This is a genomic window from Vibrio sp. ECSMB14106 (genome assembly GCF_000972265.1).
Taxonomy (GTDB): domain Bacteria; phylum Pseudomonadota; class Gammaproteobacteria; order Enterobacterales; family Vibrionaceae; genus Vibrio; species Vibrio kanaloae.
This window is the reverse complement of record NZ_LAUM01000028.1, coordinates 1-57,671: the sequence shown is the minus strand read 5'-3', so window position 1 is coordinate 57,671 and position 57,671 is coordinate 1. Positions and strand designations below refer to the sequence as shown.

Annotated in this window: 49 protein-coding genes and 2 pseudogenes (1 of these 51 running past the window's edge); 20 read left to right on the top strand and 31 right to left on the bottom strand. The window is 45.7% G+C overall.

Features of this window, described 5'->3' with window-relative positions; translation table 11 throughout:
- Positions 1-31, top strand: partial view of an HAD-IIB family hydrolase gene (locus tag WR49_RS17045; protein ID WP_017054842.1) — the 3' portion only. The gene continues 749 nt to the left of window position 1, outside the view; 31 of the gene's 780 nt are visible here — the last part of the coding sequence; the start codon falls outside the window, past its left edge; the stop codon is at positions 29-31.
- 147 nt (positions 32-178) lie between these two features.
- Here WR49_RS17045 and phnE (WR49_RS17040) read toward each other — a convergent pair whose 3' ends face one another.
- The 11 genes from phnE (WR49_RS17040) to WR49_RS16990 form a co-directional block, all read right to left on the bottom strand.
- On the bottom strand, positions 179-982 hold the full coding sequence (gene phnE / locus WR49_RS17040) for a phosphonate ABC transporter, permease protein PhnE (protein ID WP_046224807.1): 804 nt from the start codon (positions 980-982) through the stop codon (positions 179-181).
- Positions 982-1,806, bottom strand: a complete 825-nt coding sequence (gene phnE, locus WR49_RS17035) for a phosphonate ABC transporter, permease protein PhnE (protein ID WP_046224806.1) — start codon at positions 1,804-1,806, stop codon at positions 982-984. Before phnE (WR49_RS17035) ends, phnE (WR49_RS17040) begins: the two co-directional genes overlap by 1 nt.
- Positions 1,794-2,564 (bottom strand): phosphonate ABC transporter ATP-binding protein, encoded by a 771-nt coding sequence (phnC, locus tag WR49_RS17030; RefSeq protein ID WP_004732991.1) that lies wholly within the window; start codon positions 2,562-2,564, stop codon positions 1,794-1,796. The genes phnE (WR49_RS17035) and phnC overlap by 13 nt, the downstream gene beginning before the upstream one ends.
- A 129-nt stretch (positions 2,565-2,693) precedes the next feature.
- Positions 2,694-3,734 carry a phosphate/phosphite/phosphonate ABC transporter substrate-binding protein gene (gene phnD, locus WR49_RS17025; protein WP_017054845.1) on the bottom strand — a complete coding sequence of 347 codons (1,041 nt, stop codon included), beginning with the start codon at positions 3,732-3,734 and terminating at the stop codon, positions 2,694-2,696.
- Between the two features lie 300 nt (positions 3,735-4,034).
- Complete coding sequence (locus tag WR49_RS17020; RefSeq protein WP_046224805.1) at positions 4,035-5,255, bottom strand: glycerophosphodiester phosphodiesterase family protein; 1,221 nt, start codon at positions 5,253-5,255, stop codon at positions 4,035-4,037.
- A 308-nt stretch (positions 5,256-5,563) separates the two neighbouring features.
- Entirely contained in the window at positions 5,564-6,916 is a 1,353-nt protein-coding gene (locus WR49_RS17015; protein WP_046224804.1) for a sigma-54-dependent transcriptional regulator, read from the bottom strand.
- Positions 6,913-8,886, bottom strand: a complete 1,974-nt coding sequence (locus tag WR49_RS17010) for an ATP-binding protein (protein WP_046224803.1) — start codon at positions 8,884-8,886, stop codon at positions 6,913-6,915. Before WR49_RS17010 ends, WR49_RS17015 begins: the two co-directional genes overlap by 4 nt.
- A gap of 379 nt (positions 8,887-9,265) precedes the next feature.
- A complete protein-coding gene (dgcA, locus tag WR49_RS17005) occupies positions 9,266-10,252 on the bottom strand; it encodes an N-acetyl-D-Glu racemase DgcA (protein WP_046224802.1) in 987 nt (328 codons plus the stop codon).
- Positions 10,253-10,309: 57 nt separating this feature from the next.
- On the bottom strand, positions 10,310-11,317 hold the full coding sequence (gene dgcN, locus WR49_RS17000; RefSeq protein ID WP_046224801.1) for an N-acetyltransferase DgcN: 1,008 nt from the start codon (positions 11,315-11,317) through the stop codon (positions 10,310-10,312).
- 136 nt (positions 11,318-11,453) lie between these two features.
- Positions 11,454-12,332, bottom strand: a complete 879-nt coding sequence (locus WR49_RS16995; protein WP_046224800.1) for a LysR family transcriptional regulator — start codon at positions 12,330-12,332, stop codon at positions 11,454-11,456.
- Between the two features lie 261 nt (positions 12,333-12,593).
- The gene (locus WR49_RS16990; protein WP_046224799.1) at positions 12,594-13,106 is read right to left on the bottom strand and encodes an RNA methyltransferase; all 513 of its coding nucleotides are present in this window, start codon (positions 13,104-13,106) and stop codon (positions 12,594-12,596) included.
- Positions 13,107-13,380: 274 nt separating this feature from the next.
- On the opposite strand from WR49_RS16990, the gene WR49_RS16985 reads away from it, so the two are divergent.
- Positions 13,381-15,042: a methyl-accepting chemotaxis protein gene (locus WR49_RS16985; RefSeq protein ID WP_017054853.1), complete on the top strand. Its 1,662-nt coding sequence runs from the start codon at positions 13,381-13,383 to the stop codon at positions 15,040-15,042.
- Positions 15,043-15,217: 175 nt separating this feature from the next.
- Here WR49_RS16985 and WR49_RS16980 read toward each other — a convergent pair whose 3' ends face one another.
- Entirely contained in the window at positions 15,218-16,087 is an 870-nt protein-coding gene (locus WR49_RS16980) for a LysR family transcriptional regulator (protein ID WP_017054854.1), read from the bottom strand.
- A gap of 29 nt (positions 16,088-16,116) precedes the next feature.
- The gene (locus WR49_RS21525) at positions 16,117-16,272 is read right to left on the bottom strand and encodes a hypothetical protein (RefSeq protein WP_170960289.1); all 156 of its coding nucleotides are present in this window, start codon (positions 16,270-16,272) and stop codon (positions 16,117-16,119) included.
- Between the two features lie 210 nt (positions 16,273-16,482).
- Here WR49_RS21525 and WR49_RS16975 point away from each other — a divergent pair, with 210 nt between their 5' ends.
- Positions 16,483-16,908: a DUF3010 family protein gene (locus tag WR49_RS16975; protein ID WP_017054855.1), complete on the top strand. Its 426-nt coding sequence runs from the start codon at positions 16,483-16,485 to the stop codon at positions 16,906-16,908.
- A 67-nt stretch (positions 16,909-16,975) separates the two neighbouring features.
- On the opposite strand, the gene WR49_RS16970 is transcribed toward WR49_RS16975, so the two are convergent.
- The gene (locus WR49_RS16970; RefSeq protein WP_046224798.1) at positions 16,976-17,872 is read right to left on the bottom strand and encodes a DMT family transporter; all 897 of its coding nucleotides are present in this window, start codon (positions 17,870-17,872) and stop codon (positions 16,976-16,978) included.
- A gap of 122 nt (positions 17,873-17,994) precedes the next feature.
- On the opposite strand from WR49_RS16970, the gene WR49_RS16965 reads away from it, so the two are divergent.
- Positions 17,995-19,422: an aminotransferase-like domain-containing protein gene (locus WR49_RS16965; protein WP_046224797.1), complete on the top strand. Its 1,428-nt coding sequence runs from the start codon at positions 17,995-17,997 to the stop codon at positions 19,420-19,422.
- A gap of 114 nt (positions 19,423-19,536) precedes the next feature.
- On the opposite strand, the gene WR49_RS16960 is transcribed toward WR49_RS16965, so the two are convergent.
- The 3 genes and pseudogenes from WR49_RS16960 to WR49_RS16950 form a co-directional block, all read right to left on the bottom strand.
- On the bottom strand, positions 19,537-20,085 hold the full coding sequence (locus tag WR49_RS16960; protein ID WP_046224796.1) for a carboxymuconolactone decarboxylase family protein: 549 nt from the start codon (positions 20,083-20,085) through the stop codon (positions 19,537-19,539).
- Between the two features lie 213 nt (positions 20,086-20,298).
- Positions 20,299-20,867 (bottom strand): annotated as a pseudogene (locus tag WR49_RS16955) (GNAT family N-acetyltransferase).
- Complete coding sequence (locus WR49_RS16950) at positions 20,868-22,103, bottom strand: MerR family transcriptional regulator (RefSeq protein WP_046224795.1); 1,236 nt, start codon at positions 22,101-22,103, stop codon at positions 20,868-20,870.
- A gap of 489 nt (positions 22,104-22,592) precedes the next feature.
- Between WR49_RS16950 and WR49_RS16945 the strand changes: the two genes are divergently transcribed.
- The 7 genes from WR49_RS16945 to WR49_RS16920 all read left to right on the top strand — a co-directional run bounded on the left by WR49_RS16945 (position 22,593) and on the right by WR49_RS16920 (position 29,679).
- On the top strand, positions 22,593-23,756 hold the full coding sequence (locus WR49_RS16945; protein WP_046224794.1) for an amino acid permease: 1,164 nt from the start codon (positions 22,593-22,595) through the stop codon (positions 23,754-23,756).
- A gap of 340 nt (positions 23,757-24,096) precedes the next feature.
- Positions 24,097-25,395: a nucleoside permease gene (locus WR49_RS16940; RefSeq protein ID WP_046224793.1), complete on the top strand. Its 1,299-nt coding sequence runs from the start codon at positions 24,097-24,099 to the stop codon at positions 25,393-25,395.
- 74 nt (positions 25,396-25,469) lie between these two features.
- Entirely contained in the window at positions 25,470-26,492 is a 1,023-nt protein-coding gene (locus WR49_RS16935; RefSeq protein WP_046224792.1) for an ADP-ribosylglycohydrolase family protein, read from the top strand.
- Complete coding sequence (locus WR49_RS16930; protein ID WP_046224791.1) at positions 26,482-27,435, top strand: PfkB family carbohydrate kinase; 954 nt, start codon at positions 26,482-26,484, stop codon at positions 27,433-27,435. The genes WR49_RS16935 and WR49_RS16930 overlap by 11 nt, the downstream gene beginning before the upstream one ends.
- Positions 27,436-27,529: 94 nt before the next feature.
- Positions 27,530-28,273 (top strand): MFS transporter, encoded by a 744-nt coding sequence (locus tag WR49_RS21660; protein ID WP_231574721.1) that lies wholly within the window; start codon positions 27,530-27,532, stop codon positions 28,271-28,273.
- Positions 28,198-28,815 (top strand): MFS transporter, encoded by a 618-nt coding sequence (locus WR49_RS21655; RefSeq protein WP_443083173.1) that lies wholly within the window; start codon positions 28,198-28,200, stop codon positions 28,813-28,815. Before WR49_RS21660 ends, WR49_RS21655 begins: the two co-directional genes overlap by 76 nt.
- Before the next feature lie 120 nt (positions 28,816-28,935).
- Positions 28,936-29,679: a GntR family transcriptional regulator gene (locus WR49_RS16920; protein WP_017103508.1), complete on the top strand. Its 744-nt coding sequence runs from the start codon at positions 28,936-28,938 to the stop codon at positions 29,677-29,679.
- 124 nt (positions 29,680-29,803) lie between these two features.
- Here WR49_RS16920 and WR49_RS16915 read toward each other — a convergent pair.
- A pseudogene (locus WR49_RS16915) lies at positions 29,804-30,142 on the bottom strand (MarR family winged helix-turn-helix transcriptional regulator); the annotation flags it as partial.
- A 110-nt stretch (positions 30,143-30,252) separates the two neighbouring features.
- Positions 30,253-32,232 carry a methyl-accepting chemotaxis protein gene (locus WR49_RS16910; RefSeq protein ID WP_046224790.1) on the bottom strand — a complete coding sequence of 660 codons (1,980 nt, stop codon included), beginning with the start codon at positions 32,230-32,232 and terminating at the stop codon, positions 30,253-30,255.
- 508 nt (positions 32,233-32,740) lie between these two features.
- Here WR49_RS16910 and WR49_RS21520 point away from each other — a divergent pair.
- Positions 32,741-32,899, top strand: a complete 159-nt coding sequence (locus WR49_RS21520) for a hypothetical protein (protein WP_197078539.1) — start codon at positions 32,741-32,743, stop codon at positions 32,897-32,899.
- A gap of 138 nt (positions 32,900-33,037) precedes the next feature.
- Positions 33,038-33,622, top strand: a complete 585-nt coding sequence (locus WR49_RS16905; RefSeq protein ID WP_046224789.1) for a TetR/AcrR family transcriptional regulator — start codon at positions 33,038-33,040, stop codon at positions 33,620-33,622.
- Positions 33,623-33,747: 125 nt separating this feature from the next.
- Here the strand turns inward: WR49_RS16905 and WR49_RS16900 are convergent, their stop codons facing one another.
- On the bottom strand, positions 33,748-35,613 hold the full coding sequence (locus WR49_RS16900) for a fructose-specific PTS transporter subunit EIIC (protein WP_046224788.1): 1,866 nt from the start codon (positions 35,611-35,613) through the stop codon (positions 33,748-33,750).
- Between the two features lie 251 nt (positions 35,614-35,864).
- Here WR49_RS16900 and WR49_RS16895 point away from each other — a divergent pair, with 251 nt between their 5' ends.
- Together WR49_RS16895 and WR49_RS16890 are read left to right on the top strand one after the other, a co-directional pair.
- Positions 35,865-36,167, top strand: a complete 303-nt coding sequence (locus WR49_RS16895; RefSeq protein ID WP_046224787.1) for a PTS fructose transporter subunit IIB — start codon at positions 35,865-35,867, stop codon at positions 36,165-36,167.
- A 7-nt stretch (positions 36,168-36,174) separates the two neighbouring features.
- Positions 36,175-36,948 carry a PTS sugar transporter subunit IIA gene (locus WR49_RS16890; protein ID WP_046224786.1) on the top strand — a complete coding sequence of 258 codons (774 nt, stop codon included), beginning with the start codon at positions 36,175-36,177 and terminating at the stop codon, positions 36,946-36,948.
- A gap of 17 nt (positions 36,949-36,965) precedes the next feature.
- Here WR49_RS16890 and WR49_RS16885 read toward each other — a convergent pair whose 3' ends face one another.
- Positions 36,966-37,805 (bottom strand): helix-turn-helix transcriptional regulator, encoded by an 840-nt coding sequence (locus WR49_RS16885; protein ID WP_046224785.1) that lies wholly within the window; start codon positions 37,803-37,805, stop codon positions 36,966-36,968.
- A 378-nt stretch (positions 37,806-38,183) separates the two neighbouring features.
- On the opposite strand from WR49_RS16885, the gene WR49_RS16880 reads away from it, so the two are divergent.
- The 4 genes from WR49_RS16880 (at position 38,184) to WR49_RS16865 (ending at position 43,529) form a co-directional block, all read left to right on the top strand.
- Positions 38,184-40,088, top strand: coding sequence for a PTS fructose transporter subunit IIABC (locus WR49_RS16880; protein ID WP_046224784.1), 1,905 nt, complete (start codon positions 38,184-38,186; stop codon positions 40,086-40,088).
- 90 nt (positions 40,089-40,178) lie between these two features.
- Positions 40,179-41,396 (top strand): mannose-6-phosphate isomerase, class I, encoded by a 1,218-nt coding sequence (gene manA / locus WR49_RS16875; RefSeq protein ID WP_046224823.1) that lies wholly within the window; start codon positions 40,179-40,181, stop codon positions 41,394-41,396.
- Between the two features lie 266 nt (positions 41,397-41,662).
- A complete protein-coding gene (locus tag WR49_RS16870) occupies positions 41,663-42,103 on the top strand; it encodes a PTS sugar transporter subunit IIA (RefSeq protein ID WP_046224783.1) in 441 nt (146 codons plus the stop codon).
- Between the two features lie 13 nt (positions 42,104-42,116).
- Positions 42,117-43,529 carry a fructose-specific PTS transporter subunit EIIC gene (locus tag WR49_RS16865; protein WP_046224782.1) on the top strand — a complete coding sequence of 471 codons (1,413 nt, stop codon included), beginning with the start codon at positions 42,117-42,119 and terminating at the stop codon, positions 43,527-43,529.
- Positions 43,530-43,661: 132 nt separating this feature from the next.
- Here WR49_RS16865 and WR49_RS16860 read toward each other — a convergent pair whose 3' ends face one another.
- The 8 genes from WR49_RS16860 to WR49_RS16825 form a co-directional block, all read right to left on the bottom strand.
- Complete coding sequence (locus tag WR49_RS16860) at positions 43,662-44,798, bottom strand: ABC transporter ATP-binding protein (RefSeq protein WP_046224781.1); 1,137 nt, start codon at positions 44,796-44,798, stop codon at positions 43,662-43,664.
- 57 nt (positions 44,799-44,855) lie between these two features.
- Positions 44,856-45,590 (bottom strand): HAD family hydrolase, encoded by a 735-nt coding sequence (locus WR49_RS16855; protein ID WP_046224780.1) that lies wholly within the window; start codon positions 45,588-45,590, stop codon positions 44,856-44,858.
- Positions 45,580-47,076 (bottom strand): CehA/McbA family metallohydrolase, encoded by a 1,497-nt coding sequence (locus WR49_RS16850; RefSeq protein WP_046224779.1) that lies wholly within the window; start codon positions 47,074-47,076, stop codon positions 45,580-45,582. Before WR49_RS16850 ends, WR49_RS16855 begins: the two co-directional genes overlap by 11 nt.
- A gap of 104 nt (positions 47,077-47,180) precedes the next feature.
- Positions 47,181-48,461, bottom strand: a complete 1,281-nt coding sequence (locus WR49_RS16845) for an extracellular solute-binding protein (protein ID WP_046224778.1) — start codon at positions 48,459-48,461, stop codon at positions 47,181-47,183.
- A 6-nt stretch (positions 48,462-48,467) separates the two neighbouring features.
- Positions 48,468-49,415 (bottom strand): carbohydrate ABC transporter permease, encoded by a 948-nt coding sequence (locus WR49_RS16840; RefSeq protein ID WP_046224777.1) that lies wholly within the window; start codon positions 49,413-49,415, stop codon positions 48,468-48,470.
- A gap of 23 nt (positions 49,416-49,438) precedes the next feature.
- Positions 49,439-50,323 carry a carbohydrate ABC transporter permease gene (locus WR49_RS16835; RefSeq protein WP_017092245.1) on the bottom strand — a complete coding sequence of 295 codons (885 nt, stop codon included), beginning with the start codon at positions 50,321-50,323 and terminating at the stop codon, positions 49,439-49,441.
- A 102-nt stretch (positions 50,324-50,425) separates the two neighbouring features.
- Entirely contained in the window at positions 50,426-51,310 is an 885-nt protein-coding gene (locus WR49_RS16830) for a LysR substrate-binding domain-containing protein (RefSeq protein ID WP_046224776.1), read from the bottom strand.
- Positions 51,311-51,482: 172 nt separating this feature from the next.
- Positions 51,483-53,108, bottom strand: coding sequence for an ABC transporter substrate-binding protein (locus tag WR49_RS16825; RefSeq protein ID WP_046224775.1), 1,626 nt, complete (start codon positions 53,106-53,108; stop codon positions 51,483-51,485).
- 173 nt (positions 53,109-53,281) lie between these two features.
- Between WR49_RS16825 and mpaA the strand changes: the two genes are divergently transcribed.
- Positions 53,282-53,989, top strand: coding sequence for a murein tripeptide amidase MpaA (gene mpaA, locus WR49_RS16820; protein WP_082082792.1), 708 nt, complete (start codon positions 53,282-53,284; stop codon positions 53,987-53,989).
- A gap of 248 nt (positions 53,990-54,237) precedes the next feature.
- Here mpaA and WR49_RS16815 read toward each other — a convergent pair whose 3' ends face one another.
- Entirely contained in the window at positions 54,238-55,839 is a 1,602-nt protein-coding gene (locus WR49_RS16815) for a BCCT family transporter (RefSeq protein ID WP_046224774.1), read from the bottom strand.
- 9 nt (positions 55,840-55,848) lie between these two features.
- Entirely contained in the window at positions 55,849-57,186 is a 1,338-nt protein-coding gene (dddP, locus tag WR49_RS16810; RefSeq protein ID WP_046224773.1) for a dimethylsulfonioproprionate lyase DddP, read from the bottom strand.
- Between the last annotated feature and the right edge of the window lie 485 nt (positions 57,187-57,671).

The window sequence follows — 57,671 nt, the reverse complement described above, 5'->3', positions numbered from 1 at the left end:
TGTGGATGCGCTATTGGCAGTTAAAAGCTAGACACTTAAAAGCGAATCACGCCCTTCTAATCAGATCTCAGGTCACTCTTTAGACATAAAAAAACGACCGCTAGGTAGACCGAAGTACCTAGGGTCGTTTGAGCTTCAAAGTGCTAGATAAGCTCTTAACTTTCACACAACAAACTGTCTATATGAGTTTGTTACGGATATGGATCACTACGGCTTCAGCAACGATAACCACCGCAAAGATACTCACTAATACCATCGACACTTTTTGCCATTCAAACAAATTCTGCGCATCGTTGAGCACCACACCAATACCACCAGCGCCTACCAAACCCAATACCGCAGATTCACGCACATTGATATCCCACCGGAACAATACAATTGAGTAAAATGCGGGCATCACTTGTGGCCAATAACCTTTAAGTAAGATACTCATCCACGAAGCACCTGTTGCGCGCAAAGCTTCAATAGGCCCCATGTTCACTTCAGCAATAGCTTCCGCTAACAGCTTCCCTACAAAGCCGATACTGCGAATGGCGATCGCCATGATACCTGCGAGAACACCGGGGCCAAACAGTGCTATAAACAACAGTGCCCAAACCAACGAATTCACTGAGCGTGAAGACACCAGAAAGAATTGAGCAACCCAGTTCAACGCTTTATTCGGGGTAATGTTTGGCGCATTCAATAACGCTAACGGAATTGCAAATACCAAGGTAAATAAAGTACCTAACGTTGCGATGTGCAGTGTTTCAATCATCGCTGCGTGGATCGATTCGGGATAGAAGGCATAGTCCATTGGCACCATGCGCTCAAACATATCAGCAAACTGCGCTGGCGCGTCGTATAAGAACTCAGGAATCACTTCCACCGTCTGCCAAGACCAAACAATAGCACACACTAAGCTGAGGTAAACGGCAAACCGAGCCACGCGTTCGTTGGGTGTAAAGCGTTGCCACTCTCTATCGATAGATGCAGTTGTCATTAGAAGATTCTCCTAACAATGTTGGAAAGAAATTCACCGACAAGAATCAGTGCGATAATGGTGAGCAAAATAGCGGCGACAAAGTCATAATCAAAACGCTGGAATGCCGAGAACAGCGTACCGCCAAGGCCCCCCGCCCCCACAATACCCACCATGGTGGAATTACGTAAATTCGAGTCCAGCTGGTAGCTAGCAAAACCAATAAAACGCGTGAAAACCTGCGGCATCACCGCATATAAAATGACACTGATGAAACTCGCGCCTGTTGCCTTAATCGCTTCAACTGGTTTAAAAGAAATTTCTTCAATCGCTTCTGCAAACAGCTTGGCGATGAAGCCAATGGATGCGAATACCAAAGTCAAGATCCCGGCCAAGGCACCAAAGCCCACCGCTTTCACGAATAGAATTGCAATGATCACTGGATGAAAAGAGCGACATAGCGCAATAAAGCAGCGTATTGGCGTCGACACGATTGAAGGCATCATGTTTCTCGCGGCTAACAAGCCTAAAAATAGTGAAATGACGATACCAAAGAAGCTTGAGATAATCGCAATCTGCAAGCTCTCTGCTAAACCGCTCAATAGTAAGCTGGTACGCGAAAAGTCAGGCGGAAACATTCGAGATAGTAGCCGTTCACTTTCACCAAAGCCGATGATCAAACGATCAAACGTCAGCCCTAATGTCGAAAAGCTATAGAACAGGTAAGCAATAATGCCAGCGATGATCGCACGGTTCGTCCATGACACTTTAAATGGGTTTTCATGGTTCGCTGGCGATGTGCTTGATGAAATGCTTGGCGACGAACCTGGGTTTAATCCAGCCATGACTCACCCCCGTAAATGATTTTTAGATCTTCTTCTGAGATCCCTTCAGGGCTACCGTCATAATGTACTTTACCGTTACACATACCGATGATGCGCTTGGCATAACGCTTGGCCAAGTTCACATCGTGGATGTTAACCAACACGGGAATGTTTTTCTGTTCTGCGAATGTCTCCATCAACTCCATGATCTCAACCGCGGTTTTCGGGTCGAGTGATGAAGTCGGTTCATCCGCCAATAAGATATATGGGTCTTGCATAACGGCGCGAGCGATACCGACACGCTGTCTTTGCCCACCCGACAAACTGTCGGCACGTTGGTTAGCAAAGTCTTGCAGGCCAACAAATTCAAGTAACTCGAACGCTTTGGCGAGGTCTTGCGCAGAGTAGTTGCGACGCCATGCATTCCAAGCGGTCATGTAACCTAAACGCCCGCTCAACACGTTTTCGATAACCGTTAAACGCTCTACCAAGTTGTACTCTTGAAAGACCATGCCGATATGTCGACGCTGTTTACGTAGTGCTTGGCCTTTTAATTGAGTCAGGTCAGCGCCATCAAAAATGATCTCACCTTGGCTTGGATCGTTGAGACGGTTGATACAGCGCAGAAGCGTACTTTTACCGGTACCGGATGGGCCAATGATCGCGATGATACCTGGCTCATCGATATCAATATTAATGCCTTTAAGGATTGGCTTGCCTGCCACGTATTCGTGGAAAAGGTTGTTTATCTTTATTCCTTCATAGCTTGCTACGGCCATACTGCATTTCCTTTTGCGAATTTTCGAATGATCTATGCCCTACCCGCGAGGGCATAGATATTTAGTTGAAGTAGGTATTTTTAAAGGGCTAAGTCTTTCTAAAACTTAGCCTTCCAACAGAGCTAAGAACTAGCCGTTGTTTGCTTGTTTTGCTAGCTCAGCGGCTTTTTTCTTCGCGCGTTTAGCCGCATCTTTTTCAGCGAGTTTCTTAAGGCCAGCTTTTGTGTAAGCCGTACCTGTCGCGTGGGCGATATCACGAATCACGTCCCACTCTTCTTTGTAGCTGATTGGTGAGAAGCGGTCTGCACCTTTGAATGATGCGCTCATCTCTGGAGTAAAGCGGTAGCTAAAGAAAGCCTCGTTGATCTTCTCAACCAATTCTGGTTTTAGGTTGTAAGCATACCCAAATGCAGACGTTGGGAAGCGTGGGCTACGGTAGATGATCTTCAGTTCAGAATCGTCAACACGACCTGCTGCTACCATACGATCGTAAACATCCGATGCCACAGGTGCTGCGTCATAGTCTCCATTGAAAACACCAAGAATAGATTGGTCATGCTTACCTGAGTAAAGCACTTTGTAATCTTCATCTGGCACTAGGCCTTTCGCTGGGAATAACGCACGTGGAGCTAGGTTGCCAGAGTTGGAAGATGCAGAAGTGTGTGCAACCTTTTTGCCTTTCAGATCAGTCATTGTATTGATGCCGCTGTCTTTACGTACAATCGTGATTAGGTTGTAGCCTTGGAAGCCAGACTCATCGCCCTTCACCGCAATTGGAACGTAACCTGCTAAGTTAACTGCGTAGCCTGTTGGGCCAGTAGAGAAACCCGCAACGTGCAGTCGACCAGAACGCATCGCTTCTACTTGCGCAGAGTTCGAGTGAACTGTGTAGTAAATCACTCGCTTACCCGTGATTTTACTTAGGTGAGCTTGGAAATCTGCAAACGCATCTTTGTACAACGCAGGGTCTTCTACTGGCGTGTAGGTAAACACAAGCGTACTTGGGTCATTCCACTCATCTGGGTTCTTTGGTGAATCGGCCACCAAATCTTGGTTTTCATCACAGTATCGATCGTCTAACACACCACGGCTAGAGCAGTCGCTTGCCATAGCCATTGAAGGAAGTAGTAATGAGCTAGCGATTAACAGTCCTTTAACACTGATTTTCATATTCAAACCTTACTTTTACTTATTGTTGAAAGTCACCTTCACTATTGCAGCCTTTGTGCCACCTTTTTATACCTTTAATTTCAGTTACTTAAATAAAAATCCAAACTGACTAATATCTTTTGAGTCATAAGTGTCCAACTAAAAATCCATCGTTTGGGTCATTTCTGTCCCGTCGATTTCAGTGGTAAAAAAAGAGCCCGAAGGCTCTTTGGTTCACTGCTTTTTCTCTTATTATTCTTTGGCTAAGCGCTCTCTATACAAACGCTATAATTAGCGACGTAACAGCGCTCTCAGAATTGCCTATGCGTCACTGTCCATGCAGTTAGCGTAATAAGTTACCGTTGCAGGCCAATCGCTGAATACACCCATCACACCCACATCTTGTGCCAGCACATCAAGCATTTTCATCATATCGCCATCATTGTTGATGCCGTCTTTCACACTCTTGTAGTACCAACCACCGCCTTGCGCTAGCGGGCCAGAGCGTTCCAGTGTCCAAGCGATAATGTCGAGGTCTGCATCCTTAGCAAGCTTGGCGTAATTAGACGCAACCAGTTCGTTGTTTTCGTCTAAATCAACCAGAGCAAACAGAGGTGGTGCGATGATATTCACACCCGCATCGTGCAGTTCCTTCATGTTCTCAACAGACGCGACAAAGTCCGCTTGCTCATAAACACGGTCATCAAGATAAACCGCTTGTTTGCCGAACTTCGGCGTCTCATTTATCCAATACTTCACATCATCCAAGTTGAATGACTGCAGGTAAGTCTCAGAAGGCTTGAAGCCCGCCTCTTTCAGTTCATCCACCAACTTCTGCGCATACATCTCTTGGCTAAATCCATTGAAAGGCATATCTACCGCTGCTGATTTCAATTCAGGAGTGACCTTCACGCCGTACTCTTTAAACAGTGCTGCACTTTCTGCGTGTGTCATCAGTGTGCCACTTTGGCTGTAAAGATCGGTTCTCCAGCCAGGAGTGCCATTCATGTACTCTTCAACCGTGGTGGCTTTTGGGTTCGCACCATCCATTTTACCTTTGAGCGTCTTAAACTCAGCCAGCGTGAAATCAGAAGTACGGCACTCAACTTGAGCATCTTCACCTGTCGCTGGATTAGCTGGTGTAAAAGGGGTTGAGCACTTCTTAGCAAGATCTGGGTGCGCTAATACATCGGTCGTGGTGTGCAGATCACTTTGCGAGTGACGACATACCAACGCCTTATCTTTGGTGAAGGTCACATCACATTCGACGACACCAGCGCCCATTTGAATCGCCGCTAAATAAGATTCCTTAGTGTGCTCAGGAAACTGCATTGCAGCTCCGCGATGCCCAATAGAAAAATCGCTACGATGAAAAGGTCCTTCGCTACAACTGAGCAGCTTTGTTTTCAAAGGGCTCTCATCCATATTGTTAACTAAAAAGAGGGGACGAGGTCCTAAGTTTGCTGGTTCTGCAGCGGCCCATGCCGTTATTGAACTCATACCGAGTATCAGAGCAATCGAACCTTTCAGTATTTGCTTCATGTTTGTATCTCCTTGCAACAAGCAATTATTTTTCTAATGTCCTTTATTCGATCATTCAATGTTGGATAGCTGTCATATATAGATAGCTGTCATATGTTTTTTGACTCAACATCGAATAACCTCATGTGGGCTGACGCCACAATGTAGGGATTGCACGCTTTGTGCCAGATGTTAAAGCCCTTTTATTACAATCACTTGAAACAGTTAGCCATTCGACTAAAAACCAAATGGGTCATTGTTGTCTTGTGCTTTTTCTTTTGGCTTTTGCTTTTGGTTTTGGATTTCCATTTAACAAACACCTGAACGAGTTAAGCTTTAAAACTCTCTTTATCCAATTGGTGTTTTTTCATTTTTCGATAAAGGGTTTTACGCGGTAAATTCAGCTTACTTGATACCTCGTTAATGTTGCCTGCGCTTTCTATTAGCGCTTCCGTCAATACATTTCTTTCGTACTGCTCCATCTGCTTTTCAAAAGCGAAATCTTCTCCAGGCGCTTCACAAATTGGCGATTGAAGATCGAAGCCATCACCGACGATACCTAACACAAATCGATCAGCGACATTACGCAGTTCACGCACATTACCCGGCCATTCATGTCGGCATAGCTGCTGAATTTGTTCCGGGTAAATCGTCGATGGGCGCGTTTTGTATTTGTGGCTCGCTTGAATCACAAAGTGGCGAAACAGCACCTGAATATCTTCTTTCCTTTGGCGCAGTGCCGGAAGGTTTAAGCTCGCAATGTTAAGGCGATAAAAGAGATCGGCTCTGAATTCCCCAGACTCACTCAAGCTCGCGAGATCAGCTTTACTAGCGGCTACCACGACGATGTCGACAGGTATCAACTCGTTACCACCAACACGCTCAATCATTCGCTCTTGAATCACCCGTAGCAGTTTGATTTGCACCGCAATCGGCATGCTCTCAATTTCATCGAGAAACAGAGTACCGCCATTGGCTTGTTCTATTTTGCCAATACGCTTCTTATTCGCGCTAGTAAACGAACCCGCTTCATGACCAAACAACTCACTTTCAATAATGCTCTCTGTCATGCCACCACAGTTAATCGCGACAAATGGCTTAGCCTTACGACGGCTAAATTGATGCAACGCGCGAGCTATCACCTCTTTGCCCGTTCCCGTTTCTCCGTTGATGATGGTATCGACGCCAGTATGCGCCAAAGCGAGTACTTGTTTACGTATGGTATCCATCGCTTTTGATTGGCCGATAACCACAGATTCAATCGGTAACTCCTCTTGTTCATCGCCGTCCGAGGTTAAAGGACAATTATGCTGACATTGTGTCAACGCGAGATCGAGCTTTTCCACCAGTTCGCTGGCATTGAGCGGTTTTTCTAGGAAGTCGAAAGCACCTAGCTTCATCGCTTCGATAGCCATCGGAATATCACCGTGTCCACTCATCAACAGAACAGGAACATTGCCCGCTCGGTGTTGAATTGAACTTAACAGAGTCAGTCCATCCACTTGTGGCATTCGTACATCACACAATACAACCGACTGACTGTTTGCTTTGAGCGATTTAAGACCAAGGTTAGGGTCAGTAAAGGTAGTCACGCTAAACCCTTCTAGCTCTAACATTTCACTCACAGCCTCGACAACATCGATTTCATCGTCGATAAGAACTATGTGTTTATCTGAATTCATGAGTCTGTGCCTTTTAGTAAAGTGACGATAAAAGTGGTACCTTGGTGTTCAACCGATTCCACGTGAATTGAGCCACCAAAGTCTTTAATTATGTTGTATGCGATAGATAAACCGAGTCCAAGTCCCTTACCTGTTGTCTTGCGGGTATAAAATGGGTCAAACAGATACGGAATATCCTCTTCAGAGATACCTGAGCCGTTGTCATTAACTGAGAGCTGAATAGTATGTGAGAGCTCGTGCGTAGAGATTCTGAGTTGAGGTTGCTCTTTGTGTTCAACGGCATCCAAAGCGTTACTGATCAAATTAACCAATACCTGCTCTAAGCGAATACTGTTGGCTCGAACCATCAGGCAACTCTGTGGTGAATACTCAATAGACACCTTGGTCTGCCTGGTTTCAAACAGATCAATCGCATCACCAATCACCTTTTCTAATTCAACATTATCGATCTTGCCATCGCTCTTACGAGAAAAGGCTTTCAAGTGACGAGTAATCGCTACTACTTTCTCTAACAGCACTTCTATTTTCTTCAGGTTATCTTGCGCTCGTTCTGGCCTTTGCTTGTCGATCCAAAGCTGCGCACTACGAACGTGACTATTTACGGCCGTTAATGGTTGGTTGATCTCGTGAGTGATCCCGACACTTAATTGCCCCAACGCAGCCAGTTTTCCGGCTTGGACCAATTCGTCTTGGGTCACTCTCAACTTGGCTTCGGCTAAGGTGCGTTCTTCGACCTCTGCCTCTAATTTTCGGTTAGTTTGCTTAACGATTTTGGCCGTGGTTTGGAATACCTTCAGGTACTTGGCCATTTGCGTCACTTCGTCTTTACCACGAATAGATACTTCGGTATCTAAATGGCCGGTAGAAATCGCAAACATGTTGTCTTTAAGCTGTAAAAGTCTTTCCAAAATGCTCTTACGTACGTAGAACCATGAAATAGCAGCGGCAGCCAATACGCTAAATAAAGAGAGAAAAAGAGAGAGGCGCTGATTCGATTGCAAAGATTGCTGCGCCTGCTGAATCGATTGGTCAATATTGCTATTCACCTTGCTGGTGTTACGTTCGATCTGCACTGTTAATTGGTTCAAATGCTCACGGCTGTTTTGCAGGAAGTATTGCTCTTGATAGAGATGATCGAGCGCTTTGTTTTTCATCCCATACAAGCTGCTATCGCTTGAGGCAAGGTTATAAATCACCGTGAGTTGATGATCTAATTGAGGAAAGTCACTTCTTAAATCACCACTTACCCAGAGCTTCCACCACTCTTCTCCTACCTGCTCGAGTCGGTAACTGGTGTAATCCAGTTCATTAAAACTGGAATCGTTATACAGCTTTTCGACCAAGCCTAATTGGTAATAAAGCAGAGACTTGAGCTGTGTGTACTGGATTTGCTCTTTGGCAGACTCAGGTAGGCTATCAAGTGAGTCACTGGCTTGCTGCAATAGAGGATAAAAGCCTTCTAGCAAATTACGAAGCTCTTGGTTGAGCTGTTCTGACTCAATTTCACTTTGATACAACAAGCTAAGGCTGTTGTTAACTTGGGCGATAAGATCTTTAAAATAGGAGTGATAATCCGGAAACTGAACCATAACGCTATTCATCACGGAAATAGCGTCTTCGATTTTTAGCATCGCCTGTTTGCGCTCTAAATTCGATTCAGCGTCACCGAGCTGAGAAGAGGTTGTGATAATCACTCGCACCATATCATTGAGGCGTGCGGCATTATCTAAGGCCGGGATATCACTCTCCTTTAGCTCAACAAGACGTTGGTTTAAATCATCGAAAGTAAAGCTGGAGACAACCGAGAGGAAGATAGTGGTCATCGATAACATGGCTAACGCAAGTACTAAGCGCAGCTCAATACCTTTCCAACCAAACCACTTACGACGTGGGATTTTGATCGAGAACGGGCGCTCGAAACTATCCTTATTTTCTACAACCTCGGAGACATGACTACTCACTCGCCCCACCTTCTTCTCATCAATTAATCAACAGGAACTGTCAATGATTCAATTAGTTAGGGGGTGAGCCTTACTTAGGTTTGCATCGAATAGCTTTAGTGAAGCTATTAAATGAAGAGTAATCATTAACATTTCACATAAGATATCATAACAATTGTTTTATAAAGCTTGAGCTGTCTGTTTTGCGATAATAGAAAGTGACCGCACCGACAGAAACGTGATTACTTTATCAATACGCCCGTAAATTATACGAATAGCGCGCTCAATCAAGCAGTAAAAACCTTTGATTATTTAATAAGTTAAGGACTAGAGATCTAAAAAATCGCACAAGCTTTCACTCATACGATTTCATTCATGTCATGTCCATCGATTAAACGGGCTCAACGAACTAAAGAATAATCATCCCATCTCGATAAGTCAGCGCTGGAGACACGTCTTGGCCGAGCAATACAGGGCCATCAAGGTCGACAATCTCAGATTGAACAGCAATAGGCAGCGCCGCTCGCATCGCCAACGATGTACCGAGCATACAGCCCGACATAAGAGTAAAGCCAAGCCTTTGGGCTTCTTCTGCAAGTACCAAGGCTTCAGTCAGACCGCCCGTTTTATCAAGCTTGATGTTGACCATTTCATACTTGCCCAACAGCGATGAGAGCTGTGAGGTAGTATGACAACTTTCATCAGCACACAGTGGGATCGGGTGCTTGATGTGTGCCAGTGACGCATCATGTTGCTGTGGAAGAGGTTGTTCGATCATCGCAATATCAAATTCTGTCAGTTGATTGAACAGCTCTTCGAGATTCAATCCAGTCCAAGCTTCATTGGCATCCAGTACAATTTTAACTTCGGGAGCTGCTTCTCGGACAGCGCGCACACGCTCTACTACTTGTTCACCATCAAGCTTCACTTTTAGAAGTTTTGCTCCATTCGCGACATAGTCTCGAGCCTGAGTCGCCATCGCTTCCGGTGTGCCAATCGAGACGGTCATTGCTGTCACGATTTGAGCAGGTAACTCAAACAAGCTGTTTGGAAAGGTCTGGTCGTTCTGCTGAGCTTCAAAATCCCAAAGCGCACAATCGACCGCATTTCGCGCTGCCCCTCCGGTCAATAAAGACTGAAGGTGATCTCTTAGCTCTGCCGGATCGGTAACGCCTCGTTCAAACATGGCTTCAAGTGCGCTAGTTGCTTGTTGGATTTGCGCTAACACAGACTCCGATGACTCGCCGTATCGTGGGTAAGGCGTGCATTCGCCCTGAGCTCGTTTGCCATCATGTTCAATGTAAACACGAACAACGTGACACTCAGTTCGACTGCCACGAGAGATGCGAAAAGGCGTTTGCATCGCGATAGTAATGGGTTCTGCTGTAATCTGCATAATTTCACTCGGTTGATGTTCGCTTTAACAAATGGAAACGTAGAAATGATGAAGTCGTTAAAGTGAATGTCGCAAATGATCAGTAATGGGCTGTACACCAAAGCGCACTGGATCTGTCACCGGCACTTGATAGAGTGTGGCCCATTCTTGGCACAATGTCTCAGCATCTTCAATGCTAATCGCCGACGTGTTCAAACAGATACCCACCAGCGTCGCGTCTGGGTTGGTCTGTCGCGCCGCTTGCAAGTTGGCTCCAATCGTCTGTTCTATACTTGGTAGTTGAGCATGAGGAAGGTTACGAATATGTGGTCGCCCGACTTCATGGCACAACACTAAGGCATCGGCTTGTGCGCCATGTAAAAGACCCAAACTCACGCCTGCAAACGAAGGGTTGAACAAAGAACCTTGCCCTTCAATGATGTCCCATTCGTGGTCGGTAAAATCGGGGCTAATCGCTTCCACCGCGCCGGAAATAAAATCCGCAACTACAGCATCAATCGAAATGCCGCTGCCAGCGATCAAGATACCAGTCTGCCCTGTCGCTTTGAACAGAGCAGATGTTCCCGCTTTATTAAGCGATTCTTCAATAGCTAAAGCTGAAAACATTTTACCGACTGAGCAATCTGTTCCGACAGTAAGCAGGCGCTTACCTTGACGAGGCTTACCGTTACCAACCTTTAGGTCACCATCAAAATGGCGTACATCATGGAGCTTAGTCAACCCTCGCTGTTGCATCTCAGCAAGCGGTGAAAATTCACTCAAGCGCTGGTGCATGCCAGACGCAATCTCAAATCCCATTTCTGCAGCTGCCATTATGGTTGGCAGCCAAGAGTCAGGAATAACGCCACCTGGGTTTGCGGTGCCAATGACTAACGTTTTCGCGCCCTGTGCTTGCGCCTCTTGTAAGGTTATATCCGTTAAACCAAGAGAAACCGTATTGCCTGTTAAACGCAGTTGGCCGAGGCAGATTTCTGGTCGCCATTGATGAATACCGCGAGCGGTTTTTGCAGCGAGTGGGTCAGTAACATCCCCAAGAAAAAGAAGGTAAGGTTGAGCGATAGACATGAGTATTCCTAATTAATAAGTCCTTGTATGAATTTACTTTAATTAAGAACTTCGAAGGTGCCGAATGCTTATTTATCGAATGTCTATAACGCAAGGTTATAGGTGAAAAGTTAAGTAATGCTCAAAAAGTGAGGAGTTAGAAAGAGCACTGTAATGCTGAAATGAACTGCTTAACCGCAATCGACTGTGGCGAGTGTTCCGCAAACAAAATCGAAACCGAGAATTGTATGTCTGGCTTCAGTGGCAACATGCAAACCGCTTCATCATCTTGGTATTGAGCGGCCGTCCACGGATCCACAATTGCAAGCCCCGCTTGGTGCTTCACCAGTTCCGCAGCTGCACTGTAACCACGAACGGATATCGGATGATGATAATGCTCATCTCGCGCTATCAAGCTTTGATGCAGCAGCAAACCCAGCGGATCTCGACTATCAAGCCCGATGATTGGCAGCGGAGAACGAATCAGATCATCCAGGGTCAATTCAGTGGGTAAATGATCAACTCGATCTGATGGAACCAGAACCTTCAGTGATTGGGTCAATAACGTTTCAGCCAATACCGCCGGCGGCGCTTCATCCCCAAACGCAATAGCAATATCTAACTCATGCTTTAATAGCCCAGCACACAGTTCGTCACGGTTGGCTGTTAGTAACTCAAAAGAGAGTTCTTGCTCACGAGACATTTGGGCGATCACTGGTGTCAATAATTTGGTCGCCAGAATCGGTGGCGCACCAATACGTAAATGCTGATGGCCTTGCTTGACTTTGTTGGTCAAAGAACGAAATTGACCCAGCTGTTGGTAGACCTTCTCCGCTTCCGGTAACAAAGTTTTCGCTTCAACCGTTGGTACTAAGCGCCCTTTAACTCTTTCAAATAAACCAAACCCGAGTTGTTGCTCTGTGTGCGCCAGAATACGCGTCACGTTAGGTTGTGACACATGCAGATTACGTGCGGCTCCAGATACGGTGCCGGTTTGCATGATGGCGTAAAAGACTTCCAGTTGTCTTAGATTCACATTGATGTCCTTATGGTTCAACAAGCAAGCTCAAGTTTTGGTTGTTGTATTAGCAAAGTTGTTATCTATATGGCTGCCTGTGTGGTGCTATAAAACTGAGCAAGTAACCCTGCAATATGAGGTTTGAAAGGTTAAGACAAGTACGTAACTGCTGCAGTTCTTTAAGGGAAGATAACCTCTCTAGTAAAGTATAGAGAGAGTAGTTTCTCCGATTGCTTACAGGATAGATATTACAGGATAGGTAACACGACAAGAAGAGATTTACTTTTCTTTGATTAGCAGATGATTACGGTTATCGCGGCTTTTTTGAATAAGCTCGTTGCTTTCGTCCATTTCTTCTGACTTTGCAAGACGATCATAAAGCAGAACATTCACTGTTGCTGCCAAATTCATGCAGCCAACCGTTGGTACATAAACAACATGATCCGCTCTATCAACGATATCTTGAGAAATAGACCCGTCTTCCGGGCCAAAAATATAGATAGCATTTTCTGGATGTTTAAAACGCGGAAGCGGTGTTGCACCTTCTGCAAGTTCTACACACACAATTTGGGTTTCAAGCTCAAGGTTATCTAAAAATGACTCCACGCCAGTAAGCGGGATCGTACGCGCTGCACTCTTAGTATCAGTGTGGAATTTCGCGGCTTTTTCGTAGCGTTGCCCTGTGTATTTAACTTCATCGACTTGGTAACAACCCGCCGCGCGCATAACAGCACCAACATTCGTCGGGCTCTTTGGGTTAGTTAGACCAATAGTCACATGGCTTTTGTTCATGAATTTTCTCACTTAACGAATAGGCATAGCAGGGTGCTACAAAGCGTCGCATTCTAACAAAGCAATGTCGAATGCAAAAGCACATAAACAACCAGATAACGACGTGCACTGACCCTGATTACATAGGCCTCACGAGCAGAAAACAGAACCACCTTCATATTTACAAAACAAATGTTATTTAGGATAGCAATTAAACAACAAGTTCATTTACATTTTTAATTCACATTAATAATCTGTTGAAAACTGCATTGGACAATCGCACAGGAAGCGTGACATGACCCTAACCATCAAAAATCGCCTTTATATTCTCTCTTTCATTCCGTTGCTACTAATGGCAATTGGCATGATGAGCGTGACGTATATGAAGAGCACCGAGCTAACCGAACAGCAAGTAGAATCGACGCGTAGCAATATGATGGCGATGAAAGAAAAGGAACTCAAAGCATATCTACAAATGGCCTACTCTTCGATCAGTCCATTCTTGGATAGAGGTGCAACGCTAGAAGAAGCCTTACCAACATTGAGAACCTTAGAATATGGCGAGTCTGGCTATATTTTTGGTTATGACTCGAAAGGTGTCCGAGTCGTGGTTGGGCAAAGTGAAGATGGAATTGGTAACAACTACTACGATCTGCAAGATAAGCAAGGTAACTATTTAATCCGCGACCTCATCAAGAACGCTAAATTGGGTGAGTTCACAACTTACTATTTCCCGAAACCAGGTCAATCTGTCGCGTTACCAAAATTAAGCTACTCAGTATTTGTTCCACAGTGGGATTTGATGTTGGGTACTGGCTTCTACACTGATGACATCGACGCTGTTATTGCCGAGATGAAAGAAAGCTCCAATGCTGCGCTACAAAGCTCATTGACTGCTATCGCAATGTTCTGTGGTTTGATTGCCCTTGTTGTCGCCGTATTCGCTGTTGCTGTGAATAGAACGATCATGCAACCCCTAGAGCAGTTTGATCGTTCGATTAGCGCGTTTGCGAGTGGCGAAGCCGATTTAACCGCTCGAATGGAGGCGTTCAAAGCACCGGAATTCACCAGGCTTAGCGAAAACTTCAATGCCTTCGTTGCCAGTCTACAAACCATCATTCGCAGCGTAAGTGATGTGGGTCAGCAGGTCGTATCAGAGACCACCAGCATGTCTTCTCGCGCCGCTCAGGTCGATGAGATTGCTACTGGCCAACGTGAAGAAACAGAACAAGTCGCAACAGCAATGACAGAGATGACCACTACCGCACAAGAGATCTCTGGTAATGCAAGTCAGGCTGCGGATTCGGCAAAACAAGCGGAAAACAACGCCAAAGAAGCTCAACAAATTGTCAATGCTGCTGCAAACTCGGTAGCTGGCCTCGCGAGCGAAGTATCAGAAGCGAACACAGTGGTATCTCGTTTAGAAGGCGATGTTCAGAATATCTCGTCTTCACTGGCGGTAATCCAAGACATCGCCGAGCAAACCAACCTACTAGCATTAAATGCCGCGATTGAAGCCGCACGTGCCGGTGAACAAGGACGTGGGTTTGCCGTAGTTGCCGATGAGGTTCGTAAACTTGCAAGCCGAACTCAAGAAAGTACGGGCGACATCCACAAAATGATCCAACAACTAAAAGCCGCTTCAGATGCTGCTGTAAAAGCGATGGATTCGAGCCAAAATCGCAGTGCTCAAACGGTGGAAGAAGCAAATGCTGCGGCTGCAGCTCTGGCGAAAATTCAAGCGTCGATAGATACCATCATGGACATGAATTCACTTATTGCAACAGCGACAGAACAACAGAACATTGTTGGCCAAGAGATATCTCAACGTATTGTTGTGATTTCCGACCAAAGCTCGCAATCGGCGGAACTCGCGAATCAAAACCGTACTGGTAGCCAAAACCTCAATAGTCGTGCAAATGAGCTGTATCACTTGGTGGATCGCTTCACCGTCTAATTTAAGCCTGTACACAGTACTTTAATGTTTAAAGGTGTCTCGCATTAACTAAGTAGTGGGCTTCAGAATCTCTATTCTGAAGCCCAATTTTGGTTTAATGATGCATTAATACAAAGAAGCCATTCAAATAGAGCCAATATTCTGTACTTACTCAAAGACAGCTCGGTTCATACCATTAACCCAATTGCTCGAAAAGAAACTCCACTAACAGGCGAACCTTTGAAGACAAATTGCGGTTCTGCGGATAAAGCGCCCAAATCCCCTCTTTATCGTCTCGATAATCAGACAGCACTTCAACCAACTCTCCCGACTCTAGATCTTCGCTTACGTAATATTCAGGTAATTGAACCAAGCCAATGCTCTGCTTCGCTGCATCCAGCAATGCAAGACCACTGTTGCACTTAATACGCCCATTGACACGAACAGAACGAGGGCGACCGTTTTCTTTGAAACGCCAATGTTCAAAACCACCCACCAAACATTGATGATTAGTCAATTCCGAGAGCGTATGTGGTTCTCCAGAGCGTTCAATATATTTGGGGCTAGCACAAACATAAAGTTGTCGCTGTGAGAGCTTCTTTGCTACCAGGCTAGAGTCCTCTAAGCGACCTAAGCGAATCGCTACATCAACACCTGAGTCGATAAGATCAAGCTTTTGGTTGGTTAACATCAGATCTAATTCTACCTGTGGGTAGAGCTTTAAGAATTGGTGAAGAATTGGGGCAAGTTGACGTTCCCCATAGGTCACAGGAGCGGTGACCTTCAGCAGACCTTTTGGTGTAGATTGCATCTGTGTAACCGCAAGTTCTGCAATTTCTAAACCTTCAACTAACAACTTACATTGTTGATAGTAAAGCTGGCCCGCTTCTGTCAAAGAGACTTTGCGCGTGGTTCGGTTTAATAATTTAACCGCGAGACGCTCTTCAAGGTTCGCGACTCTACGACTTATTTGAGCCACTGACGTTGCAAGCTTCTGCGCCGCACTGGTAAAACTTTCACGTTCTGCCACTGCAACAAACTCACTTACCCCTTCCCAATTGGCCATACCTTTATTTACCCTATACTGAACGATGGTTACCCAGACAGTGTATTGAAGTTACAAATCAGTGTCACCATGCTCGATAGGTTATGTGCATAGAGATACCGACTACAACCATTAAAAACCAATCCCCCTAAACGCCCCATAGACATCACCGTCAGCTCAATGCTGTATCCGAAGACCCATTGCATGATCAGCAACATGACTTGCTAAAGCCACTTTCAAAACCTTAGCACTCATGGCCCCCCTGTATCGACTGCCGAATGTTTAAGCAAGGGGCAACTTGAAAAAGATAAAACCAAAGGAAATATTGTACTTATTTACCACAGATATGCTCAAATACTGGAGAAGTCATAGAAATAGAACCATAATGTACGGCTCAAAAGTAAATAGGTATAAACATGAAAATTTGTGGTGTTGAAATCAAAGGTAACGACGCAGTCATCTGTCTTCTTTCTCTATCAGATGGTGTATTTAACATCCCTGATTGCCGAGTTTCTAAGGTTGCGATTAGCGACGCAAACGACACACAGAATATGAAAGACTTTCAATTCTCATTTGCAAAGTTAATGGAAGATTACCAAGTAGACAAAGTTGTGATTCGTCAACGCCAAACAAAAGGTAAATTTGCTGGCGGTGGTTTTGGCTTCAAACTAGAAGCAGCAATTCAGTTGATCGATGGACTAGACGTCACTGTTGTGTCACCAACTGACATCAAAGAAAGCCTTAAGCGTAACCCTCTTATGATGAAGTTCAAAGAAACTGGCCTTAAGCAATACCAAGAAGCTCCATTTACAACAGCTTATGCGTGCTTGATGAAGCGCTAATTCTTAGTCGCTAACAAACAACTCACCAGAAAGAGCCTGAATATAATTCAGGCTCTTTTTATTGCTATCAGTCTAATGCAGCTCGTCTTCGCGGTTTCATTAAAACTGGCTTCTTCACTACCAAATATACCGCTGTAGCTGACAAGGCAAACCCCATTGCACCATAGGTGTCAAACGACTCGCCAAAAATAAGCCAAGCTTGAATTGCCGTCGTTGGCGGAACTAAATAAAACACCGATGCTACGCTTGAGGATGCACCATGCTCAACCATATACAACAGCAACAGAATTGCTACGCACGATAGAACAATCACGAGCCAAGCAAGCGTTAGAGTAAACTCCAGAGTCCAGTTCACTTGCATGGTTTCGTAACGCATCGCGAAAGGAAGAAACAAGGCCGCGGCTGCTAGGTATTGCACCATCGCCCCACCCACCATATCAGTCCCCTGACAAAAGCGCTTCTGGTATAAAGTGCCGCAGGTAATGCCAACCAGGGAGACTAAGCACAATAATGTCGCAATGCTTTTTTGATCATCCGATTGCCATTCAATATTCCCCATCAACACTAAGCTAATACCGGCAAAACCAAGCGATAAGCCAAGCCATTGAGCGGCGTTAAAACGCTGTGACGTGCAGCTGACCATGATCAGTGCCGTGAGAATAGGTTGTAAGCCAACAAGTAACGAACTGAGCCCCGCAGGCATGCCAAAATTTATAGCAAAGTACGTTCCACCAAGGTAGAAACCATGAATCAGAATGCCCACCACGCAGGCGTGAATAAATGCTCGACCACGAGGAATACGACGCTTAAGAAACGCTATCAAAACTAAAAACAGCGCGACATTAGCGACCATCCTAAGTGAAAGTAACGTCGCAGGCTCGGCGTATTCAACACCAAGACGTGCGCCAACAAAGCCTGACGACCACAATATTACAAACACAAACGGAATCATTTTAATCAGCATTACAAACCTCTGGTCAACTCTTCATCAATGCTGTTACCTTAGTTGGGTACAGATAAGTAATAAAGATACAGATATAATACTTTTAATGGTTACAGATTGAGAAAAAAACGAGAGGTGAATGTGTGGACGTAGAACTCAGCAGCAACAAATATCTAGCGACCGAGCAGCACATTAAAGATCAGATAGAGAAAGGCTTGTTTCACCCCGATGACCGATTACCTTCTATTCGCCAACTCAGTGAACAACTTGGAGTAAGTAAAAATACCGTGATTCGAGCCTATCAAGAACTCGAAGCGACAGGCTGGGTTTATTCTGTTCCCAAATCGGGTTATCGCGTCAAAGCACCTAATACCACTAATTGGGATACGCCAAGCCAACCTCAAAAAGTTGATCTATTGTCAGTCACAAAATCTGTACTCTCTCCCCCGAAAGGTCGTTTAAAACTGCTGGCTGGCTCTGCCCATCCCAACATCAACAACCCCGCCATTCGTAGCTTATATGCCGAAATCGGTCGACACAGCCGTTTACAAACCCAATTACCGGGTTATTACCAGTTACCGCCCGGTGACGAGCAATTAGTAAGGCAATTGTTAAAGATCACCCATGATCTAGGCGTACCTGCGGGATCGAAAGAGATTGCGATTACTCATGGTGCGCAACAAGCGATCAGCCTGGCTTTACGGGCATTAACCAAGCCGGGCGACATCGTAGCGGTAGAGTCACCGTGTTACTTCGGCAACTTGCTGCTACTTGAATCACTGGGTTTGCAGGCTCTAGAAATACCAAGCAGTGTTAGCCACGGAATAGACATCCCATCGCTACAAAGTGCACTTGATAAATGGCAAGTAAAAACGCTGCTTCTCACACCGAACTTTACCAATCCAACAGGTTCGCGAATGCCGTTAGCTAACCGTGAGTTATTATTAGAGGTCACTGGCTCTTTACCGCTCATCGAGGACGATGTGTTTGGTAGTCTGGCGTTTGATAGACCAATCGCCAGCCTCAAAGAACTTGATAACCAAGATCGGGTTATCTATGTGAACTCACTATCTAAAACCTTAGACTCGCGCTTGCGAATTGGCTGGCTACTGTCGGGGCGTTACCAACCTTTGGTCGAAAAGTATCAGCTTTGCGACAACATGGGCAGCTCAAATTTGATGCAATCCGCAGTGGGGCAATTCCTCACTACCGGTAAATATCGCAGTCATTTATCCAAAATGAAACGGCTCTACCAAACCAATCAAAAGCAATTCCAAAGCCTGTTAATACAAGCATTAGATAGCTACCCACACCTTAAAGGACGCTATCATTTATCGAAGCCAGAGGGATCTTTTCTAAACTGGATAACACTACCTGAATCGGTCGATAGCTACGCGGTCTATCAAGATTGTTTAAAACATAAGTTAGGCATTTTACCCGGAACAGTATTTGGGACTAATGACCAATACAGGAACTGTTTGCGATTCACTGTTGCCAATATTGAAGAGAGTAAAGAGTGGAAGGAAGGGGTTGTGACACTAGCGAATATAATCGCCAGGCACGTACGTTAGGTAACCTTGTTAAATCCACATTCAATCCAAACAACAAAGTCCCACTCAACTGAGCGGGGCTTTCATCATTATCATATCTTGAGTTGCTTAAATACGATGGTTAGTTAAATGCGATTAACCTTGCCAAGCGAACTGTTCAAATACTTTGTCTACGGGCGTTTTAGCAACGTGGTTTACGTAGTTACTGATCACTTTCTGAGACAGGCCAAGAATCACTTCTAGCACTTGTTGATGACCGTAGCCCGCTTCGAAAAATGCTGCCATTTCACTTTCAGACACATTACCGCGATTCCGCACCATGCTAAGCGTAAAATCATGCAGAGCTTGCAGCTTTTCAGTAGGTAAAGCCGTGCGATTACGCAATGCTTCAGTAATAGCAGGGTCAACCTTCATTGAATGTGCGATACCTGTGTGTGCAGGAACACAGTAGTGACATTCGTGTTCCACGTTGATGGTTTGCCAAACAACCGTTAGCTCTTCCGCATCGAAAGATGAGTCACTAAACGCCTGATGTAGCTGGGTGTAAGCCTTAAGTGTGTTTGGAGATTCAGCCAACACACCAAACAAGCCCGGCACTCTGCCCATCTGCTTTTTAGCGCCTTCAAGAATAGGTTGGCTTTGCTCTGGCGCGGATTCTACTGAGTGAATTTTGAAGTTGCTCATGGCTCTATCCCTATCAATTTACGGTTCTAAAGTTATTCAATCACGGAGCAATTAATGAATGTTCTCCGTTGGTGTGAAAACAATATAGATCAAACAAGAACGATCGTTCAATTTATACATTGAAGCAAAAAAAATATCTTTTGTTCATAACAAGAAAGCCCAACAGGCAACACCTGATGGGCTTTCTCTTTTTCTCAATTTTTTTGCAAGCGGCTACCAATATTCTGCGTGAGCCAAGCCTTTAACGCAGCTCGACTTTCCACTTTTCACTTTGACTTGACCACCAGTCACGATTGAGCTACCCAACCGTGAGGGAAACTCAACTCAAAGGGCGCTGGGACCTGCTCAACGGTCATTTTGCCAAAACCCACTTTTGAATAGTAGTCAGGATCACCGTACGTCACTGCAAGCTCAATACCCTGCTCTTTTAGAAACTGCAAACCGAAGTTAATCAGGCGCTGACCAATACCACGCTTTTGCATCTGAGTGCTCACCGCCACTAGCGAAAGCAAATATGCCTTGGTTTCATCATCAAATGAAAGCGGCGTAAAGATAATCGCGCCAACAATCGTGCTATCCGCATTCGACTCACTAGAATCGTCTTCAGCGACAAAGCAAAGTAGCTCTGTCGGGGCTGTAGTCGTTAAAAGGTCGCTGGCAAGCATACCCACGGTTTTACCTTCGTTCTCGCCTTCTGAATCCGTAAAGGTTTGAGTGAAAACTTGAGTGATCGTTTCGATTTCGTTTGAATTATATTGTCTAAATTTCATGGTGTTACTCACTTACTTTAATTTCTTGAGCACAAAGAATTGATAATCAAAATCACGTTGTTCAGAACCTTTCGAAGGCTGTTGACCCAAGCCGTTCTTTGATGTGTTGCGATCGAAAAATTGTTTAACTTCATTGTCGCAATCTACGAGCGCTTTTGAGTTCGGCATCGTTGCTTTAAGCGCTTCTACTCGCTTTTGAAAGGGCTGGTAATACGCAAGCCAACCAGCATCGCTCAGTGCAAAGTGCTCCAAGACTTCATAACCCGCAGCTTGTGCCTGTTTAATTCGCTCGGATACCGTCGTCATGTTTGGATACTCTTTTTGCCAGAACGCTTTGCTCGATTCGTTAGGTTGTTCGGTATTCCACACCAAATCATTAACGACCAATATGCCGTCATCACTGAGTAAATTTCGCCACTGCTTTAGCGCCTTTTCAACACCCATGATGTAAGCGCTGCCTTCCGACCAAATTAGGTCAAACGACTTAGCTTCAAACGGCAGATCCATCATGCTCGCGCACACGGTTTGGACGTTGCTTTCTAAGCCAAGAACCTGTGCTTGCTGAGTCAGAACATCTAAACTCGGTTGATCATTATCTACCGCCGTTATTTGCACATCCACTTGATGTTCTACTAAGGCTTTCGCTAACACAGAGGTGGCAATACCTTTACCACAACCGATCTCAAGCACACGTTTAGGAGAAACCGAAACGTGTACCAACGCCGCTAAAGTATCTTCCGCTGTTCCTGGCCCTAAACGCTGTAAACCCGCAAAGATCACCTCAAAATCCGCCATGTACTGGTCATGATCGTTCATGTCTTTTGAAAGCCATTTCAGTCGCAGTGCTTGCTTCTCATCAAAGCCTTGCTTAATGAGCCAATCGAGATGCGCATCAGGCGCCACCTTGTCCATCGATTCATGCCAATCTTGCAAACCACTCTCGCCTAACAAGGCCGATAAAAGATCTCTCGAACGCTGTTTCTGAGCGATCTCTTCGTCCAATTGTTCGAGTCGGTTTTGTAACAAGGAGCGGTCAACCTTGGCATCCAAACACGCCTGACACTCTTTCAACGTCAGTCCACCCGCTTGTAACTGCTGCAACAATTTCACACGCTGCAAGTCGCGTTCGGAATAACTTCGATAACCATTACTGGTGCGTTGAGCTTCTATCAAACCCAACTTTCCATAGTACAAAAGCGTTGAACGGCTCAGGCCAACGAGCTCCGCTAATTCAGATATGCGATACATCCACTTCTCCCTCATTTCAGTAGTAAAGATAAACTATGAAGTTGTAGTCGGGTCAACAGAATTTTCGACACTTTTCTCGTTCTTTACCTATTTACCTTCAAATTGATAAAGCGATCTGAGCGTGTCTTTTATCCATAGAACGGTTAGTCATCGACATTGCCTGAACGGGATTCAGGAAAGGAGAGGTATTAAACTTGATGAATTGAAAACAATTAGCTAATAAACATACTTCTTTTTAATCGAATTTTGCCAATTTCTAAATCATTCAATAATGGACGAACGTTAACTAAACGATAAATAAACTCACCGAATGAATACTTAAATCAACCACACATATACACCAGAAATTCCTGCTTAAATTTTTTAGAAAAATTCAAAATTTATTAGAAATTAACCCCTAACTTTACTGAGTAATTTGTTAGGCTTGGCAACAAATATTTACAATCCAACAAAAAATTAATTGGATACTTTGAGGTTGCTTTCTTGAATATGAAATTATTCGGCAGTTCTTTGATTCTGTCAGGAACTGCATTAGGGGCTGGCATGCTTGCTATTCCCATGGTGTTGGCCCAATTTGGCTTCATGATCAGCTCAGTGCTGATGCTACTTATCTTTATCGGCACCACATACTCTGCACTCCTCCTGGCAGAAGCATGCACTAAAACTAAAGACAACAGTGGCATGAGCAGTGTTGCTTACCTCACTCTGGGCAGCAAAGGTAAACACTTTATCAATGCACTCTTTTACCTGTTGCTAGTATGCATGTTGATCGCTTATATCTTGGGTGTCGGTGACATCATTCATAAGCTACTGCTCGACGTTGGTGTCGATGTATCAGCACCCGTTGCGTATACCATTTTCAGCCTATTGATGGGTGCTATCGTAGTCTCGGGCAAGTCTTATATCGACAAACTGAATCGCGGGCTATTCATCTCGATGGTCGTGATGCTGTTTATCGTTATCGCGTCATTATTTAGCAACATTCGCCTTGATTACCTAACTCAAACCAGCCAATACACGGCCAACGACGTGGTGCAATACAGCGCAGTTATCTTTACTAGCTTTGCCTCTATGGTGGTGATCCCGTCACTGGTTATCTACAACCGTGAAGCAACTCAAAAGCAGATCCGCAATATGATTCTGCTAGGCTCAGTGATTCCATTAATTTGCTACCTAACTTGGTTATTCGCGATTATCGGCAACCTTGGCACAGACGCGATAAGCCAGTTCCACAATATCTCTGAGTTGATCTCTGCGTTCAGCGGCCAATCTGCTTGGTTGAAAGTGGTGATCGCTCTGTTCTCTGCTTTAGCCTTGGTGACTTCTTTCCTCGGCGTGTCGATGGCGCTTTACGACCAAAACAAAGACGCGGTGACCAACAACAAAGCGTTGGCTTATGCGCTGACCTTCATCTTACCTTTGGTATTAGCAGAGCTATTCGCTAGCCAATTTGTAAGCATGCTGGACTATGCAGGCATGGTGCTAGTGTTCCTAGCTATCTGGGGCCCACTCGCAATGGTAGTTAAGGTTCGTAGACCTGACTTCCCTCACCTACAAACCGAAGGCAGCTACACAGCAGCCGGCGGCGACACGGCACTAATGGCAACATTCGGCTTTGGTGCGTTGATTTTCGTGTCTTGGTTTATGGGGTAGTTCATCACTCGGTCATAGACCTAAAAAGATACCAAGAAGAGCAGCTTTGGCTGCTCTTTTTTATGCCTAATATTCTTATCTACAAACTCTACCTTCATCGCCAAACCCAATTAACTAAGCCTTCAGACAAAGTAATTAGACACAATCATTTAGATAAACCCTCTCTCAGTATTTCAAACTCCAGCCCTGCTCAAAACAGCATGATCTATGATCATATAAAGTAGATCGATTGCTGATACATCTGATAATTAGATCACAAAACAACCTTAATGGTATTGTATTGGTATTATCATTTGAAATACCATCATTTGCGTACCCTACAGTACTAAAGGACATAATAATGAAATCGAATAGCTTCAAACTGTCTTCAATGATGTTCATTGAATGGTTTATCTGGGGAGCATGGTTTGTTCCCCTATGGCAAATACTCAATACCAATGGATTCACACCAACTGAGATCGCATGGTCTTACGCATGTACCGCGATCGCCGCGATCATTTCACCGATCTTAGTTGGATCAATCACCGACCGATTCTTCGCTGCACAGAAAGTACTTTCTGTAATGTTGATAGCAGGTGCAGGTTTGATGTACTTAGCGGCTCAGCAAACCGAGTTCGCCACCTTCTTCCCACTACTTTTGCTTTACTCGTTAACTTACATGCCGACGATTGCACTGACCAACAGCATTGCTTTCTCTAACGTAGAAGACGTAGAACGTGACTTCCCGCGCATTCGTGTAATGGGTACGATCGGTTGGATTGCATCAGGTATCGCTATCGGCTTCCTACCAGGTTGGTTAGGCTATGGTGATATTTCATCAAGCAATATCCCACTTATTCTTACCGCTTTAGCATCTTTGGCTCTGGGTATCTTCGCGCTAACATTGCCAGATACGCCACCGAAAAGTACCGGAAAACTCAGCCTTAAAGTGATGCTTGGCCTAGACGCTATCGTGCTGCTAAAAGACAAAAACTTCCTAGCATTCTTCGTTTGTTCTTTCATGTTCAGCATGCCTCTAGCGTTCTACTACATCTTCGCTAATGGCTACCTAACTGAAGTCGGAATGAGCAATGCGACAGGTTGGATGACGCTGGGTCAGTTCTCTGAAATCTTCTTTATGCTGGCACTACCATTCTTCACAAAACGATTTGGTATTAAGAAGGTATTACTTCTTGGTCTATTTACTGCCGCGGTTCGTTACGGATTCTTCGTTTACGGTAGCGCAGACACTTGGTACCTCTACTCGCTGCTGTTCGCAGGCATCCTATTGCATGGTGTGAGCTACGACTTCTACTTCGTAACGGCCTACATCTATGTCGACAAAAAAGCACCGGCTCACATGCGTACCGCTGCGCAAGGCCTTATCACATTAGGTTGCCAAGGTATTGGTAGCTTGCTGGGTTACCGCTTAGGTGGCGTGTTGATGGAGAAGATGTTCGCTTATGACGAACCACAAAACGGACTAACGTTTGACTGGGGTGGTATGTGGGGCTTCGGCGCCATCATGATAGCCATCATCCTAGTTATCTTTATGTACTTCTTCCGTGAGCCAAACGGCGAGATCAAAGAGATCAAAATCGACAACAAATCAGATGGAAACCCATCAGAGCAGACTCAAGTAGAAAAAGCTCAAGCGTAATTTTATACCTGCTCAGTCTCTCTCCTAGTTTCTGACTGAGCAGCTTTTAGATAACCTATTTTTGGTGAAGTAAGATGAGCATTTCAAAACAAGACAGAATTTTAGGCACTTTTTATGGTCAAGCACTGGGTGATTCCATGGGAATGCCATCAGAGCTTTGGCCAAGAAACCGAGTAAAAGCACACTTTGGTTGGATTGACTCTTTCCTGCCGGGGCCAGCTGAAAACAACGCCGCTTGTTATTTCGATGCTTGCCAGTTCACAGATGACACCTCAATGGCGCTGGCTCTTGCAGACGCTATAATTGAATGCGATGGCGAAATCTCACCAGAGATTATTGCTCGTAACGTATTAAGTTGGGCTGAAGGTTTTGACGCATTCAATAAGAACATTTTTGGCCCGAGTTCAAAAGCCGCGATGCGCGCTATCAAGGAAGGGACATCAATTGATGAACTAGAAAACAACGGCGTGACCAATGGTGCGGCAATGCGCGTGTCTCCAATGGGCTGCCTAGTACCAACCACCAGCCTAGACACCTTCATCGACCAAGTCGCATTAGCTTCAAGCCCAACCCATAAATCAGACGTAGCGATTTCTGGTGCTGTAGCTATTGCATGGTCGATATCTAAAGCGATTGAAGGTCACAGCTGGAACGCAATCAAAGATCAACTACCCGCGATTGCGGTTGCTGCTCAAACTAAGAACATCACCACCTTCAGCGCTTCGATGGGGGCACGCATTGAATTGGCTCTGATGGTTGCTTCAGAAAACAGCGGCGTTGAAGAGCGTATGGAAAAGATCTATAACCTTGTTGGCGCTGGTGTGAGCACAATTGAGTCTGTACCAGCAGCAATCGCCATGGTCGAACTAGCTCAAACCGATCCAAATCGCTGTGCCATTCTATGTGCAAACTTAGGTGGTGATACCGATACGATAGGCGCAATGGCTACAGCAATTTGTGGCGCATTGAATGGTATTCAAGCTATCGATGTCGAACTGAAAAAACAGCTCGATGACGAAAACCAACTCGACTTTACCGGTTACGCTGAAACCTTCCTACGCTTAAGAGAGATTAAGGAGCAAGGGTATGCCTCATAGTGCTTTGATTACACTGATTCCAACTCTACAAAACAAACGACAGTTGTGCCTAATCGGCGCTGCTGTGGTCGATATTGTGACAGAAACACCTGCCCTACCGAAACGTGGCACAGATGTAGAGCTAACCGAGAAAGGCATTCATGTCGGCGGTTGCGCTCTCAACATCGCCATTGCATTGAAGAGGCTCAGTGTTGACTCTGTTAACGCTCTACCAATTGGTCAAGGTAAATGGGCAGATATAATTACCGCTGCTATGGCCAAGAAAGGCCTAACAAGTAGCCTACAAGATCCAAGTGGCGACAACGGGTGGTGTTTAGCGCTAGTAGAGCCAGATGGCGAACGTACTTTCCTATCGGTTAGCGGCGTTGAGAACAATTGGAATCAACAAGCACTTGAGCAGTTGGATCTTAAAGACAATGCGATCGTCTACCTTTCGGGTTACCAATTATCTTCAGCTTGTGGAGAGAAGATCGTTAGCTGGCTTGAAACATTGCCAAGCGGTATTGAGCTATTCATCGATTTTGGCCCTCGTATTGGTGATATTCCAAAGCCACTATTTGATCGCCTAATCAAGCTGAAACCGACCGTATCTTTAAATCGCCAAGAAGCAAAAGTGCTCGGCATGCAAGAGATAAATACTTTTGTAGAACAATGGCATAACCAGTATGGATGCCCACTAATTCTGCGTATCGACAGTGATGGTGCTCTGTTCGCTACTCAAGATGGCTACGGGAACGTTGCGCCATTTAAAGCGACCGTGGTTGATACTATTGGCGCAGGTGATACCCATGCGGGTGGCGTGTTGGCGGGCTTGGCTTCTGGCTGGGAGCTGCCTGACGCGATCTTACTTGGCAATGCGGTTGCGTCTTATGTGGTGAGTCATGTGGGTGGCGACTGCGCGCCAAGCGTTGACGAGATAACTCACTACCTTAACCAATACTAATTCCTGTTAAGTCATGTAGACACAAGGCTCAGTATTACTGGGCCTTTTTGTTATGCCTGTCTTTCTTTTACCTAGCTTTTTTGGCCTTTCTAATATGAATCATTCTTCTGTTATGAACCGTTTTTCTAATGCAAATAACAAAGCGACAAGGATTCTGCTTGCGAGCTGTGGAATCAACCTTTGCATTGGTGTTCTCTATACCTGGAGTGTATTTAAAAACTCTCTTTTGGACCTTGGTTGGAACAACACTCAAGCCTCGATGCCCTACACCATCACTATAATCACCCTATCATTGGCGCTACTCATTGCTGGTCGTATTCAAGATAAAATCGGCCCACAAAAAGTATTAATGGTGGGTTCTTTGATGGCTGGCGCGGGAATGATCTTGGCGAGCCTCTCCTTAACGCCTTGGAACCTTAATGTGAGCTTTGGTCTAGTCACTGGTGCCGGTATTGGATTCGCTTACGCATGCTTGAACCCAACGGCAATGAAGTGGTTTCACTCTTCTCAAAAAAGCATGGTCAATGGGTTACTCGCCACTGCATTCGGGCTGGCTGCTATTTACTTGGCACCTCTTACTAGCTATCTAATCTCAGAATTCGGTCTAGAGCAAAGCCTTCAAATACTTGGGGCAGGTTTGATTTTTATCGCCTTTCCACTGGCTTGCTCTATCAAAAACCCACCAGCTGGGTATGAACCCAAAGCTCGCTCATCAGAATCGGATTCCTCCAAGCCAATGTCAAAGCCGAGCCGCAACTACATGTGGAAAGAGATGCTCGCAACCAAACAGTTCTACTTACTGTGGTTTACTTACGCTTTGGCGCGGCAGCTGGTTTGATGATCATCGCCAACATCACCTCTATTGCTGCTGAGCAAGCCAGTATCTTAGAAGGCGCTTATTTGATTGTGACCTTATCGATATTCAACTCAGCAGGTCGATTAGTGTCTGGGCTATTGAGCGACAAGATTGGTGCGTTGAAAACATTAGCCATCGCGCTTGGGCTGCAAACCATCAATATGCTGCTGTTCAACCAGTTTGTTTCTAGCCCGACTTTAATGGTTGGCGCGGCGTTGGCAGGCATTGGATATGGCACCTTGTTAGCGGTGTTTCCTTCAATCATGGCGGACTTGTACGGCTTGAAAAACTTTGGCGCCAACTACGGTGTGCTTTATACCGCTTGGGGCATTGGTGGCTTTATCGGCCCTATCCTTGCGGCAATATCGGTGGATTGGTATGGCAGTTACTCGATAGCCTATTTGATCTGTGCTGTGTTGGTGAGCATCGCCACAGTCCTGACCTTCAAAGTAAAACCCATTTCAACAGAGCCTTGTAGCGACAAAGCGTCAGCCTCACGTTATCAGCTGAAACGTTCAAACTAACTGGATAAACTTCTGAGTGGTGGAATCTTTGTTTCGCCCTCAGATTTCACATTTCTATTAAGTGCGGGCTGAGAACTTCGGGTATACTTCGATTAAATATAAAAGCTAAAACAGACCTTTATGAGCGCTTATCAACCACTGCTTACCCTGATTCAAGAACGAATCGAACAGAAAGATAAATCACCCTTATATCTGAAGATTGCCGATTCAGTGAAGCTGGCGACTGAGCAACAGATGCTCAAAGGTGGAGACTTCATTCCTACCGAGCGTGAGTTCAGTGACAAGCTTGGTGTGTCTCGTATCACCGTTCGTAAAGCGTTGGATATATTAGATAAAGAAGGCGTGATTGTTCGCTCGCGTGGTTTGGGTACCATGATCAGTGAAACGGTTGAGTACTCCAGTAAAGAAGCGACCGGCTTCTCTCAACAAGTGGTTTTGAAAGGCAAAAAGCCCGACACGTTATGGATTAAGAAAGACGTGATTGCGTGTTCTTCTGAAATAGCCAAGATGCTTAAAATCGCCGAAAACGATCAAGTCTTTCTATTGAAGCGCGTTCGTTACATCGACGAGCAAGCCGTATCTATTGAAGAGTCTTACGTTCCTGCGCATCTTATCCACGACCCTGACGAGATCCAGTTGTCGCTTTACGACTACTTCCGTAGCCAAGATATTTCGCCAACCAAAACACAAAGTCGTGTATCCGCTAAGATGCCAACGGAAGAGTTTCTAGAAAAGCTCAACATCGATGAAACGGTTCCTGTACTGCTTATCGAGCAAACCGCTTACGATAAAAAAGGCGTGCCGATTGAATACAGTATCAACCGCTGTCGTGGTGATATGTATGTGTTCGTAAGCGAAGACTAGCATCAAAAATGACAGCAGATACAAAAAGCCCGTTAGTCTTACTTGAATTAGCAATCGCAACTAATTAACAGTAGGACTAACGGGCTTTTATGTTCTGATTACCATGGCCAAAAACTAAAAGTACTTACTTGGTCAAATTACCAAGCAATTGCTCACACTGTGCTTTTAGCGATTTAAGCTCATCTTCATTCATCTTAGAAAGACACAGCATTTCAACTGGCACGGTCTGCGCTTGCTCTTTGAGCTCTAGCCCTGCAGGCGTCAGTGTAATAACTCGAACTCGTTCATCTTCAGCACTGCGAGTTCTAAGCACGTAACCTTTCGTTTCCAAGCGCTTGAGTAAAGGCGTCAACGTACCTGAATCCAAATGCGTTTTTGCGCCTAGGGCTTTGACATTTATCTCTTTTTCTTCCCACAGCACCATCATCACAATGTACTGCAAGTAAGTAAGGTCAAGCGCTTTAGCCGCTTCATCCCCCCACAAAAAAAGAAAAAGTACCCCGCTAAAAAAATGTCCCGCACTAGGCGGGACATTTCGTTATATAACTCTCAACTTTAACTTTAGCTCTTCTCTTAGCTCTTAAAAGTACTCGCGATATCTTTCAGTGAAGCTGCCAGTTCAGCTTGTTCTTTGGCTGTCGCTGCAATTTGTGTTGCACCAGTGGTCGACTCTGTCGACTTCTGCTCTACTGCCATCACGTTTTGCGCGATGTCTTGAGTCACGACCGCTTGCTCTTCGGTCGCGGTTGCGATCTGCTCAGTCATGCTAAAGATCTCGCTTACCGATGCTGAGATTCCTTGTAAGGTGTGCTCCACCTCTTTTGAATCCTCAACCGCTTTAGACGACATCTTCTGGCTGTTATCAATAACATTAAACGCGGTTTGCACGTCTGATTGTAGAGAGCTGATAAAGCCTTCAATTTCAGCTGTAGATTGCTGGGTGCGCTGCGCCAGTGTACGAACTTCATCGGCTACGACCGCAAATCCACGACCTTGCTCACCCGCTCTTGCCGCTTCAATTGCCGCGTTCAATGCTAACAAGTTAGTCTGTTCAGCGACCGACTTAATCACATCAATCACACTGTTGATGTTATTACTGCTCTCATGTAAGTGCGTGATCTTTTCCGCTAGATCATTAATTTCAGATGCCAGTTTTTCGATAGAGTGGTAAGAGTTTTGAACCGTACTCAAACCTTCTTGAGACTGCTCATCGACCAGTTTAGCGGAACTTGCTGTCTGCTGAGTTTTAGCCGCCACCTCATTTACCGTTGCTGATAACTCTTCTGTCGCCGTCGCAACCAAGCCAATTTGGTCTTGTTGTTGAACCAACGTATTCGAGTTGTAGTGACAGGTTTGTGAGGTTTCTTCAGCAGCTGAAGCCAAGGTCAAACTCGATTGATACAAGTTATCGATGACATTCGAAAACTTCTCTAGCGTTTCGTTAAGTGCCGAAGAGATCTGTCCAAGCTCGCTGTTACCAACGAACTTAGCACGAACTGTTAAGTCGTTGTCATTACGAACCTTAGACAACATCACTGTAAGATCTTTTACTCTCATCGTCAGGTCGCTGATCGTCTTATAGCTCACGAAGGTCGCGAACAAGGTTATCAAAGCAAACAGACCAATACTCATCATCATCGCAGACTGCGCCTCTGACATTTTTTTCTCTGTCAGTGCGATAAGTGACTCTGCTAAGTGGTTTTCTGTTTTCTTTAGCTGAACAATACGTGCCGTTGATTGTGCGAACCAATACACAGGATCAACATCAAAACCGCTCATCTTAGATTCAGCCAAACCACGAAGCTTTTCTACTTCTGCCACCGAACGATCATTCAATTGCTGTTCAAAGAAACGAACGTTAGCTGGGTTACTCAATACCTCAAAGTTTGAGAAGTACGTATTTTGCTCAGTCACCAAAGAGATGAATTTAACCAACATGCCTGGGCCAAATTCATTTTTAGAGAAGGTATTATTTAGGACAGCACGCTCGATACCCGCTCGCTCTTTACCTTGTAAAAAGTTGTAGTAAGCGATGGTTTCAGTGGTGATGGCAGCATCAGAGCTAAGCTCAGCAATTAACGCCGATACGCTCAGCAGCTTTGCATTCAGTTGGGTGTAGTAACCCAAAGCCTCAGACAGCGGAATCGATTGAGAATCCACTCGATTTCGAATAGAAGAAAGTTGATTAAGGCTTTGGCTGATCTCTGTATTCAAACGGTTGATCTGTGGCAGTTCGATGCTAGCAGACTGCCAGTAATCGTTTCTTTGGTTGCGTCGGTTGTCGGCATTGGTTCTCTGCGAGGCTAATTCACTGACAAACTTGGTTCCTTGAGAACCAATAAAGCCAGCGGTCATGCCTCGCTCTTTTTGTAACTCATGCACTAACTCACTGTACACAACCGAAAGACGTGTCAGTTGGTTTAATGAAGACATTTCAGTCTTGGTTTCCACGCCCTTGGATATCGCTGAAACACTGAGCCAGAGAAACCCTAAGATCGGTAAAATAAGCAAGGCGATGATTTTTTGCTTAAAAGACATATCGGTTAATTTCATTTTTATTTCCTAGCAGCTAACAAATCTTTTCAGTCATCTAACACGCACATCCTTAATAAGATGCGCCTCAATTGTGACTGTATAATTATTCAACTTGATCAATATGCATCAATTACCGTGCCACACAGATCGCGATGCGATGAAGGTAACATTTAACCTTACAAAATTCATTGATTTACCGATAAAACTATTAGCTAAGCGACCTAACGATACCAAAAACACGTGCGACAACATTTTATTGACGCAATCGACTGAAAACTGACACATTTTTACCACCCAAAAGGGGTAGGTCTGCACCAATTATGTGCTCAGAGAAAACGATATATTCAGAACTAACTATAAATTCAACGCTCACCAGCGATTGATTCACAACTAACCAACTCCCTATTCTGCGCTGATTAACTGTCTATTCCTCGTTAACTAAATATGTATAATGCCGAATTATTAAAGTAGAGATTCGCAATAAATATGCGACAACAACTGAGAGATATTGTATGGATTGTCCCGCTTGCGAGAACATATCGGTTGGGAATGGGTAGAAGAAGCGGCCATTGAGCCCAATGAGGAATTCGATTGTCCAGAGTGCGACGCAACATTGATGTACACCATCGATGAAGGTACCTACTACGGCGCTCAGCACAAGACCGTAGAAGTTATTGATGATTAAGATGATTTCCTGATGATCCGGATTATTATTAACTCTTTGATGTCCTAAGCCTGTGCAAAGCAGCCAAACACACCTTTACTAGAACGGGCGTTCAGCATAAAATATTGAACATATGTTCAGATTAATGAAGTAGATGTTATGGCTAAGACCGCTAAGTTCGATAGACAAGACGTAGTAGATAAAGCAACGAACCTGTATTGGGAAAAGGGCTTTCATGCGACTTCTATGCGTAACCTGCAAGACGTGATTGATATGCGCCCGGGCAGCATCTACGCGACGTTCGGCAGCAAAGAAGGTTTGTTTAAAGAGACGCTTGCTCGCTATACCGAACTTGGCATTCTTAATCTGAACCGCTTCCGCGGTGAAAACGAATCGCCTATCAAAGCGCTGGAAAACTTCGTAAAACGCGCCGTTGTCGAATCGAAACAGAGCGCGCCAAACGGCATGTGTATGCTGGCTAAAACGGTCGCAGAACTGACTGATGAACACACAGAATTGTTAGCAGAAGCGAAGAAGTCACTTAAGATAATGGAAGGCGAGTTCGCCAAGCTGATTGCAGAATCACAAGAATTGGGTGAGATCAGCAAAGAGCGCGAGCCGACTCAACTTGCTCGTCATGTTCAGGTTCAAATCGCAGGCCTGCGTACCTACGCCAAAACTTGTGACGATATCGATTTACTCAACTCAATGGTTGAAGACGTATTTAAGTACCACCCTTTTTAGTGTCTGACCTGATAGATTGGGCACAATACAAAAAGACTCCACTTTCACCTTAATCGGCATGAGCGGAGTCTTTTTAGTTTTGAACTAGTTAACTTTATAGATGATAAACTTTGCGGTTTAAAGAGTTACACCTTTCTCATGATCAACGCCTGAGCATTAAGCATCGCCTCTTTGGTGCTGACATCTAGCGTTTTCACGTTCGCAAAGCGTTCAACCTCTTTAATCGCCACATCGTGAGCAAAGATCACCAACCTCGCCCTTTCAATGTCTTTTTGGGTAATTCGATTGCCTATCCCGTTGGCACCTTGTGTTTCGACTTTAATCCGAACTCCAAGATGATACGCCGCCTTTTCTAAGGACTTCGCAGCCAAGAAAGTGTGGGCAACACCAGATGGACAAGAAGTGATCGCCAATACATCCGCTTGCCCTTCTTCCGTTACCGAACCACCGGTAAACTGATTAGAATTCACTTCGCCTTCGACCACGTTCTTCTTCAGAAGAATCACAATCAGAGCTGTTGTTAGAGCCCCCGCTAGTGTCCCGACGATATAGCCAATCTTGCCATCAACCACTGGCAACACTATCCATCCGCCCCATGGTGCATGGTTCACTACATGGAACATAAAGCCGACCACGTTACCGACAATGCCACCAGCAACAACCGCAGGCAGAACGCGCGCAGGATCGGCGGCAGCAAAAGGAATCGCGCCTTCACTGATGCCGATCATTCCCATGATACCCGCAGCTTTGCCCGCTTCACGTTCGTCTCTTTTGAATTTCTTTGGCGATAAGAAAGTCGCCAGAGCCATGCCTAGCGGTGGCGTACAAATCGCAATCCCGACACCGCCCATCAACCATGGTTGAGTATTCACCTGAGTTTGGGCAAACAGCGTTGCTACTTTATTGATTGGACCGCCCATATCAAAGGCCGTCATCGCACCTAAAATACTGCCCAACACCACTTTTCCTGAGCCTGCCATGCCCGTGAGCATTTGATTCATCTCTAGCATCACTTGAGCTATCGGTGACCCAATCACCCACATCACCGCACCACACGTTACAAAGGTGCCGACTAATGGATAGATGAAGATCGAGCTTAACGAGATCATGCTGTCTGGCAGTTTGATCTTCTTGAGTAGATTAACCACAAAGCCTGCGAAGAAGCCGACCACGATCGCGCCGAGGAATCCGGTATTGTATTGATTGACCGCGACCCAAGAACCAATCATTCCGGGCGCTAAACCCGGTTTGTCGGCCATTGAATACGCGATGTAACCACCGAGTACCGCAGTAAACAGGGTTAACCCCGCAATGCCCATCTGTGCGATGTCAGCCAGAACACCGCTTTCAGGAACCGCGCCATGACCAGACATCATCACCGACAAAGACAAAAGTACACCACCTGAAACTACGAAAGGAATCATGTGTGAGGTACCGTATAACAAGTGTTCTTTGAGGCGATTAAGAGATTGTGCCCAAGGGCTGAGTGGCTCGACATACACTTCATGATGGCTAGAGGCGTAACTATCGAAAGGTTCAGAATTGGCTTCGAGAAACAGCTCTTGAGCTTCCTCGACCGACTCCACCGCCTTTAATTTTGTAACAAAGCCATCTTCGATAAGTCTGGTCGAAATCTGAGCCAGCACCTCAATATGGTGGTCGTCGTTGTTGTCTGGGGAAGCGAGCATAAAGAACACATCCGACAGTTCGCCGCCGTCTGCGCCATAATCGATACCAGAGCGGCTGATACCTACCGCCACAGCAGGTTTAGCTACGGCAGTACTTTTCGCGTGTGGAATGGCGATACCATCGTCAAAGCCAGTATTGCCGATAGCTTCACGCTTCCAGATATCATCAAGGAATTCACGTTTATTGGAGAGCTTACCGGCACGGTCAAGCAGTTCAACAAGCTCTTCAAATACCGCCTGTTTTGAGTCTGCTTGTAAATCTAAGCAGATGATCTCGGGCTCGATAATGTTGGTGATATCCATATGCTGCTCTGCCTCGCCTGATTTCAGACTGAAGTAATTACGTAAGTGATAAGGTTAATAAGATGAAAAGATTAACGGTGTGAAGGCATTCAATATATAGGACGAAAGGTGCATTAACTAGATTATTGTAACCAAGAATCTAGAGTGTGACGTCCACCTTTGAATTAAAAACGGGAATCCATAAAATTCACAGATTCAGATAGCCCTATCGATCCAAGTAAACTGTCGATCTAAGTACACCGAGAATAATAATGAGAATTATAGCGGTAACTGCGTGCCCTACAGGCATTGCTCATACATACATGGCAGCTGATGCACTAAATAAAACAGCCCCTAAGTTCAACGTTTCAATCAAGGTTGAAACGCAAGGTGCTATGGGTATTGAAAATTTACTAACAGCCCAAGATATTACCCTCGCGGACAAAGTGTTGATCGTCTCAGATATCGACATCGAACAACCAAACCGATTCGACCCTGCTAAAACCGTATTCATTCCTATGGAAGAATTGTTGTTGAGTGTGGATAAAGTCTTTATCAAGCACTGTCGGGCTTGATCCTTTCATGAACGAATACCAGATCACCTTCTTCGTTGACGATCCTGCTGCGAACTCACATGTCGCGCAGCCGCTTACTCGCTTAGCGAAGAAGTTCAAAAGCAACATCCGCATTATCAACATCACTCAAAACCGAACCGCCGATCTATCCAAATCCGTCGCGATGTTGCAAGTGGGTTTACTTCGTGGTGATTTGTGTCAGATCACCGCGGTCGGTATTGATGCAGAGTTAGCGTGTTTTGTTCTCAAAGACTTAATTGCCGAGCATTACGCCATGGTTGGCTCGCAAGTAAACCATGAGTTCTCTAAAGATTTAGTCCAACGCATGCCGCAGATATGTCCACCGTGTGACATCAAATGGCACCATGCCAAGGCACAAACTCAGCTAACCAAATTTGAGTGCTTGAAAGGGCTCGCTCACCTCGTTTATCCAGAAGATCCAGATGAGCTGATTCTGGCGTTTATTAAGCGAGAAGAGCGCTCTTCGACCTGCGTGTCACCGGGCATCGCACTGCCTCATGTGATGTTTGAATCGACTCAAGATCTCTCGATTGCCGTTATTGTCAATGATGACCCGATTGATTGGGCGTCACGTATCGGCGAAGTGCATGTCGCCATTGCTCTTGTTCTGCCAACCAAGCCACAGCGTGAGTACATTGTGGCGGCGACCAACCTAACTAGAAACCTCCTTCACAATCAGGTCAATGAACGTCTGCAAAAGACCCGAAGCAGTGTCGACCTGCAAGCTCTGCTGATGTACATCTCGTCACGCCTGATTTGATTACCAGCTCGTTAGTTCTAGATGGCTCCTCGATATTCAGTCGGCGTTCTACCGGTGCGATTCTTAAACACGCGACAGAAGTAGTTCACATCCTTAAAGCCACAACGTAGTGCCACTTCATTGAGCTTGAAGTTGTACTTCTTGAGCATGAACTTGGCGCGGTCGACCCGCACACGGGTAATGTACTCTGCTAGCGTCATGTGGCCTTGTTGGCGGAACATTCGCGACAAGTGGTTCGATGAAATGCTAAAGCGCGAGGCAATGCTGTCTCGGGTGATTTGACGGTGGAAGTTCTCTTGAATGTAGATACAAATCCCCTGATACACATCCTGTACTCGGCTATGAGATTTTTCTACGGGCGCTTCCAGCATGGTTTTACTGTATTGCAGTAGAGCTTGCAGCAATAACTCGTCCATCGGCTGCTTGTTACTCTCTCTCGCTAACGAACTTAGCGCCTCCAAGATGTTATCAATAGCAAACCCAGAGCGAGTCTGAATACTGTGCTTTTGGATATCGTAAAAGCTCTCTTCCCCTTTGCGCTTACTCACCAAGCTTAAACCAAGCTGGCGACGACCAAACAACATGCTCAGCACCGAGCAGTCAGTATCCCAGTTCGGCTTGTTCCAGCAGTTGGGTGGGATGAAAATCGCGTCTCCGGCTTTGGCAATAACGTTAGTGATCTTGCGATCATGACTCTCCATTTCATTGACATACTCTCCGTCTAACACCAACTCTAAACGTGGAAAGTTCACCTGATAGCTACAAGCGGAAGGTGTGTGGAAATCTCCCGCAAACCAGATGTTATGAAACGGTTCTCGCTCATTTAATACCGACGAGATTAGGTCATGAAATATCATTGTTTCGAACTCTTAAAAGCAGCAATAACGCTACGGCAATAGATATACTCCTTAGTGAAACATAGCGCTATTGAGCAAAATCACAATTTGAGATCTAAGTTACAAAAATCCAGTAGCGGGAATAAATCTCCAGTCGAAAGTCTGATATGGCACATTGTTCCCCCGATAACTCTACACGCCGAACCCCTTGCAAATAAAAGCCTCAAGTAGACTCAACCAATGTCAATAGAGGCCGGAAAACACGCCACTAACCGATCAAAATCACACTCCATTTATAAGGCAACAATCATCCAGTAAATGCGTTTTTTCTTCACTACAGAAGGCAAGTAATCAATTTCAGAATACCCCTAACAAAATAAAAAAGAGTAGGGGTTCATTATGATCACGACATTGATCAATCAAGATTTGATTAAGCTTTCGCTAAGCGCTAATTCAAAAGAAGACGTATTTAAAGAGCTGATAGACGTGCTTTACGCACAAGACAGAATCTCAGACAAAGCACAGTTTCTTGCCGACATTAAGGCTCGTGAAGAACAAGGTAATACCGGATTTGAAGAAGGTATTGCTCTGCCACACGCAAAAAGCACTGCGGTGATTAAACCCGCGGTTGTTATCGGTGTCCACAAAGAAGGGATCGAGTACGGCGCCGATGACGGTCAGCCTTCAAAACTGTTTTTTATGATTGCCTCTCCCGATGGCGGCGATAATCACCACATCGAAGTACTGGCAGAACTTTCTTCAAAACTGATTGAAGAAGGCTTTATCGAAAGCTTCATGAATGCTGAATCTCAACAAGCCGCATTGGAACTACTGCTTACCAAACCTGAACCTTCAGAAACGGAAAACAACGTTGAGAAACAAGGCTTCATCATTGGTGTGACAGGCTGCCCAGCTGGCGTTGCACACACTTATTTAGCCGCCGAAGCGCTAGAGAAAGGCGCGGCGGCTCTTGGTTACGACATCAAGGTCGAAACCAACGGTTCTATTGGTGTAAAGAACAGCCCGACTCAAGAAGAGATCGAACGCGCAGACGCGATTGTGGTGGCTTGTGACAAACAGGTCGACATGGCTCGCTTTGCCGGAAAACGCGTTATCTGCACCAACGTAAAAGCACCAATCAAAGACGCGCAAGGCTTGATTAAGCAAGCACTCAACGCGTCAAGCTATCAAGCAGAACAAGCACCTACCAACCAATCTGTTGCTGAGAAAGCCTCGCAAGCACGTTCAGACCTTTATCGTTACTTGATGAATGGCGTATCTCACATGATCCCATTCGTAGTCACTGGCGGCCTTTTGATAGCACTTGCACTAGCGATTGGTGGTGAGCCGAGTGAATCTGGCATGGCGATTCCTGCTGGCAGCATGTGGAACCAAATTCTAGAAGTCGGTGTGGTTGCGTTCACGCTGATGATCCCAATCTTGGCTGGCTACATTGCTTACGCGATTGCAGACCGCCCTGCTCTAACCCCTGGCTTGATTGGCGGTTGGATTGCCAACAACGGTTCTTTCTATGGCGCTGACGCTGGCACTGGCTTCATTGGCGCAATCATCGCCGGTCTATTGGTGGGTTACTTCGTAAAATGGATTACTTCGTTTAACTACCACAAATTCGTTCAACCGCTTGTGCCTATCATGATCGCTCCGATCACTGGTTCTCTATTCATCGCAGGCCTGTTCATTTTTGTTATCGGCGCACCTATCGCTGGGCTGATGGATGCTCTTACTGCACTGCTTACCAGCATGAGTACAGGCAACGTGGTTTTGCTTGGCATTGTCCTTGGTGGTATGGCCGGTTTCGATATGGGCGGCCCGTTCAACAAGGTGGCGTTCCTATTCTCGGTCGGCATGATTGCCAGCGGTCAAACTCAGTTCATGGGTGCGATGGCGTGTGCAATTCCTGTGGCTCCACTAGGCATGGCTATCGCGACCAGACTTGGCCGCAAGTTCAACCTGTTTGAATCTTCTGAAATTGAAGCGGGCAAAGCAGCAGGCGCGATGGGCTTAGTGGGTATCTCTGAGGGCGCGATTCCTTTCGCGGCCCAAGACCCGATGTCGGTTATCCCTGCCAACGTACTTGGCTCAATGACTGCTGCGGTAATGGCGTTCTCATTTGGTATCACCAACAGCGTTGCCCACGGCGGTCCAGTTGTCGCTCTATTAGGCGCTATGAACTACCCAATGCTGGCACTGCTGTGTATGGCTTCAGGTGCGGGCGTGACGGCGGTTACCTGTATCGCGCTTAAAAATCTACGCAAAGCCAAGCTAACAACAGCAGCGGCTTAAGCCATTTCAACTCCAATGGCTTGAGCCCTTCTACTGTCCTTTGTAGGAACGAATAGAGCTCGGGCCATGTTTCCCTTCATGGTGATTTCGATGTCTGATTTTTCTTTAGCGAACGACTCGTTCGTACAACGCTTTTTCTACCCTATGACCAACGTAATTCAAAACTACGCATGGGGTAGCCCTTCTTCGTTTAGCCAACTGTTTGGTATTGATAACCAATCTGGTGAGCCACAAGCGGAGATCTGGATGGGGGCTCACCCGAATGGTTGTTCGATGGTCACTGACAATGGTCAACAAACCACGTTGTCGAACCTTATTTCCAAGAATCTAAACCTGTTCCTAAGCGAGAAAGTCGCGAGCCGTTTTGGTGAACTTCCGTATCTATTTAAGGTGTTAGCTGCCGAGAAAGCGCTCTCGGTTCAAGTTCACCCGAACAAGCAGCAAGCCGAATCTGGATATGCTCTAGAAGAACAGCAAGGCATTCCGATGACAGCTGGCAACCGTAACTACAAGGATCCCAACCACAAGCCAGAACTGGTGTATGCCCTAACCGACTACACCGCGATGAATGGCTTTAGGTCGATCAACGAGATTCTTGAGCACTTCCATTACCTTGATATTCCCGAACTGCATTCGATGGTCAATGACCTAGCGGGCGACCAAACGCCTAATGGATTAGCGAGTTTCTTTGCGAGCTTATTGTCTTTGCAAGGTGAACAGAAAGGCATGGCGCTGACCATGTTGCTGGTGAAGGCGAAGCTTTCAGATACACCTGTGTTCCAGTTGATTTCAGAACTGGAAGAGCAGTACCCGGGTGATGTCGGGTTGTTCGCTCCACTGCTATTGAACGTGATCACCCTAAAGCCGGGGCAAGCCATGTATCTGGATGCAGAAACGCCCCACGCCTACATCAAAGGAACTGGATTAGAGATAATGGCGAACTCTGACAACGTACTCCGCGCAGGGTTGACGCCTAAGTACATGGATATCAATGAATTAGTCTCTTGTACTCAATTCAATGAAAAGCCTGCGGATAGATTACTGCTCAGCCCGATAGAGCAAGGTGATGTGATGGAATATCAAATTCCAGTCGAGGATTTTAAGTTCTCTATCGTGCAAAACTCACATCAGCGACAGATCACTACCGAAGGTGCCGAGATCCTACTACCTCTCGACGAATCCATGTTGCTTACTCACAAGTGCGGCGAAACCTGTGTGATAGAGAAAGGCCAATCGGTTTTCATTCCGGCTTACGCAGAGAGCTACAAACTCGATTGCGTTGGACGCGTAGCTCGCGCTTACAGCTAGCTCTATCGAGTAAATCTAGCTCTCCCTAGTAGATACAAACACTGATCATGCCCTGCTTTGCGGGGCATTTTTCTTCCTACAGAAAGTTATTTCAACACCGAAGTACACCATCAAATATGACTCATCTCACACTGGATGAATGATGCAAATCACACTTAATTTTGCTTGGTACAAATGTACAGTGAAGGGCTTTTATTTGCTATTTCGCGAATCGGGTTAATCCATTAATTTTAATTCAAGAACTTCAATAGTGAATGAGTTAATAAATGATCACACAGCTAACTAACGTCAACTTAATTAATAACAACCTTCAAGCGAATAATAAAAAAGAACTGTTTGAAGAATTGGCAGGCATGTTATTTGAGAACAACCGAATCAGTAATAAAGAAGCCTTCTTGGCAGACATCGAAATTCGTGAATCTCAAAGCATTACCTCAATGGACGGCATCGCTTACCCACACTCAAAAAGCAAGGCGGTAACTGAGCCAGCAATCGCTGTCGGTATTAAGCGTGAAGGCATTGAGTATGGCGATGAAGACGGCATCAACCCAACCGTGTTTTTTATGATTGCCTCACCCGATAACGGTGCAGACCATCATATTTATGTACTACAAGAACTATTTGGAAAATTCAGCGACGAATTTATTCAAGATATCCATAACACAAAAGACGAACATCAAATCCTTAATATTTTAATTAATTCATAAGGCGTAGAAAATCATGAGCACCCTAACAACTCAAGCTACGAATACCAATAATAAAAATAGTAGTAGCGACTTTAAAAAAATCCTTAGTACCATGAAAGGCCACCTGCTTTTCGGAACCTCACACATGCTGCCTTTCATCGTAGCCGGTGGTGTTCTGTTGGCCTTAGCGGTCATGGCATCAGGCAAAGGTGCAGTACCAGCAGATGGTTTGCTGGCAGACATCTCTAATATCGGTATCAAAGGCCTTGTTCTTTTCCCAATCATTCTTGGCGGCTTTATTGGTTACTCCATTGCAGATAAACCAGCACTAGCACCTGCGATGATCTCTTCTGGCATCATGGCTGACATGGGCGGCGGTTTCCTTGGTTGTATCGTGGCAGGCTTTATCGCCGGTGGCGTGGTGTTCCAACTTAAGAAGATCCCGCTTTCTGCGAACATGACGGCGCTAGGTGCTTACTTCATCTACCCACTTCTAGGTACGTTAATCTCTGCAGGTATCGTACTGTGGGGCATCGGTGAGCCAATCAAACTGTTCATGGCTTCAATGAACGAGTTCCTAGCGTCAATGGCGGGGGCATCTAAGATGGTTCTGGGCACAATCCTTGGTGGTATGACAGCGTTCGATATGGGCGGCCCTATCAACAAAGTGGCAACCCTATTCGCTCAAACTCAAGTAGACACCCAACCTTGGCTAATGGGCGGCGTTGGCATCGCGATTTGTACTCCACCTCTAGGTATGGCTCTGGCGACTTTCCTATTCAAAAACAAGTTCTCTAAACAAGAGCAAGAAGCAGGTAAAGCGGCAGCAATCATGGGTTCTATCGGTATCTCTGAAGGTGCTATCCCGTTCGCAGCAAATGACCCAATGCGCGTACTTCCTTCAATCGTTGCCGGTGGTATCGTGGGCTGTGTATTCGGCTTCATGACAGACGTTCTACTGCACGCTCCGTGGGGCGGCCTAATCACTGCGCCAGTATCAAGCAACATTCCAATGTACGTCGTCGGTATTGCGCTTGGCTCGCTAACCACAGCCGTTATCGTAGGCTTCTGGAAACCTGTAGCGGTAGAAACAGAAGAAGATATGATTGAAGCACCAGTACAAGCTCAAGCCGCTCCTGTAGCAGGCGAAGGCGAGTACGACATCGTAGCAGTTACATGTTGCCCTTCTGGTGTTGCACACACCTTCATGGCAGCGAAAGCACTGGAAAAAGCAGGCTTAGCAGCAGGCCTAAAGATTAAGGTAGAAACTCAAGGTCAAAACGGTATTCAGAACCGCATCACCGACCTAGATGTGGCGAACGCAAGACTGGTTATCTTAGCTCACGATATTCAAGTGAAAGACGCTCACCGCTTTGCTAACGCGAACGTGATTGAATGCTCAACCAAAGAAGCGATGAAGAAAGCCGCGACTATGGTGGCTATCTAAAACCTGAAACAAGTTAGAAGATAAAATTACTACCCCCTAGTAACTAAAATCCCCATTCGTTTTGTCAGCGAATGGGGATTTGTTTATCTAGACGAATTGGTCACAAACTTTAGCTCTGTAACGTCAGTTTGATCAACCTTGAGGGACAAGCGTCTCTTCGGTTTCCAAATCAAACAAGTGACACTGTAGCGTATTAAAGTGGAGTACCGTCTCTTCGCCGCTGTTTGCAATTCGGTCTGCATCGAAAGGTACACGTGCCACCAGCTTGTCTGCGCCGAGTTTGAAGTAGAGATACAGCTCGTTACCCATAGACTCGACCACGTCAAGCTTGTGCGTTTGGGTATTCACCTCCGACAACGGCGCATCGTGATTGGCCAGCTGAATGTGCTCAGGACGAACGCCAAACCACAACCACTCACCGAGTTTCTCTCGAGCGATCGCTTGCTTGTCTTGTGGTAGCGTCCAACGTGCGCCACTTTCTGATACTATATTCATTACGCCGTCGATCTCGTCTACTCTGACCTTGATAAGGTTCATCGCTGGCGAACCAATAAAGCCTGCAACAAACTTATTAGCTGGGTACTGATAAAGATTCATTGGCGTATCGACCTGCATGATCTCACCTTGATTCAACACACAGATGCGATCGCCAAGGGTCATGGCTTCCACCTGATCGTGTGTCACGTAGATCATGGTGGCGTTCTGCCCTTCTTGCTTCAGATTGTTATGCAGCTGCGCAATGCTGACTCGTGTTGAAACACGCAACTTTGCATCCAAGTTAGACAAGGGCTCATCAAACAAGAACACATCTGGCTTACGAACCATCGCACGACCAAGCGCCACGCGCTGCCTTTGACCACCGGACATTTCACCTGGCTTATTATTTAGCAGATGTTCGATATCCAGAGTTTTGGCTGCATCTTCAATACGCTCATTGATTTCGTGCTTTGGCAGCTTCTGTTGTTTCAGACCAAAAGCCATGTTGTCGTACACCGACATGTGCGGATAAAGCGCGTAGTTCTGAAACACCATTGAGATGCCGCGATCTTTGGGTGGCAGCTCATTTACACGCTTATCGCCAATGTAGACATCGCCTTCTGAGATATCTTCAAGGCCTGCAATCATACGAAGTGTCGTGGATTTTGCGCAGCCAGACGGCCCAACAAACACCATAAACTCGCCTTCGCGAATATTAAGATCGACACCATGCACGGCCTTAAAACCATTTGGGTAGGTTTTTTCTACCCCTCTCAGTGTGACTTCAGCCATAACCTGTCCTTAAATCAATTCGTTAAATACTATCTTTAGAATCTGTCGTTAAACGTTTTAGCCACGTTCTTGCAGTTGATTGAGCTCAAAATGGGCAACCGATGCGATAACCAGATCCGCTACTGGCTCTAATTCGCTGTGTTGTGCCGTACCTGTCAGCACGCCAACATTGCTTGCGCCTGCATTACGGCCAAATTCCATATCCGAAACCGTGTCACCAAACATGATCACTTCGTGTGGCTCAATGCCGCATTTTTCACAGAATGCGTTAAGTAATGCGGGCGCTGGCTTAGGTTCGATATCGCCATCGGAATAACCGACATAATCGAACATCTCGCTCAAACCTGATTGCTCTAACGTATAAATCGTTGAGTCTTTGGTATCTGCGGTCGCGATGCCTAAAATCATGCCTTGCTGCTTGAACAGGCCGAGCTTTTCAGTCACACCCGGCAGAGCTTCAATCCAGCTTGGATTATCTTCAACTTCGTCATTGAACGCCGCTTTGGTCACCTTAGTAAACTCAGCGAGCGAGACATTCGGTTGCAGCATGTTGAACCACGCTGCGGCGGTATCTTCCACTGGGTTTGAGGCTAATAGCCCATAGTTATCAACCACATCACCTTCAACCCCGATGGCCAAGAGTAACTCAGCTGCTGTGACAGTTTGATTACCTTGATGCTGGTCACTGTAAGATCTCACACGCTCACAAGCACCACGAGAAACGTTAAGCCACATCTTGTGGAACTCTAACAATGTGCCGTCTTTATCAAATAACATCGCCTTAAACTTCATCACGGCTCATTCGCTCCATTAGTTCTCCCCAAGTACGCACTAGGGGTTGGTTAAATTCTGGTTGTTTGCCGTCGAATACGGCATTGATGCAGCCTTCAAATTCATGCTCGTTAGATGAAGGTTGAGTACTGTTCATTAGTGCTGAAGAAAGCGCTCCGCGACGAATATCGACTCGGCACCAACGGTAGCCCTCATCAATATGGATACTTTGCAGCTCATCACTCAAAGCGATTCGATCTACAATCTCGCCATCCACCACGCACTCCGCGTAGTAAGGGTTTTCTGAATCAGCAACTGCAACACGATAACTAAGTGCCTGCCCTTGAGAATCATTACCCGGCAACAAGTCACCCAAATTGATATCAAACTTCAAACCACAGCGGCGCTCTAAATACACCTGTCCATTGCGCAGACCCGACAAAATTCCTTCACCACTTAAGCCATGGCTGTAAACGAAGGTCGATGGGTCGCCGTAAATAGAAGGCTCATCCGATTTAGGATTACGTTCATGAGGCTCAAGGTGCGAATCACTGCCGCCAATCGCCGTAATACGCTGGCCACAATTCCACATTTCATTGAGAACCAATAACGCCTCTTCGGTCGCTTTCGGTGAGGTCGACCAAGTTGGGTCACAACACACTTCAAACGTGGACACTTGGCTGAGATCCACTTGAGCGTAATGCCAATGCCACGGCTTCATCATCGGGTGATTAATGCCAAGGGAACTGTGTCCACTTTTAGCTAAGCTCAATCCCGCTTCCATCGTCGCTTGGCTGCTGTGTTCAACGTCTCTTAGGTCTAAAGACTTAACCGGGCCATGCACATTGAAGTGCCCGAGATCGGTCGTCACTTCTAAAGCAGGCAAGAACAAACATTGGTTTGATACAGGCAACTTAGGCTGACAAATGTTGTGCTCGGTGAAGAAGAAGAAATCGAGCCCTTGTGATTCAACAATCTCTTTCGCTGCAGCTAAGGTATTGTGACCATCAGAAAGCTGAGTGTGGGCGTGTAAATCACCACGATACCAGCGAGAATCAGAGCTCAACATGTGGCTGTAATCAAACTCGATATCGTGATCCGTTGTGACTGTTGGGTTCAGTTCTAGCTCACTCTCGATTCCGTCAGTATTTAGCTCATTAGAATGATTAACTAACTCATCAGAGCAAAGCACATCGACTTGATACTGCATCGCACGCTCGGTGCGAAACTCACCTTCAAGGTTGTAAAGTTCCAAGAACCACTCGCCTGATGGAATCGCACCATCAATAGCGCCTAGACCAGAATTTTTCGGTTGAATCGTAAGTGACTTGTGCGCCTTTTCAAACAGCACCTTGCCACGAAATGCTTGGTTAGCATCGTAGGTTGCTGCGTACAAGAATCCTTTTTTCACCGTTGTGCCGGTAATGGTTACGCAGTGAGAACCTGCTGGCACATCAAAGGGGATTCGTACTCTGCCAAACTGCAGCTCACCTTGAAATTGGGTCATTGTCTTCACCAAATTCGTCCTAATTGAAGGACTGGGTCAAAAAGAGGCCCACCCGAATAGATGGGCCTTTATGCATGCAAAGATAGTCTTAACCACTTTACAGATTAAGAACGATTCGCTCGGTTTAGTGCACGTTGTGCTTTCTTAGCCGCTTGTTTTAGCGCTTTGTCAGCAGGCACGTTTTGAATTTGAATCTGATCCGCAGCTACCTTCAGCGCATCCATAATCTTACCGTTGGTAGGGTCTAGGAAGTCTTTGGTCGCTGTGTTCGCTTGCTTCAAAGGGATCAGAGCTTGCGGGTTATCTTTGGTGAACGCTTGGTATTCTGGTACTTCAGACACGCTGTTACGTACTGGGATGTAACCCGTAAACATTGACCATGCGGCCGTGTTTTTCGCGTTGGTGTAGAACTCAATGAATTCGAATGCACCTTTTGCTGCCGCTTCGTCTGTGCCTTTTGGCATCACGTAAACCAGCGCACCCGCTTGTGGCGCAGAAGGATTTGAGCCCCAACCTGGCTGTGTGGTTGCCGAAAGCTTAGTGAAGTCCAAGTCACCTTGGTCACCCGATGAACCGGTGTAACCAAGCGCGTTGTCTTTCATTACGTCATCAATGGTTTTGTACCAGTATTCCCAACCTTGACCACCGTAGTGAATACGCATGATTTGATCATCGTGAATCCACTTACGGAAGCTGTCCCACACCTCAACCCATTCCGCTGAATCGATTAGCACTGTTTTACCGTCATCACTGATGATCTGCGCGCCGTTAGAGAAAGCCGCGTCAATCATGTTGTCTTGGCCCCACATCGGCTCCCAGCCGTAGAAGGTCACGTTGCCTTTCTCGTCACGCTGTGTGACTTTCTCTGCGACCTTTGCCACACCTTGCCATGTGTTTAAGTCTTGCTCGGTAAAGCCGTTATCTGCCAATACTTGCTTGTTGTAGTAAAACACTTGAGTTGTACCGTAAGCAGGCAAGCCGATGATGGTGCCATCGTCTGCGGTCACTTGGTCTTTAAACGCACCAATGAAATCAGAGAAGTTAAACTCTTCATCCATGAAAGCCGTTAGGTCACGACTCAAACCACGTCCGTGCATTGCTTCCGCACGACCTGAATCTAATAGCACAAGTTCAGGTGCCGTTTTAGATGCGAGGCCTGCTTGCAGCTTCTGGTAGGTTTCTGTGTAGTTACCTTGCAACGCAGGCTTCACCACATACTCATCTTGGCTCGCGTTGAACTCTTCGATGAGCTTAGTCATCATTTGCTGTGGCTTAGTACCACCGGAATACCAAAAGTTAACTTCGGTTGCCGCAAGAACACTGCTAGAGAACATAGACGCGCTTGCTGCGCCAGCACACACTAGTGCGAGAGTTTTTAATTTCATTTCCGTTTACTCTTTTACGCCGTTATCGGCGATACCTGAAAGAATCGTCTTTTGACAAATGACGAATAGAATTAACAAAGGCAATACTGCAATGGTGCTCGCCGCCATGATTTGCGACCAGTTCAACCCATAGTTACCTTCGGCAATAAAGTAGTGACGAATCCCGGTCGCAATCAGGTTAAGATCCTGAGTGGTGATAACCAAGCTAGGCCACATGTAGCTGTTGTAATTGGTAATAAAAGTGATGAGGAACAGTGTTGCGACTGCTGCTCGGCATTGCGGTAAGATGATTGCCCATAAGATCTTGAGCTCACCTGCACCATCAATTCGTGCCGCTTCAATCAGCGACGGATGCACCTTGATAAACACTTGGCGTAGATAGAACACACCGAAAACCGACGCCGCGTTCGACGCCACTAGTCCCATGTGTGAATCCAACAAGCCCAGTTTTGCCAAGGTGATGTAAGACGGAATGTAAGTCACTGCGCCCGGCAGCATGTAACAGCCCATCACGATGAAATAGAGCACCGTCTTCGAGCGAAACTTCAGCTGAGTCAACGCGTATGCAAACATCGCGGAATTCACAATCACCAACAGGGTAGTGAACAAAGCCACGCTAAAACTGTTGAAGATGTACAAGCCAAACGGCGCGCTGTGAAAGGTTTCGACAAAGGTTTCCCAGCGAAATTGCTCTGGAATCAAGTCCAGCGGGTTAGCAAAGATTTCATCGTTGCTTTTCAGCGAACCAGACAGCATCCATAAGAACGGGAATACCATGATGGTTCCGCAGGTTGCCAAGAACAGGTGCTTAGTCAGTGCGATAAACGAACGGCGATCCACTGAGGCTTTCTTTGACGCAACCTCTGATTTCGTCGCTTTCGTTTGGGCCGTGACTTTAGATTCAGCCGCTCTTTGATTTAAGACTTGATTGGCATCCAATACTTGCGTGGTCATAATTCTGTCCTTTCAAAAATCGACTAGTAGTACACCCAGCGCTTGCCGATGTAGGTATTAATAAGTGCCAACAATCCAGTAATCAGGAATATCACTAAGGATGTTGCGGCTGCCGGTCCCATTTCGTAACGCTCAAATGCTTGTTGATAGAACAAGTACAACAAGGTACGAGTCTCTCCGCCTGGACCGCCCTGCGTTAAGATCTGGAACTGATCGAACGCCTGCATTGCCGTGATAATGTTGACTACCACCAAGAAGAACGTGGTTGGTGAAATCAGTGGTAGCGTTATCTTCAAAAATCGCGTTAAGCTGCTGCACCCATCAATCAAAGAGGCTTCGTACAGAGACTCAGGAATCTTGTTGAGCGCACTGATGTAAAACAGCATCGTCCACCCAATCGCCTGCCAAACCGTCACGATAATCACCGCAATCAGGGCTGTGTTTCCGTTCTCTAACCATGGAATCGCGCTAAACCCAACCGACTCCAATAAGTGGTTTGCCAAGCCCGACTTCGTCTCGAACACCCAAGACCAAACAATCGACACCGCAACCGTTGGCGTGATCCAAGGGGAGAAGATCACCGCACGATAGAACTGGCTGCCCTTGAAGTTTTTGTGCAGCAACATCGCAAACACAAGCCCAAGAATGATGGTTGGAATCACCACACCGACCGAAAACCAAAACGTGTTGAGTACTGCTTGAATGAACTCGTAGTCCTCAACCATGTACTCGTAATTTTCTAAACCGATGAACGAATAATCTGGCGAGATGTAATCCCAATCGGTGAAGCTGATATAAATTGAATAACCAAATGGTACGAGCCAAAAAGTAAACAGTGGCACCAACAACGGTGCGGTAAATAACAGTACCTTTAAGCGGTTTTTCATTGGTTGTGAGAAAGCACTCATGGTGACCTCGTCCTTATTTGTATGCGGTTAAACTAAGTGTTTTTTATGACAGGTTAGTAAGAGTGCCCTTCATTTTTTTTATGGCTATCCATAAGAAAATCTTTACTCCAGTTCACCGTCTTCCATCTGGTGATAAAGCCAATCACAGAAGAAATTCACCTTGGCGCTACGACTGTGTTTAGTAATCAAATAGTGAGCAGATTCGGCAGGCATCGAGGATTCGCTTGCCAATACCAGGTCTTCTTTCTTGAGTAGTTCAGACACCGCGAGCGAACGCACTAGCAACATTCCAATGCCATGTTTAACTGCTTCTAAGGCATGCAGAGAGTTACTCACTTCGAGCAGAACCTTAGGTAATGTCATCTCGAATTGGTTGTGGCCAAGCCATTGCAGCCAGTTCTCTCGGTAACCTTTCACCTGAACCGTCGGCAGAGCAGCAAAGTCATGCTTGCTGAGTAATTCTTGATGCTCAGATTTGAATTGAGGGCTGCACACCAACTGCCAGTGTTCTTGAAACAGTCGCTCACAATGGGTGTCTTCGCTTTCGACCTTGCCGTTAGTCAGTTCGATATCGACATTCTGGCAAGGGTTGGTTGATGGCCAGTCCACCAGCTGAATATCGAGCCTGATAAAAGGGTATTTCTTATAGAAGGATGGCAGGCGAGGTAACAGCCAGTTATGACAAAAGGTGTGGTTTACGCGCAGGCTCAACACGTCGGTTTCTTTTTCACCGAACAAGATCTGAGTCTGCAATTTAAGGTGAGCAAGTGAACCTGCCACAATCGGTTGATAATGTTGAGCCGCTGACGTCAGCTTTACGCCTTTAGAGCTGCGTTCAAACAAGGTGGTATCGAGGAAGGTTTCTAAACTTTTGAGCTGTTGGCTAACCGCCGCTTGCGTGACACAAAGCTCTCGGGCAGCCGCGCCAATGGAACCAAGACGAGCAACAGCTTCGAACGCAACAAGAGCGCGTAGAGGGGGTAACATGGCTTCACCTGATTGAAATAAAAGTGAAAAATACTTCAATCAGGTTTCAGTTTTTTGCGGTTACCGTTACAGATTAATGACGAAGGGACGTTGATCAGATATTTATGATCAACGTCCCTTTTCTTCTATCTCTTATATCTATGCGTTAGGCCTGAACTCGCATTTAGCCTATCTATTCTTTGATGTAGAGGTCCTTAGAATAGATACGCCCTTCCACGTTGTTCTTCGCAAAGCCACCAACACTTGGTCGCACTAGGCGAGCCTGCATGTAGTAATAAATTGGCGCGATAGGCATATCTTCAGCCAGTAACTGTTCCGCTTGGTCATAGAAACCTTGGCGATCTTGTTCGCTGGTTGCGGCCAATGCGCTGTCCACTGCTGTGTCGTATTTGTCGTTGTTGTAGCGCGCAAAGTTACCGGAAGATTCAGAACGCAGTAGGCTCAAGAATGTCGACGCTTCATTATAATCACCACACCAAGAAGCCCGCATCACATCAAAATCACCTTGGCGACGTGATACTAGGTAAGATTTCCACTCTTGGTTTTCCAACTCAACTTGCGCGCCTAGGTTGCCTTTCAGCATGGAAGCGATAGCCACCGCAATCGACTTATTCGATTCACTGGTGTTGTAGAGCAGTTTGAAATCCAATGGATTAACCGCATCGTAGCCTGCATCTTTCAACAGTTCTTTTGCCTTTTGGTCACGCTCCTTTTGAGTCCATGTGCTGTATTCAGGCTGAGTGGCATCAAAACCTGCTGTGTACTCATGGGCAAAGGTATAAGCGGGTAGATTCCCCACCTGAGTGACACCATTGGTGATCACATCACGCATCATCGAATAAGACACCGCTTTACGCACTCGCGCGTCATCGAATGGAGGACGCGTGGTATTGAACGCGTAGTAATAAGTACACAGCAGAGGCACCGCGGTAAACGCATCTTGATATTTGCTTTTAAGCTGCTGCGCCATGTGTGTCGGTACATCAGACGTAATATCCACCTCACCCACCGCATAACGGTTAATCGAAGCGTTTTGGTTTTCGAACGGAATGTAAGTCACTTGGGTTAAGTGCGTATTTGCACTGTTCCAATATTTCGGGCTTTTCTTTAGCTCAATACGCTCATTCACCACCCACTCTTCTAAAACAAATGCTCCATTCCCCACAAACTGCTTAGGATCGTTCCATGGCTTATCGCTGCTCTCTAGCGTTGCCTTATGAACGGGCATCATAGATGTGTGGCCCGTCATCGCCACAAAGTATGGCACTTTGCTATCAAGCTCGAACTTCACCGTGTGTTTATCGACAGCGGAAATACCAAGCTCTTCAACAGGCTTTTTACCTTCTGCTACGTCAGCAATGTTGTTGATTTGAGTAAGCTTGAGATACCACACATTCGGCGAAGCGAGTTTCGGGTCGACCGCGCGTCTTATCGCATACACGAAATCATCGGCCGTCACCGGATCGCCATTCGACCATTTCGCGTCTTTACGCAGGTGGAATACAAAGGTCTGGTTATCTTCGGTTTCCCAAGATTCCGCGACACCTAGCGTAATATTGCCATCGCGATCTTGAATCACTAAACCCTCAAATAGGTCGCGTAGAATGTGCATTTCCGGCAGGCCTTCTGCTTTCGCAGGATCAAGCGTCGCCGCTTCTGCATCGTTCGCGCGAACTAAATGTTGGTCTTTTGCCAGCGAAACACCGGCAGGTAAGGTTTCAGCGACGGCAGTTACTGATATAAAAGGGGTCAATAAAGATGAAATGAGTAAAGCCGTTGAATGTTTTTTAAAATCCATGTTTGTTTGCTCTCCTAGCCTATCTTTGAAGCAAGTAATAAAATTAACAATGCGACGGTTGACGAGTTTTGACGCTATGGTTTATTTAAAGGGGGTCATCTAATGGACTTAGTTAATGATTAATATAGCCAATAGTGAATACTTGATAGTACTTGATCAATCAGGAGATTAAGGTGAGTTTAATTCCAAGAACGGAAAGAGCTGCGTTTTCAATAAAGCCTCTGTCATATGGAAAATCGGTGTTGGGTGCACCTTTGCTCTATTTCCCCGCGCAAATCGAAAGCGAATCTCGCGGGCTGATCTTAGCGGGCACACACGGCGATGAAACCGCATCTATCGCGGGATTATCTTGCGCGCTAAGAAGCTTGCCAGCCGCCAATTTACGACACGATGTGATTCTGTCGATGAACCCAGATGGCAACCAGTTAGGTACTCGCGCCAACGCCAATCAGGTCGATCTAAACCGCGCCTTCCCTACTCAAAACTGGACAGCAGACGGCACCGTCTACCGCTGGAGTTCTCACACACCAGTCAGAGATGTAAAAGTGAAAACAGGCCAAGCCGAACAACTCGAACCTGAAGTGCAGTCACTCATCAACCTCATTGATCAGCGCCAACCCAAGTTCGTCATCTCTTTCCACGAACCACTCGCTATGGTCGACGACCCAACTCAATCGGAACTCGCTTCTTGGCTAGGCAAACAGTTCAACCTACCGCTCGTTGAAGACGTGGATTACGAAACCCCAGGTTCATTCGGCACATGGTGCCAAGAAAGAAACCTACCGTGTATTACCGTAGAACTGCCGCCCGTTTCTGCGGATTTAACTATCGAACAATATTTGGAGGCATTTTTGGCTGTGTTGCTGCATAAGGAAGGTTAGCCCAACTCATTTTTGGACAATTATGTGCCAGTGCTTTTCTAATTTAGAAAATCATTGATAACTATAGGTATGGAAAGGCGGTTAACTGGGTGTCTAATCTTTATGATGTAGAAATATAAGGGAAGGATGGAAGATTAATTGCTCTCCTCACTTTCAAGTATCTCTAAGGAGGTACTTGAAAGTGAGGAGAGCCGCATAATCATCACAATATCTATGGTGTTGATATTAAAGAAGATAAATCAATATTATCACTTACCACCATGGATGATTTGAGCTTTCCTATATTCAATCTCTGTTTGTTCTGCTTTTCTAATCACTTCATCCAATTCAGCACCTCGGGTTTTGGTTGCGGGTGAATAGACTTCAATATACACAGACTTCATAAACCCATAACTCATCATCATTACCATAATGGCGAAAGGACATCCCATAATAACAAGTAGCGATTGAATGGCGGTCATGCCGCCACTCATTAGTAACAAGCTAGTGATACCAGAAATTGCAATTACCCAGCCAATGCGTTGTGAAATCGGAGCATTATCTTCATCCTTTGATGTCAGTGTATTGATAACAAGCGTGCCCGAATCAGAAGTCGTTATAAAGAATACGAAAATACTGAAGAGCGCTAAGTAACTAGGTAGACTCCAATCAGATACCAACTCAAAGAACTTAAACAGTGCCGATGAAGAGTTTGTCATTACAGCCGCACTTAGCTCCTCGACACCTTGGTTATGAATAAGATCCAACGCACTATTACCGAATATTGTCAGCCATGCGAAAGAAAAACCTACCGGAATAACAAGTACACCTACCACGAACTCTCGTATTGTTCTACCACGTGAAATTCGAGCAATAAACAATCCAGTTGGTGCAGCGAAAGCAATCCACCACGCCCAGTAAAAGAGTGTCCAACCATAAAACCAATCTGGGTTGGTAAAAGCGTAAGTATCAAAAGACAGTGGTACAAAACTCGCCAAATAGTTGCCAATATTCTCAACGGTTGAGTTGAGGATGAAGGTGGTATTAGAGGCTAAGAATACATACGTCATTAATCCAATTGCGACGCAGATATTGATGAGTGACAGTGCTTTAATCCCTTTCTTTAGGCCAAGGACTAGTGAAATACATGTCATTATCCCGATAATGGTGATCAGGGCTATTTGATTGCCTGTGCTAATCTCGAAGCCGAGTACGTAATTTAAGCCTGCGTTGATTTGCTGTACACCAAAACCTAGGGGGGTAACTATACCAACCACTGTGGCAAGTACCGCAAATACATCAATGGCTACGCCTAATGGCCCATTGATTCGCTCGCCAAAAATTGGATAAAACGCACTTCGCATTTCTAGTGGACGACCTTTACGATAGGCTGCGTAAGAAATAACAAGCGCTACAATGGTGTAAATAGCCCATGCATTGATTCCCCAGTGAAAGAACGTGATGTTCATTGCATCTCTCACTGCAACATCAGTCTGAGCCTCAACGATAGGAGGGTTCATGTAGTGCATGACAGGCTCGGCAACGCCGAAAAATACAAGCCCAATACCCATCCCTGTGCTGAATAGCATCGAACCCCACGCAAACCCAGAAAACTCCGGCCTCTCATTATCTTTACCAAGCCTTAAGTCGCCGACACGGCTACAAGCACTGAAAATCAAGATAGAGATAAACAACGCGACACTGCCCATGTAAAACCAGGCAAACTTATGTGCGATATAGTTTTTCAGGTTTGCGAACATGTCAGTGCTTGCTTCTGGAGCAAGTAAAACATAGACAAAACACAGAACTAAAATTATCCCTGCCCCTGCGCTTACTAGTAATTTATGAGTGTTTTTAGGTACGGATGTCATGTGCTGCTCCTACTTTAATAACTCTTTTTCAAATGGGTAATTCGTTAGATTCTCAAACCCATCTTCTGTAATAATGACTTGGTCTTCCAATTTGACCCCTTCGTTGCCGCCGACAGCGCCAACATATGCTTCAACACAAAGTGCCATGCCTGGCTCTAATACACCGTCATACCCATGGCCTTCTAGATCTTCTGGATAACGTATTGAAGGATATTCATCGCATAAACCGACCCCGTGCATCATTACGCCATAGCGTTGTGGGCGGTATTTTTCAGGAAGTAAAAGTCCTGAGCGCGTTACTTCTTCGAATGTCATACCTGGCTTTAGTATTTCCATGTTGTGTTGGATATGTTCATAGGCCACGCGGTATAAATGTCTCTGTTCTTCGGTGGCTTCTACATCACCGATTAACCATGTGCGTGACAAGTCAGCACAGAACCCGTAAGGTCCAATGAGATCGGTATCAAACGCCAATAGTTCTCCCTCTTTAACTACGCGAGGGCCACACTCTTGAAACCATGGGTTCGTACGAGGCCCTGAAGAAAGGATTCGACACTCTATCCACTCACCGCCACGTTTAATGTTTTCAGCATGTAGCACCGACCAAATGTCGTTTTCAGTAACACCAGGAACAGTTACCTCTTGCATCTTCTTCATTGCTATCTCTGTCGATGCAATAGAACAGCGCATTGCATTAATCTCATCGATGTTTTTAACCGCTCTAGCTAACTCCATCACTTCTTGGCCATCAAAGATTTCAAGGCCCTGTTTATCGAGTTCACGCAAGCCGACAATCTCTATCTTGTCTACGGCGATACGATTGCTCCCACCACCGTGGTGCTTAACGATGTCTGCGATCTCTTTTGCAAAGTGATGGGCGTGCTCATTGGTTCGATTTCCAGTTTCAAAGTAGAAGAACGAGGCTCCGTTACGTACTTCTTTTACAAGCGGTAGGTGTGCGGATAAATGTTCACAATTATGGAAATCCCAAAGAATCATGTAGCCTTCTGCAGATACAAAACAAGCACGAGCATGGTTGTGCGCTATCCAAAGCTGCATGTTGGTCGAATCTGTTGCGTAACGAATATTTAGGGGGTCAAATAACAAAACTCCGGCCAAGTCACGAGCTTGAAGTTGGTCAACGATTCGCTTCAAGCGATATTCCCGCATCTGATGTAGATTTGGAGGTGTGAGACCTAAGTCTGCCCACTCTTGGAATGCTAGAGCGGTAGGCCCAATCTCAACTCGATCATTATCGTTCACGCTTCCATCTGGTTTTAATTGTGTAGCGCGTCGACGCGACGGATCTATTTTTCGGTTGGAACCAAGTACAAATTGGTTTGTCATTTTATTTCCCTTAATAAACTACCGTATTTATTTGGGTCAATGTTACAACAATGTTATTGATGAATGATGGAAATAAAGTCCCATACTTAAGAACAAAATTCACGCAATAGCGAATATCACGACTTAACAAACAGTTAGGTAAAATCGTTCTTAAATACTTATATGTCAAAAGTGATAGGCATCAATAACGCGTTGTTAATCCTCTGTTGCAATTCGGCTGAATTCCCCTTAGTTATGTGAGCTCTGTGTGATTTATCAGTAGCGCGGGAATACGGGAGATTATTTTTAGGTATCAGTAAGTTAAATGAAACTGCCTAACATCGGTAAGAGCAAAGAAGTTTTAGAGCGAGAGAGATTTGTGGTCGAAATAACTCAGTCTTTTTTTGACTGTACTCAGGAATAATAGCCAGAAGGATTCATGAGGCAGGGCAAGATAATGAAAACCCCTTATGGAATAAGGGGTGACGTGAAGTAATATTTCACTA

Excerpts from the sequence above, each read along its gene's own strand:
- phnE (WP_046224807.1), bottom strand. The coding sequence starts at position 982 with ATGACAACTGCATCTATCGATAGAGAGTGGCAACGCTTTACACCCAAC.
- phnE (WP_046224806.1), bottom strand. The coding sequence starts at position 1,806 with ATGGCTGGATTAAACCCAGGTTCGTCGCCAAGCATTTCATCAAGCACA.
- phnC (WP_004732991.1), bottom strand. The coding sequence starts at position 2,564 with ATGGCCGTAGCAAGCTATGAAGGAATAAAGATAAACAACCTTTTCCAC.
- phnD (WP_017054845.1), bottom strand. The coding sequence starts at position 3,734 with ATGAAAATCAGTGTTAAAGGACTGTTAATCGCTAGCTCATTACTACTT.
- WR49_RS17020 (WP_046224805.1), bottom strand. The coding sequence starts at position 5,255 with ATGAAGCAAATACTGAAAGGTTCGATTGCTCTGATACTCGGTATGAGT.
- WR49_RS17015 (WP_046224804.1), bottom strand. The coding sequence starts at position 6,916 with ATGAATTCAGATAAACACATAGTTCTTATCGACGATGAAATCGATGTT.
- dgcA (WP_046224802.1), bottom strand. The coding sequence starts at position 10,252 with ATGCAGATTACAGCAGAACCCATTACTATCGCGATGCAAACGCCTTTT.
- dgcN (WP_046224801.1), bottom strand. The coding sequence starts at position 11,317 with ATGTCTATCGCTCAACCTTACCTTCTTTTTCTTGGGGATGTTACTGAC.
- WR49_RS16990 (WP_046224799.1), bottom strand. The coding sequence starts at position 13,106 with ATGAACAAAAGCCATGTGACTATTGGTCTAACTAACCCAAAGAGCCCG.
- WR49_RS16985 (WP_017054853.1), top strand. The coding sequence starts at position 13,381 with ATGACCCTAACCATCAAAAATCGCCTTTATATTCTCTCTTTCATTCCG.
- WR49_RS16980 (WP_017054854.1), bottom strand. The coding sequence starts at position 16,087 with ATGGCCAATTGGGAAGGGGTAAGTGAGTTTGTTGCAGTGGCAGAACGT.
- WR49_RS21525 (WP_170960289.1), bottom strand. The coding sequence starts at position 16,272 with ATGCAATGGGTCTTCGGATACAGCATTGAGCTGACGGTGATGTCTATG.
- WR49_RS16975 (WP_017054855.1), top strand. The coding sequence starts at position 16,483 with ATGAAAATTTGTGGTGTTGAAATCAAAGGTAACGACGCAGTCATCTGT.
- WR49_RS16970 (WP_046224798.1), bottom strand. The coding sequence starts at position 17,872 with ATGCTGATTAAAATGATTCCGTTTGTGTTTGTAATATTGTGGTCGTCA.
- WR49_RS16960 (WP_046224796.1), bottom strand. The coding sequence starts at position 20,085 with ATGAGCAACTTCAAAATTCACTCAGTAGAATCCGCGCCAGAGCAAAGC.
- WR49_RS16950 (WP_046224795.1), bottom strand. The coding sequence starts at position 22,103 with ATGTATCGCATATCTGAATTAGCGGAGCTCGTTGGCCTGAGCCGTTCA.
- WR49_RS16945 (WP_046224794.1), top strand. The coding sequence starts at position 22,593 with ATGAAATTATTCGGCAGTTCTTTGATTCTGTCAGGAACTGCATTAGGG.
- WR49_RS16940 (WP_046224793.1), top strand. The coding sequence starts at position 24,097 with ATGAAATCGAATAGCTTCAAACTGTCTTCAATGATGTTCATTGAATGG.
- WR49_RS16935 (WP_046224792.1), top strand. The coding sequence starts at position 25,470 with ATGAGCATTTCAAAACAAGACAGAATTTTAGGCACTTTTTATGGTCAA.
- WR49_RS16930 (WP_046224791.1), top strand. The coding sequence starts at position 26,482 with ATGCCTCATAGTGCTTTGATTACACTGATTCCAACTCTACAAAACAAA.
- WR49_RS21660 (WP_231574721.1), top strand. The coding sequence starts at position 27,530 with ATGAATCATTCTTCTGTTATGAACCGTTTTTCTAATGCAAATAACAAA.
- WR49_RS16920 (WP_017103508.1), top strand. The coding sequence starts at position 28,936 with ATGAGCGCTTATCAACCACTGCTTACCCTGATTCAAGAACGAATCGAA.
- WR49_RS16910 (WP_046224790.1), bottom strand. The coding sequence starts at position 32,232 with ATGAAATTAACCGATATGTCTTTTAAGCAAAAAATCATCGCCTTGCTT.
- WR49_RS16905 (WP_046224789.1), top strand. The coding sequence starts at position 33,038 with ATGGCTAAGACCGCTAAGTTCGATAGACAAGACGTAGTAGATAAAGCA.
- WR49_RS16900 (WP_046224788.1), bottom strand. The coding sequence starts at position 35,613 with ATGGATATCACCAACATTATCGAGCCCGAGATCATCTGCTTAGATTTA.
- WR49_RS16895 (WP_046224787.1), top strand. The coding sequence starts at position 35,865 with ATGAGAATTATAGCGGTAACTGCGTGCCCTACAGGCATTGCTCATACA.
- WR49_RS16890 (WP_046224786.1), top strand. The coding sequence starts at position 36,175 with ATGAACGAATACCAGATCACCTTCTTCGTTGACGATCCTGCTGCGAAC.
- WR49_RS16885 (WP_046224785.1), bottom strand. The coding sequence starts at position 37,805 with ATGATATTTCATGACCTAATCTCGTCGGTATTAAATGAGCGAGAACCG.
- WR49_RS16880 (WP_046224784.1), top strand. The coding sequence starts at position 38,184 with ATGATCACGACATTGATCAATCAAGATTTGATTAAGCTTTCGCTAAGC.
- manA (WP_046224823.1), top strand. The coding sequence starts at position 40,179 with ATGTCTGATTTTTCTTTAGCGAACGACTCGTTCGTACAACGCTTTTTC.
- WR49_RS16870 (WP_046224783.1), top strand. The coding sequence starts at position 41,663 with ATGATCACACAGCTAACTAACGTCAACTTAATTAATAACAACCTTCAA.
- WR49_RS16865 (WP_046224782.1), top strand. The coding sequence starts at position 42,117 with ATGAGCACCCTAACAACTCAAGCTACGAATACCAATAATAAAAATAGT.
- WR49_RS16860 (WP_046224781.1), bottom strand. The coding sequence starts at position 44,798 with ATGGCTGAAGTCACACTGAGAGGGGTAGAAAAAACCTACCCAAATGGT.
- WR49_RS16855 (WP_046224780.1), bottom strand. The coding sequence starts at position 45,590 with ATGAAGTTTAAGGCGATGTTATTTGATAAAGACGGCACATTGTTAGAG.
- WR49_RS16850 (WP_046224779.1), bottom strand. The coding sequence starts at position 47,076 with ATGACCCAATTTCAAGGTGAGCTGCAGTTTGGCAGAGTACGAATCCCC.
- WR49_RS16845 (WP_046224778.1), bottom strand. The coding sequence starts at position 48,461 with ATGAAATTAAAAACTCTCGCACTAGTGTGTGCTGGCGCAGCAAGCGCG.
- WR49_RS16840 (WP_046224777.1), bottom strand. The coding sequence starts at position 49,415 with ATGACCACGCAAGTATTGGATGCCAATCAAGTCTTAAATCAAAGAGCG.
- WR49_RS16835 (WP_017092245.1), bottom strand. The coding sequence starts at position 50,323 with ATGAGTGCTTTCTCACAACCAATGAAAAACCGCTTAAAGGTACTGTTA.
- WR49_RS16830 (WP_046224776.1), bottom strand. The coding sequence starts at position 51,310 with ATGTTACCCCCTCTACGCGCTCTTGTTGCGTTCGAAGCTGTTGCTCGT.
- WR49_RS16825 (WP_046224775.1), bottom strand. The coding sequence starts at position 53,108 with ATGGATTTTAAAAAACATTCAACGGCTTTACTCATTTCATCTTTATTG.
- WR49_RS16815 (WP_046224774.1), bottom strand. The coding sequence starts at position 55,839 with ATGACATCCGTACCTAAAAACACTCATAAATTACTAGTAAGCGCAGGG.
- dddP (WP_046224773.1), bottom strand. The coding sequence starts at position 57,186 with ATGACAAACCAATTTGTACTTGGTTCCAACCGAAAAATAGATCCGTCG.